We start from the raw sequence: 56,085 nt of genomic DNA, 5'->3' as shown, positions 1-56,085 counted from the left end.
GCGCTCGGGGCGCTCTCGCCACGGGCGGCCTTGATGGCGTCGATCAGCTCGCCCTTGCGCAGCTTGCCGGCGTCGCTGATGCCGAGGCCGGACGCGATCTCGCGCAGCTCGGCGAGGACCTTGCCCCCGAGCGCGCCGCCCGAGCGACGGGCGGGCTTGGCGGGGGCGGCGGAGGCCGGCTCCGCCGACGGGGACGCAGACTGGTCAGTGGGGGTGTCGGTCACGAGGATGCTTCCTGGGTGGGAGGGGGCGCCACAGGCCCTCCGGCGAAGACCGGGGCACCGTGGCCACCCGCCGACGGCGGGCGGACGTACACGTGTCGGGGAACGGGATCCACACCGACGTCCGTCACTCTAGCAGTGCCCTCGGCCGCTCGATCCGCCCCCGACGAGCGCGGTCAGGGCCGTCGTTCAGGACGTCGGGACGACGTGGGCACCGCGGTCGGCGACGTCGACCTCGAGCACCCTCCAGCCGTCGGGGACGGCGTCCGTGACACCCCGGGCGAAGGCGAGCACCGTGGGCCCGGCACCGGAGATGACCGCCGGCACGCCGTCGACGCGCAGGCTGCGGACCAGGCGGTAGGAGTCCGGCATCGCGCCGGCGCGGTACTGCTGGTGCAGGAGGTCCTCCGTGGCCGACGCGAGCCGCTCGGGCGCCTGCGTCAGCGCCGCCACGAGCAGCGCGGCACGGCCGGCGTTCGTCGCGGCGTCGGCGTGGCTGACCACGTCGGGGAGCAGGCCGCGCGCGGCCTCGGTCGAGACCGGCTCCGGCGGCACGAAGAGGGTCAGCGGGACGGTGACGTCGAGGCGGACCGCCTCGGCGGCGAAGCCGTCGATCCACGCGATCGTCAGGCCGCCGAGGAGGGCTGCGGCGACGTTGTCGGGGTGACCCTCGATGTCCTGGGCGAGCTGCAGCGTCGCCCGGTCGTCGAGCGGCTCCACACCGTCGACGAGTGCCTTCGCGAGCACGATGCCGCCGACGATCGCGGCCGACGACGAGCCCATCCCCCGCCCGTGCGGCACCACGTTGCGGCACGTGAGCCGCAACCCCGGACGTCGCACGCCCATGAGGTCGAGGGCGGCGTCGAGCGAACGGACCACGAGGTGGCGCTCGTCGCGCGGCACCTCGTCGGCGGCCTCGCCCTCCACGACGACCTCGAGACCGTCGCCGGGGACGACCTCGGCGGTCAGCTCGTCGTGCACGTCGAGCGCGAGCCCGAGGGCGTCGAACCCCGGACCGAGGTTGGCGCTGCTGGCGGGCGTGCGGACCGTCACGGGCCCGCGGCGGAACGGCTGGTCGACCACGACGGCGCCGCTCAGGCCAGGCCGGCGGCGGCCGCGGCGTCGTGCACGTCGGCGTCGATGACGGAGTCGACCACGGACTCCACGCCCGACAGCGCCGTCTCGACGTCCTTCAGGCCGTGGCCCGTCACGGTCACGGCGATGCGCAGACCCGGGTCGACCTCGCCCGCCTCGGCGGCGGCCAGGAGGCCCGCGACCCCCGCCGCGGACCCGGGCTCGACGAACACGCCGTCGTGGGCACCCAGGCGACGCTGCGCGTCGAGGATCTGCTCGTCGGTGACGGCGTCGATGCGGCCGCCGGACGTGTCGCGCGCCTCGATGGCCAGCTGCCACGACGCCGGGTTGCCGATGCGGATCGCCGTGGCGACCGTCTCGGGACGCGCCACGGCCTCGCCACGGACGAGCGGCGCGGCGCCGGCGGCCTGGAAGCCCCACATCCGCGGACGGTGCGTGGCGAGACCGGCGTCGGCGTACTCGCGGTAGCCCATCCAGTAGGCGGAGATGTTGCCGGCGTTGCCGACCGGGAGCACGTGCACGTCGGGGGCGTCGCCGAGGACGTCGACGATCTCGAACGCCGCGGTCTTCTGGCCCTGGAGCCGCACCGGGTTGACCGAGTTCACGAGCGCGACCGGGTACTCGTCGGCCAGGGCCCGCGACAGCTGGAGGCACTCGTCGAAGCCGCCCCGCACCTGGATGACCTCCGCGCCGTGCATGACGGCCTGGGCCATCTTGCCGGTCGCGATCTTGCCGTGCGGGACGAGCACGATCGGGGTGAGCCCGGCACGAGCGGCGTAGGCGGTCATCGACGCCGACGTGTTGCCCGTCGACGCGCACACCACGGCCTTCGCGCCCTCGCCGACGGCCACGGAGATGGCCGCCGTCATGCCGCGGTCCTTGAAGGAGCCCGTCGGGTTGTCGCCCTCGACCTTGAGCCAGACGTCGCCCTGGACGACCGAGGACAGCCAGGCCGAGTGGACGAGCGGCGTGCCGCCCTCGCCCAGCGAGATCACCGGGGTGTCCTCGTCGACCGGGAGCCACTCGCGGTACTCCTCGAGCACACCACGCCACGGCTGCGCCATCAGCGGAACTCCTTCATCAGTTGAGGCCTTCGACCCGCATGACCGACGACACGTCGCGCACCATGTCGAGCGCGCGCACCACCTCGACGGTCGCGGCGAGCGCGGCGTCGTCGGCCTCGTGCGTCACGATGACGAGCTGGGCGTCGGAGCCGTGGCCCTCCTGGCGGACCGTCTTGATCGACACGTCGTACTGCGCGAAGGCGTCGGCGACCGACGCGAGCACGCCCGCGCGGTCGTCGACGTCGATCGACACGTGGTAGCGGGTACGGGCGCGGCCGACGTCGAGCACGTCGAGGTCCGCGTGCGCGGTGTCACCGGGTCCGTGCACGTCCTGGCGGCGGTTACGGGCGACCGAGACGAGGTCGCCGAGCACGGCGCTCGCCGTGGGCGCGCCCCCGGCGCCCGGACCGTAGAACATGAGCTGACCGGCCGACTCGCTCTCGACGAACACGGCGTTGAACGCGCCGCGGACGCTGGCGAGCGGGTGGCTCTTCGCGATCATGGCGGGGTGGACGCGAGCCGACACGGCATCGCCGTCGGGCGTGCTGATCTTCTCGCAGATCGCGAGCAGCTTGACGACGCAGCCCATCTCGTCGGCCGAGCGGACGTCGGCGGCGGTGACGTCGGTGATGCCCTCGCGGTGCACGTCGCCGATGGTCACGCGGGTGTGGAACGCGAGCGACGCGATGATCGCGGCCTTGGCGGCGGCGTCGAAGCCCTCGACGTCGGCCGTGGGGTCGGCCTCCGCGTACCCGAGGCGCTGGGCCTCGTCGAGCGCGTCGGAGAAGCCGGCGCCCGTCGTGGTCATGGCGTCGAGGATGAAGTTGGTGGTCCCGTTGACGATGCCGAGCACCCGCTGCACGGCGTCACCCGCCAGCGACTCCTGGAGCGGGCGGATGATCGGGATGGCGCCGGCCACCGCCGCCTCGAAGGCGATGTCGCGCTCGGCCTTCTCGGCGGCCTCGAACAGGTGGGCGCCGTCCTCGGCGAGGAGCGCCTTGTTGGCCGTGACGACGGAGGCACCGTGCTCCAGGGCGGCGAGGATCAGCTCGCGCGCCGGCTCGATGCCGCCGATGACCTCCACGACGACGTCGAGGTCGCCGCGGGCGACCAGCGCGTGCGCGTCGGTGGTGAACAGCTCGGCCGGGAGGTCGAGGTCGCGCGCACGGCCGAGACGGCGCACGGCGATGCCGACGAGCTCGATCGGGGCGCCGATCCGACGCGCCAGCTCGTCGCCGTCGCGGGTCAGCAGGCGGGCCACCTCCGACCCCACGACGCCGCAGCCCAGCAGGGCGACCTTGAGGGGTCGGTCGGACGGCGCGGCGGTGTTCACGGGCGACAGCCTATCGGCGTCGTCGGGCGTGCCCGCTCGCAGTCCGCCACGCCGAGACACCCGAGGCCGGCCGCCCGGTCAGCGGGCGAACCCGCGGCCGAGGAGCAGCAGGCCGAGCGTGACCCCGACCGCGGGGACGGCGAAGGCCACGAGCACGGCCGTCCCGAGGCCGTGGGTGAGCAAGCCTGCGAACACGGCGGCACCGAGCGCCAGGGCGACCGACTCGGCGATCGAGTCGTTCGACTCCATCGCCGCGCTCGTCGCCGCCTCCTCGCCCGGGGCGCACCTCCCGAGCATCTCGGTGACGACCGTCGACGACAGCACGCCCATGCCGAAGCCGCCCACCAGCCACACCGCGGCCACGAGCACCACGGGAACGGCCGGCACCAGCGCCAGGAGCACCGCCGAGAGACCGGCCGCGATCGACAGGCCACCCAGGAGAGCACGGCGGAGCGGGCGGTCCAGCGCCGCGCCCAGCCGCTCGGGTCGCGACACGGCGGTCGCGCCCAGCCACCAGGTGAAGGCCGTCCCCGAGATCGCCGCACCGGCCTGCCCGACGGACAGGCCACGCAGCTCCACCAGGACGAGCGGCACGTACACCTGCGCCCCGAAGTACGACGACATGAGGAGCGCCCGCGCGCTCATGAGCGACGGCAGACCTCGCCCACCCGTCCAGGTGCGGGGCGGCACCAGGTGCCGGACCGCGACCACCAGCACCACGAGCGCGGCGGCGAGCAGCCAGGGCCACGCGGCGACCGATCGCTGGCCCGCGACCGACACGAGCAGGACCGCCGCGGTCGCCGCCACCGCGGCGAGCGGCGACGACGTGACCGTAATTGCATCGTCCGACCGTCGTCCGTGCGCCCGATCGCCGCCGAGGGCCTGCCACGCCACGACGAGGCTCGCGGCGGCGAGCACCGGGCCGAGCAGGAAGACCGCCCGCCAGCCGGCGACGTGCGTGAGGAGTGCCGCCGCGGCCGGTCCCACCACGGCCGGCACGGTCCAGGCGCTCGTCATGACGGCGAGCGCACGCGGACGCAGCCGCTCCGGGTACTCCTGCGCGACGACGACCCACAGCGCCACGCCGATCGGCCCGTCGCCCAGCCCCTGCACGGCCCGCCCGACGAGGAACCCGGTCATCGAGTCGGCCGTGCCGCACACGAGGAGGCCGACGGCGAAGACGCCCACGCCCCAGGCGAGCGCCGGGCGTGGTCCGACGCGGTCGATCCACGGTGCGGCGACGGTGCGCGACACGATGCTCACCGCGACCGGCAGGGCGAACGCCAGCGCGTAGCTGGCGAAGCCGTCGAGCGACCTCGCCACCTCGGGCATGACGCTGATGACCGCGAGCGACTCGAAGGCCACCAGGAACGCCAACGAGAAGAGCCCGAGCGACGTCCGGCCGAGCCGGCCCCGCCAGATGGACGTCGGCTCGTCGGGGTTGGGTGCGGGGGCGGACGGGTCGACGTCGGGCGCAGCGGTCATGGAAGGAGCGAACAACCTCGACTAAGGTCGAGGTCAAGCCGAGGGAGATGCCAGTGGACGCGACGGACCGACTCACACCGCAGGAGGTGGCCGCCCGGTCGGGCGTGGCGGTCACGGCGTTGCACTTCTATGAGTCGCGTGGCCTCATCACCGCCACACGGACGGCGGGCAACCAGCGACGCTACGGACGCGACGTGCTACGACGTCTCGCGTTCGTCCAGTTCTCCCAGCGCCTCGGCATCCCCCTCGCCGAGATCGGCGAGGCGCTCGCATCGCTCCCCGACGACCGCGTGCCGACCAAGCGGGACTGGTCACGGCTCACCTCCCGCTGGCGCGCCGACCTCGACGCCCGCATCGCCCGCCTGCAGGCGCTGCGCGACGACCTCGACGGCTGCATCGGCTGCGGCTGCCTGTCGCTGCGCAGCTGCTCGGTCTACAACCACGACGACGAGCTGGGCCGCCGCGGCCCCGGGCCGCACCGAGGCCTGACGTGAGGCGGATCGGTCACGGGGCCGGTTCCGCGTCGCCTACCCTGGTCCGGTGAGCACGCGCCCGAGCAGCCTGTCGTCGAGCCTGCGGCAGCTGGGGCCCGTCAAGGTGGTCGGACTGGTCACCATCGTCGTGGTCACGGTCGTGCTCGTGTGGGCCGTCCTCGACGTACGGTCCCTCCTCGCGCAGGCACCGGCCGCGCAGGTCGCCGCCGGACCGGACGCGTCGGCCGGGGCCCGTGGCAGCACGACCGAGCGACAGGTCGCGGTCACCGTCACGTTCTCCGGCACCGGCCCGTTCAACGCCACCGTCGTCGACGCCTCCAAGCGCGAGCGCACGTTCCGCTCGGGCGGCGAGGACGTGAAGGTGACACGCGTCTACGAGGGTGCCGGGCCGTACGTGCTGGCGAGCGTCCAGACCACCGGCAACGCCACGGTCCGCTGCCGCGTCGCCGTCGACGGGAGGCAGACGTCGTCGACCGAGCAGTCGGGCCTCTACGCCCAGACCGTCTGCGCCGGCTGAGGTGGGCGCCGACGACCGCGCCTCCTTCCGGGAGGGGCTGAGGCTCGGGCTGCCGTTCGCGGTGGCCTCCTTCCTGCTGTCGATGTCGTTCGGCGTCGTCGCCCGCGAGACGGGCTTCAGCGTGCTCGCCGCCGTCGCGATGTCGGTGCTCGTGTTCGCCGGGTCGGCGCAGTTCGCGGCCGTGGCGGTCCTCGCCGCCGGTGGAGGCGCGGGCGCGGCCGTCGCCGCCGGGACGCTGATGAACTCGCGCTTCCTCCCGATGGGCATCGCGCTCGCGCCGTCGCTGCCGGGGCGCGCCTGGTGGCGAGGGATGCAGGGGCTCGCCGTCGTCGACTCCTCCTGGGCGCTCGCGGCGCGTGGCGACGGCACGTTCGACCGCTGGCGCCTCTTCGGCACCACCGCACCCCAGCTCGTCGCCTGGTACCTCGGCACCGTCGTCGGCGCGTTCGGCGGTGAGCTGATTGGTGACCTCGACCGCTTCGGCCTCGACGCCGTCTACCCGGCGTTCTTCCTCGCGGTCCTGCTGCCCGAGCTGCGCGACCGCGACCGGCGGGGCGTGGCCGTCGTCGGCGGGCTGCTGGCGCTCGCACTCGTGCCCGTCGCTCCCCCGGGCGTGCCCGTGCTGGCGGCGGGGCTCGCCGCCCTGTGGGGACTGCGTCGGCGGGAGGCGTCGTGAGCACCATCTGGGTCACCATCCTCGGCCTCACCGTCGCGACGGCCGCTGTGAAGGCCCTCGGACCGGTGCTGCTCGGTGGTCGCGACCTGCCGGAACGGTTCACCGGCGTGATCGCCCTCATGGCCCCGGCGCTGCTGACCGCGCTCGTGGTGACCAGCGTGCTCGCGGACGGTGACCGGTGGCACGCCGGTGCCGACACGGTCGGCGTCGCCGCCGCCGGCGTGGTCGCGTGGCGCGGCGCCTCCGTGGTGACCACGCTCGCCGTCGCGGTGGTGGTGACGGCCCTCCTGCGCCTCGCGGGCCTGCCCTAGCGGCGGGCCGACGTCGTCAGCCGACGTCGAGCGCGAAGAGGTCGTCCTCCGTCTCGCGGCGCAGGATCAGCCGTGCCTCGCCGTCGCGCACCGCGACCACCGCCGCACGCGGCACGTGGTTGTAGGTGCTCGCGAGCGAGCGGCAGTACGCTCCGGTGCCGGGGACGGCGAGCAGGTCGCCCGCTGCGACGTCGCCGGGGAGGTACTCGTCCTTCACGACGATGTCACCGCTCTCGCAGTGCTTGCCGACCACGCGGCTCAGCACCGCCGGCGCCTCGGAGCGGCGCGACGCGAGGGTGCAGGAGTAGTCGGCGCTGTAGAGCGCAGGTCGCACGTTGTCGCTCATGCCGCCGTCGACCGCGACGTAGCGACGCGACGCTCCCCCGTCGAGACCGACCGACTTGACCGTGCCGACTTCGTAGAGCGTGAAGGTCGTCGGGCCGACGATCGCGCGCCCGGGCTCGATCGACAGGTGCGGCACGGCGACGTCGAGCGCCCGGCACTCCGCGTGCACGATGCCGAGCAGGCTGTCGGCCAGCTCGGCCGGCGAGCGGGGGTCGTCCTGTGTCGTGTACGCGATGCCGAAGCCGCCGCCGAGGTCCATCTCGGGCGGGACGACGCCGAGCTCCTCGATGATCCGCGCGTGCAGGCGCAGCACGCGCCGCGCGGCCACCTCGAAGCCGTCGGCCACGAAGATCTGCGAGCCGATGTGCGAGTGCAGGCCGAGGAACCGCAGGCCGCCTCCGTCGGGCCGCTGGGCGGCGACGATGCGGCTCACGGCGTCGAACGCGGCACCGTCGGCGATGGAGAAGCCGAACTTCTGGTCCTCGTGCGACGTGGAGATGTACTCGTGGGTGTGCGCCTCGACGCCCGCCGTCACGCGGACCATGACGGCCGCCTCGCGACCGGTCTCGGCCGTGAGGGCGACGAGCCGGTCGATCTCCTCGAGGGAGTCGACGATGATGCGTCCGACGCCGGCCTCGAGCGCGCGCCGCAGCTCGGCCACCGACTTGTTGTTGCCGTGCAGCGCGAGCCGTTCGGGCGGGAACCCGGCGCGCAGCGCGACGGCGAGCTCGCCGCCCGTGCACACGTCGAGGCTCAGCCCCTCCTCCTCGACCCAGCGTGCCGTGGCGACGCAGAGGAAGGACTTGCCGGCGTAGTAGACCTCGCACCCCTCGAAGGCGTCGCGGAAGGCTCGCGCGCGGGTGCGAAAGTCGTCCTCGTCGAGCACGTAGAGCGGCGTGCCGAACTCCTCGGCCAGGTCGGTGACCGACTCGCCAGCAACGGTCACGACGCCGTCGACCTTGGAGACGTTGCGGGCCCACAGCTGCGGCACGAGCGCGTCGACGTCGTCGGGGCGCCGCAGCCACGCCGGTCCGCGGTCGCCGGCCTGCCCGTGCAGGGCGCCCGCCTCGTGCGCCCGCATCACATGCGCTCCGGGGCCGAGACGCCGAGCAGGCCGAGACCGTTGGCGACGACCTGCCGGGTCGCGTCGACCAGCACCAGACGCGCGCGGTGGACGTCGGTGGCCTCCTCGTCGCCCTGCGGGAGCACGCGGCAGACGGCGTAGAAGGCGTGGAAGGCGGCGGCGGTGCGCTCCAGGTAGCGGGCCACCCGGTGCGGCTCGCGCAGCTCCGCCGCGCGTGACGCCACCTCGGGGAAGCTCGCGAGGGCGCGCAGCAGCTCACCCTCCTTCTCGTGCTCGAGCAGGCCCGGGTCGAAGCGGTCGAGGCCGTGGTCGACGCCGAGGTCGGCGGCGTTGCGCAGGATGCTCGACAGCCGCGCGTGCGCGTACTGGACGTAGTAGACGGGGTTGTCGTTCGTCGTGCTCGCCCAGAGGTCGAGGTCGAGGTCGATCGGCGAGTCCGTCGAGTACCGCGCCAGGGCGTACCGGGCCGCGTCGACGCCGATGGCGCCCACGAGGTCCTCGAGGGAGATGACGGTGCCGTTGCGCTTGCTCATCCGCAGCGGCTGGCCGTCGCGCAGGAGGTTGACCATCTGGCCGATCAGCAGCTCGAGGTTGACGCCCGGCTCGTCGCCGAACGCGGCACACATCGCCATCATCCGCGAGACGTACCCGTGGTGGTCTGCGCCGAGCATGATGAGGCAGCGGTCGAAGCCCCGCTCGCGCTTGTCGAGGTAGTAGGCGAGGTCGCCGGAGATGTACGCAGGCTGACCGTCGGACTTCACGACGACCCGGTCCTTGTCGTCGCCGTAGTCGGAGGTGCGCAGCCAGCGGGCGCCGTCCTTCTCGTACATCTTGCCGAGCTCGTCGAGCCGCGCGATCGCCCGGTCGACGGCTCCGGACGCGTGCAGGTCGTTCTCGTGGAAGTACACGTCGAAGTCGACGCCGAAGTCGTGCAGCGACGCCTTGATCTCCGCGAACATCAGCTCCACGCCCTCGGCGCGGAGCAGCTCGGTCGCCTCGGCGTCGGGCAGCGACGCGACGTCGGGGTGCTTCGCCACCACGTCGGCCGCGATCTCGTGGATGTACTGGCCGCCGTAGCCGTCCTCGGGCGCGTCCTGGCCGCGCGCCGACGCGAGCAGCGACCGCGCGAAGCGGTCGATCTGGGCGCCGTGGTCGTTGAAGTAGTACTCGCGGGTGACGTCGGCCCCGGCGAACGTCAGGAGCCGGCCGAGCGAGTCGCCCACGGCGGCCCAGCGCACGCCGCCGATGTGGATCGGACCCGTCGGGTTCGCGCTGACGAACTCGAGGTTGACCCTCTGACCCGCGTAGAGGCCGCTGCGGCCGTAGTCGGCCCCGGCCTCGAGCACGTGCGCGGCCACCTGGCCCTGCGCGTCAGCGGCCACCCGCAGGTTGAGGAAGCCCGGGCCGGCGACCTCGGCCGCGCTCACGCCGTCGTGCTCGGCGAGCACCGCCGCGAGGTCGGTGGCGAAGTCGCGCGGGTTGAGGCCCGCCTTCTTGGCGAGCTGCAGCGCGATGTTCGTGGCGTAGTCGCCGTGCTCCTTGACCTTGGGTCGCTCCACGCGCACCTGGGCGGGCACGCCGTCGGGGAGGCTGAGCCGTCCCTCGTCGACGAGCCGCTGGAGGGCGGACACGATCACGTCGCTGAGCTGCTCGGGAGTCACCGCACCAGCCTATCGAGCGGCGCGCCGCTCCCCGCCCGCGGGAAGCCCCGACGCGACCGTCGCTCAGGCCTGCGAGCGGCGCTGGATGACGTCGTTGACCGTCGACACCAGGTGGTCGGGGTCGAACGGCTTCGTCACGTAGGCGTCGACGCCCGCGTCGAGGCCTCGCTGGATGTCGGCCGGCAGGTTCTGGGTGCTCACCATGACGATGCCGAGGTGCCGCAGGCGCTCGTCGGCGCGGATCGTGTGCACGGTGCTCACACCGTCCTGCCGCGGCATCATGACGTCGACGGTGACGACGTCGGGCAGGTCGTCCGCGTCGGCCGAGGCCCGCAGCCGCTCCACGCAGTCGAGCCCGTCGACGGCCTCCCGCACGTCGAATCCCGCCAGCTCGAGGTTCGTGCGGATGAGGAACCGGATCGACGCGGTGTCGTCAGCGATCAGGACCGTGGGCACGCGCACCACCGTAGCGGGCGTGAGGTAGGGTCGTACCGCACTCGGCCAGACCGGTCACCGCACCCGCGGAACCGTGCACCGGCCCCCGTAGCTCAGGGGATAGAGCACCGCCCTCCGGAGGCGGGAGCGCAGGTTCGAATCCTGCCGGGGGTACCCATGGCAGCGCATCGGACCCGTCGCCACCTGGCGGCGGGTCACTGGTTGCTCTCCCGGTCGTGTCGCCCGTTCAGCGCACCGGCCTTGGCCGTGTAAACGCCTGTCACATTTCTTCTCGTCCAGGCAGCGCGGAGGTGCCGGACGTCGTAGGCTCAGGCCTGCGCCGGACCGCCCACCCCTGGATGCGGACGGCGCAGCAGCGCCCCTGCTCTCGGACAAGGAGAGCAGGGGCGCCTTGCTCCCGCGTGCGGGAGCACGAGGAACGATACGCTCGTCCGGATCCTGACCCGACGGGCCGAGCGGCGGCTCGGGCGGCTGGTCAGTCGCAGGTGCCGCGCACGACGTGCGTCACGCCGAGCTCGTCCATCCACGGCAGCTCGGCGTCCGAGACGCCCAGGGCGACGCAGTCGGCGTCGATCTGCGCGGCCAGCGTCGCGATCGACTCCACGAGCACCCGCCGTCGGACGTCGTCGGCCAGGCCCTGCACCAGCTCGGGGTCGATGCGCAGCACGTCGGGCGAGAGCAGCAGGATGTGGCGCAGCTCGGCCGCACCGTCGCCCACGCGGTCGACCGCGACGCGCGCGCCCAGCCGCCGCAGCGGCTGCAGCAGCGCCGTGAGCTCCTCGTAGTCCTCGATCGTCTCGTCGACGTCGAAGCGCAGCATCAGGCGCGACGGCGGCATCGAGGCGATCAGCGCCTGGAAGGCAGGGTCGCGCAGCGCCTCCGCCGACAGACTGACGCTCACGACGGGCACCGACGTCTCCTCGACGGCCTTCAGCGTGCGTGACAGCACCGACAGCTCGAGCTCGACACCACGGCCCACCTCACGCGCCTCGCCCAGCCGCCGACGGAACGGGCGGCCGTCCGCGAAGCGGGCCACCGCCTCGTGGCCGACGACCGCACCGGTCCCGACCTCCGAGACGGGCAGGAGCTCGATCGTCGCGTCCTCCAGGGCGCCGTCGATGGTCTCCGCGAGGTCGGCCAGGTCGGTGAGCCGACCATCGACCTGCTCCTCCATCTCGATGAGACGCATGATGAGCACCGCCGTCGCCCGCAGCACCTCCGCCTCGGCCGGCGACAGGTCCGGGTGCGGATCGCGCGAGAAGGCGCACAGCGTGCCGAAGAGCTCTCCGCTGCTGCGCGTCATCGGGACGCCGACGTAGGCACCGATGCCGAGGTAGGACGTGTGGAACGCGTCGACCGTGAGCGGCTCGCTGGCCGTGTCGGGGACGACCTCGCCCAGCTGGCCGCTCGTGATCATCTGGCAGTAGGTGCCCTCGTACGGCTCGCTGAAGCCCACCTGGATCGGCAGGTCGACGTCGGAGACGAGCGCACGGAACGAGCGACGGTCGCCCTCGATCTCGCTGATGAAGGCGACGTTGAGACCGAGCTCGCGACGCACCAGGTCGACCATGGCCGTCGCTGCCGTGCGTGCGTCCGTCCTGAGCCTGCTCACGCGCCTTGCCTCTCGGAACCCCGAACCGTCGTCTCGGAGGTGATCCTAGGGTCTTCCTCCCAGATCCGCACCGCGACGCGACCCTCCCACCCCACCTCGCCGACCGACGTGACGGCGTCACGGTCGAGCGGACCGAAGACGTGCGGGAAGAGGACGTCGTCGCTGACCCCGGGCGGCGGGACCGGCGACGCCGCCTCGTGCACCACCTCCGCCTGCAGCCGCGTGACGTCGAGGCGCAGGACCAGCAGCGGTCGCGGTGCGTCGGCGTAGAACGCCGTGGCCACCGCGAGCGTCGTCGCCTCGTCGGGCGAGCAGTGCACGAAACCCTCCGTCGCGAGCGACGCGGGCGCGTACGGACGGTCGGGGTCGGCGGCCCAGTCGGGCGCCGGGACGAGGTGCAGGATCGTGGTCGGGCTGGGCGGTCGAGGAACGTCGCCGTCGGGGGTCACGGGGTCATGGGACCACGAACACCCTGAGGACGGGAATGCGCCACGCTCGCGTCGCCTTGACGCAGGCATGAAGAACATCGGGTTCCTGTCGTTCGGGCACTGGTCGGACTCGCCGCACTCGGCGACCCGCAGCGCCTCCGACGTGCTGCACCAGTCGATCGAGCTCGCCGAGGCGGTGGAGGACCTCGGCGGCGACGGCGCGTACTACCGCGTGCACCACTTCGCGCAGCAGCTCGCGTCGCCGTTCCCGCTGCTGGCCGCGGTCGGCGCGCGGACAAGCCGCATCGAGATCGGCACGGGCGTCATCGACATGAGGTACGAGAACCCCCTGTACATGGCCGAGGACGCCGGGGCCGCCGACCTCATCAGCGACGGACGCCTCCAGCTCGGCATCAGCCGTGGATCACCGGAGCAGGTGATCGACGGCTACCGCTACTTCGGGTACGCCCCGAGCGAGGGCCAGAGCGACGCCGACCTCGCCCGCCAGCACACCCAGGTCCTGCTCGAGGTGCTGAAGGGTCAGGGGTTCGCCGAGCCGAACCCGCGACCGATGTTCCCGAACCCGCCGGGCAGGCTGCGCCTCGAGCCGCACTCCCCCGGCCTGCGTGACCGCATCTGGTGGGGTGCCGGCACCCGCGCGACCGCCGAGTGGACCGCGGAGCAGGGCATGAACCTCATGAGCTCCACCCTGCTCACCGAGGACACGGGCGTCCCGTTCCACGAGCTCCAGGCCGAGCAGATCCAGCGCTTCCGCGACGCGTGGAAGGCCGCCGGCCACGAGCGCGAGCCGCGCGTGTCGGTGAGCCGCAGCATCTTCGCCCTCGTCGACGACCGCGACCGCGCGTACTTCGGCGGCTCGGGCGGCGACGACCAGGTCGGCTTCCTCGAGGGCGGCCGCGCCCGCTTCGGCCGCACCTACGCCGCCGAGCCCGACCAGCTCGTCGAGCAGCTGCGCGAGGACACCGCCGTCGCCGCCGCCGACACCCTCCTCCTCACCGTCCCCAACCAGCTCGGTGTCGAGTACAACGCCCACGTCGTCGAGAGCATCCTGAAGCACGTCGCGCCGGAGCTGGGCTGGCGCTGAGCGGGGTCGTCCTGGCGGTCGCGCCTCTTCGTGCGTGGGCTGGGTCGGGGTGTGGTTGCTGGAGCACTGCCTGCGGTGGTCGTGACCTTGGTCGTGCGCTGCCGCAGGGGGTCTCGACCTGCTGAAGCGCTGCCGCAGGGGGTCTGGGCTTGCTGGTGCGCCGCCTCGGCCCTCGCTGGGGGTGTTCTCCGAAAGGGCCTCGACCGGGCGGCTGGCATCCGCGCTGGTCTGGAGTCTCGGGCTGTGGGTTGGGCACGGGGTTGACCCAAGATTCTGCGTTCGCGCGTCGGGGTCCAAGGATTCTGCGTTCGTCACGGGATCCCGTCGCGAACGCAGAGACGTCTGCGCCGGCAGCCCGGTATCGGTGGATCTTCAACCGCAGAGCGGCTCCTGCGGTTGCAGATCCACCGATAGGACGCGCGAACGCAGAACGGTGGGTCAAGAACGCAGAAACGAAGAATCGTGCGTCACCCACAGGCCCAAGCCAGACCCCGAGACCCGAGGCCGGCCCAGGCCCGCTGCCGGTCGAGGCCCTCTCGGAGGCCACACCCAGCGCCAGCCGAGGCAGCGCACCGCCAAGGTCACGACCACCGCAGGCAGCGCACCAGCAACCGCAAGCCCCCTGCGGCGACGCACCAGCAAGGCGAGAACCCCGCAGGCACCGCACCAGCGCGACGAGACCCCCGCAGCCCCCGCCAGCAACCCCAGACCCCCCACCTCCCCCAGGGCCGACGCGCGCGAGACGGCGGAGGTGGGAGACTCATGACCCGATGAGCCCAGCAGACGAGACCGCCCCGACCGAGATCGACGTCCCCGACCTGCCCGGCCCCTGGACCGCGCGCGTCCCCACCTACGGCGACGTCGACGCCCTCGTGCGCCTGCGCCACCTCGACGAGCTGCAGGGCACGGGCGAGGCGCACGTCGACCCGGCCGGCATCGAGAACGAGGTCGCGGGGCAGGCGTCGTGGACGCGCCGCCAGCTCGTGGCCGTCGGCGACGACGACGTGCCCATCGCCTGGATCACCGTCCACGACCGCGCCGCGGGACGCGCCCTCGTGTGGGGGTACTTCGACCGCGACGTCGCCGAGGTCGACGAGATCGCCGGTGTGCTCTACGCGTGGGCGGAGGAGGTGGCGATCCTCATGGCGCGCATCCGCGGCATCGACGCCACCCGCCTCGACGAGAGCCCGTTCGCCGACGACACCCGCCAGGCCGGCTGGCTCGAGCAGGCCGGCTACGCCAAGCGGCGCACGTGGCTGCACATGGAGCGGCCCGTGCGCGACGGCGACGCCGACCTCGAGCCCCGCGAGGGCGTGCTCGTGCGCACCGTCGAGAAGCACGAGAACGGGTTCCCCGTCGCGTCGGACCTGCAGACGGTGCACCACATGCTCGAGACGTCCTTCGAGGACCACTTCAACAACTACCGCGAGTCCTTCCCCGAGTTCGTGCAGCGGATGCGCGAGGAGCCTGGGCACCGGTGGGACCAGTGGTGGCTGGCCTACGTCACGGACGAGGACGGCGAGCAGGTGCCGGCCGGCACCGTCGTGTGCTCCGTGCTGCCCGGCAAGCACGGCGGCCCGGAGGGCACCTACGTCGAGTACATCGGCGTCAACCGGCACGCCCGCGGACGCGGTGTCGCGAAGTCGCTGCTCGCCGCGGTCATCAGCGACGCCGCCCGACGTGGCCGCAACCGCGTCGGCCTGGAGGTCGACGCCGACTCCCCCACCTCGGCCGACCAGCTCTACCTCTCGATGGGCTGGGAGACCGACTACGTGACCGACTCCTGGTTCAAGGACCTCACGCTCGACTGAGCCGGGCCCCGCCGCACGCATCAGGTTGCGGGACCTTCCCACGCTCGTAGCGTCGGAGGTACACATCCCACCCACCGGCAGGAGACACCATGCCTACTCGCACTGCTCGCACCGCCTGGGACGGCGGCTTCGAGGACGGCACCGGACAGGTCGAGCTGACCAGCTCGGGCCTCGGCACCTTCGAGATGTCCTTCCCGAAGCGTTCCTCCGACGACGGGGGCGGCGTCACCAACCCCGAGGAGCTGCTGGGCGCGGCGCACTCGGCCTGCTACACGATGCAGCTGACCGCCGTCCTCGAGAAGAACGGCGGCACGGTCCGCTCCATCGAGACGAAGGCCGACGTCTCGCTCGGCAAGGACGACGCCGACGGCGGCTTCAAGATCCACACCATCGCCCTGACCGTGCGGGGCGAGGTCGAGGGCGTCGACGACGCCACCTTCCAGCAGGCCGCGGAGGAGGCGAAGACCGGCTGCCCGCTCAGCAAGGCGCTCGCCTCGGTCGACCAGATCACCCTCGACGCGACCCTGGAGAGCTGAGCCGGCTCACTCCCCCACGGCGGCGGCTGCGTCCTCGAACACCTCGGGGACGTAGCCGCCGCCCGCGTCGGGCCCCTGCCCGTCCCCGCCGCCGAGCACCGCGGACGGGTCGACGAGCCGCACGTCGTGCCCGTCGAGGTGCAGCCGGCGCACCCCCTCCAGCAGCATCCGACGCGCGACGTCGTTGACCCGGTGCACCCGCTCGAGGTCGAGCACGACGGGCGCCTCGCCCTCCGGCTCCTCCTCCAGGCTGCGCAGCACGCGCTCGGCCTCGACGAAGCGCAGGTCGCCGGCGACCTCGTGCACCGCCACGCGCGAGCCACCGCGCTCGACCCGCCGCACCACCGAGCGCGCCACGTCGGAGACCTCCATGAGGTGCAGGCCCATGTCGCGCGACAGCCGCTCGAACACGCGCACGCCCCGCGCGCTGTTGCCGTGCCGGTCGAGCCGTGGGGAGAAGACGGCGATGCCGACCTGGCCCGGCAGGACGCCGATCAGCCCGCCGGCCACGCCGCTCTTGGCCGGGATGCCGACCGTCGTGAGCCAGTCGCCCGCGGCGTCGTACATGCCGCAGGTGGCCATGACGCTCAGCACCTGCCGTGCCACCTGCGGCTCGAGCAGCTGCTCCCCGTCGGGCGCGCGGCCCTGCCCCGCGAGCACCGCGGCCATGCGTGCGAGGTCGCGGACGGTGACCGACACGGCGCACTGGCGCGTGTAGCCGCGCACGACGTCCGGCGGGGCTCCCTCGAGGATGCCGACGGTGCGCAGCATGTAGGCGATCGCCATGTTGCGGTCGGCGGTGCCCAGCTCGGACTCGAAGACCGCCTCGTCGACGTCGAGCTCGCGCCCGGCGAGCCGGGAGTAGAAGGAGCGCACCCGCTCGAAGCGTTCGTCGGAGCCGGGTCCTGCGACCAGGGCGTGGGCCGCGATCGCCCCCGCGTTGATCATCGGGTTGCGGGGACGCCCCGAGCCACGCTCGAGGGAGATCTCGTTGAACGCGTCGCCCGACGGCTCGACGTCGATCTTCTCGACGACGGCGTCCAGACCCTGGTCGGCGATGGCCAGCGCGTACGTGAACGGCTTGGAGATCGACTGGATGGAGAACGCGACGTCGGCGTCGCCGGCCGTGGCCACCACGCCGTCGAGCGTGGCCACGGCGATCGCCAGCCGGTCGGGGTCGGCCTGCGCGAGCTCGGCGATGTAGTCGGCGACCTCGCCGTCGTCGCCACCGCACTCGTCGAGCACCTGGGTGAGGTAGTCCGGGATCGGGGTGCGCATGCGTCGATGCTGTCACGCAGCGGGCGGGTCGCTGGCGTCGGACGGGTGGCTCGCCCTAGCGTCGGTGGCGGGCGGGGCGCGGCCCCGTCACCGACCAGGAGGGGATCCCGTGCACGCACCGCGCAGCACCACCGTCACGACCACCCACGACGCCGAGCGGACGTTCGCCGCCCTCACGGAGCTCGCGTCCGCGCCGCCCTACACCGAGGTCGCCCGCGACGACGCATCGCGCACCGTGGGCTTCACCAGCGGCAAGACGGCGTTCTCGTGGGGCCACGAGTACGTCGCGACGGTGACGCCCACGGACGACGGGGCGTCGGTCGAGATCACCGCGGGAGGCTTCGACGACAAGCCCAAGGCCCTCCTCGACGGCCGCAAGAACGTCAAGGCCGCGGGCAAGGTCGGGCAGGCGCTGCAGGACGCGCTCGGTTCCTGAGACGGCGGTCGCCGGCGAGGCACCCGCGCGGAGGAGCCGTCCTGTCCGTGCCGGGTGGGAGCATCATCGGGTGCACCAGTCACTCGCGCCGTACCGGCTGTGGTCCCAGCGTCTCGCAGGCACTCCACTCGCCGACGCCACCGCGGTGGTGCGCCACCTCGGGGCGGTGCAGTCGCAGGAGCACACCACGGCGCCCTGGAGCATCGCCCGCCGCTGCGGCACCCCTCCGCTCGCCGACGTCCTCGACCAGCTCGACGCCGGCGGGGTCGTCCGGACGCACGTCCTGCGCACCACCTGGCACCACGTGCACGTCGACGACCTCCCTCGTGTGGTCGCCGCGACCAGCGACCGCGTCATGGGCCAGCTGCTGCCCCACGTCCGGCGCCAGGGCCTCGAGGAGTCGGCCCTGGCCGCGGCCAGCGAGGTGGTCGTGGACGCGGTCCGCGATGCCCCGGGGTGCACCCGCGACGACGTCGCCGCTCGCCTGGACGACGCGGGGACGCCGTTCGGTGGCGACCTCCTGGCGCACGTCGTCATGGCCGCCGAGCTCCGCGGCGAGGTGGCCGGACGGCGCGACCCGGGCGGCCCGCACCGCTACCGACCGCTCGACCTCGCGCCCAGCACGGCGGGGGTCGACGCCGAACGGGCGTGGCTCGCCGCCACCTACGCCCGCGGGCACGGCCCCTTCACCCCGGCCGACCTCGCGTGGTGGTCGAGCCTCACCCTCACCCAGGCGCGTCGAGCGGTCGCCGACGCCGGGCTGCACGAGGTCGAGCTCGAGGGCCGGCGGCTCTGGTCGCCGCACCCGCAGGACGAGCTGGACGACCACCGGGCCGACGTGCCCGCGGCGCTGCTGCTCTCCCAGTTCGACGAGCTCGTCTCCTGCGTGCGCGACGCCGACCTGCGCACGGAGGTCGGCGCGGGGTACATCGCGACGATGTCCGGCGCGGGGCTCCTCGTGCTCGACGGTCGACTCGCGGGCCACTGGAACCGCTCGGTGCGCGCCGGCACGCTCACGGTCGTCGTGCACACCGGCGCCACCCTCTCGCGCGCTCACCGGTCCTCGCTCCACCACGAGGCTGCGGCGCTCGCCACGTTCCACGGCTTGTCCGACGTCGTCGTCAGCGTGGCCTGAGGCAGCCGCACCCCCGCGCACCGACCCTGTTCCGCCGCCCCGATCGACGCGATCGCGGTGCGACGAGGATCACCCCGTGGGACGGTGGGAGACACGGCTCCAGGCAGGGCGAACCGGACGTCGAGCGTCCGGGCCAGCGCGCTAGTCTTGAGTCGCACCGTGTCCAAGTGCGCAGGGAACCAACCGGAAGAGGCGATCGAGGCCGTGGCCGAGTCCTCACATGACCCGTCAACCCCCGACTTCGGGACGAACCAGTGGCTCGTCGAGGAGATGTACGACCAGTACAAGGCGGACCCCGCCTCCCTCGACCCGACCTGGGTGACGTTCTTCGAGGAGGGTGACGGCGCGGCGCTCCTGCGGGACAACGGCACCGCCCCCTCCTCGAACGGGGCCGCGCGCAACGGCACCTCGGCGAACGGCACGTCCGCGAACGGCTCTGGGCCGGCAGCCGCCACGGTCGCCGAGAAGAAGCCCGAGCCCGCCCCCGCGAAGACCCCGGAGAAGAAGCCCGAGCCTGCCGCTGCAGCACCCGCGCCGAAGAAGGCCGAGCCCGCCGCCGCGAAGCCTGCGGAGAGCAAGGCGCCGGAGAAGAAGCCGCAGGCTGCACGTCCCGCAGGCCGCTCCACCGACCCGAAGTCGACGTCGGCCGCGCCCGAGCCCTCGGGTCCGGGCGAGGTCGAGCGCGTGCCGCTCAAGGGCGCGCCGGCGCGCACCGCGGCCAACATGGACGCCAGCCTCGAGGTCCCCACCGCCACGAGCGTGCGCTCGGTGCCGGTCAAGCTGCTCTTCGACAACCGCATCGTCATCAACAACCACCTCGCCCGCGCCCGCGGCGGCAAGGTGTCGTTCACCCACCTCATCGGCTACGCCGTCGTCAAGGCCCTCACGGCCATGCCGGAGATGAACACCGGCTACGACACCGACGAGAAGGGCAAGCCGGTCCAGCTGAAGCCTGAGCACGTCAACTTCGGCCTCGCGATCGATACGAAGAACGCCAAGGGCGAGCGCCAGCTCCTCGTGCCGTCCATCAAGGCCGCCGAGACCATGAACTTCGCGCAGTTCTGGCAGGCGTACGAGGCGATGGTCAAGAAGGCCCGCGACGGCAAGCTCGAGGTCTCCGACTTCCAGGGCACCACCGCCAGCCTCACCAACCCCGGAGGCATCGGCACCAACCACTCCGTCCCGCGGCTCATGAAGGGTCAGGGCGTCATCGTCGGCGTCGGCTCCATGGAGTACCCGCCGGAGTTCCAGGGCGCGTCCGAGCACACCATCGCCCACCTCGCTGTCAGCAAGATGATGACGCTGACCTCGACCTACGACCACCGCGTCATCCAGGGTGCGCAGTCGGGCGAGTTCCTGCGTCGGATCCACCAGCTGCTCCTCGGCGAGGAGGGCTTCTACGACGAGATCTTCCAGGCGCTGCGGATCCCCTACGAGCCGATCCGCTGGGCCCAGGACATCGCCGTCAGCCACGACGACGAGGTGCACCGCCAGGCGCGCGTGCTCGAGCTGATCCACGCCTTCCGCGTGCGCGGTCACCTCATGGCCGACACGAACCCGCTCGAGTACCGCCAGCGCAGCCACCCCGACCTCGACACCGCGTCGCACGGCCTGACCCTGTGGGACCTCGACCGCGAGTTCGCCACCGGCTCGTTCGCGAGCGGCACGGGCAAGCGCTTCATGAAGCTGCGCGAGATCCTCGGCGTCCTGCGCGACTCCTACTGCCGCTCCATCGGCCTGGAGTACATGCACATCCAGGACCCGGGCGAGCGTCAGTGGCTGCAGGACCGCATCGAGGTGGGCCACACGAAGCCCCCGCGCGAGGAGCAGCTGCGCATCCTGCTGAAGCTCAACCAGGCCGAAGCGTTCGAGACCTTCCTGCAGACGAAGTTCGTCGGCCAGAAGCGGTTCAGCCTCGAGGGCGGGGAGACCACCATCCCGCTGCTCGACGAGATCTGCGAGGAGGCTGCCGCCGACGGCCTCGAGGAGGTCTGCATCGGCATGGCCCACCGCGGCCGTCTCAACGTCCTCGTCAACATCGCCGGCAAGAGCGCCGGCACGGTGTTCCGCGAGTTCGAGGGCAACATCGACCCCCGCACGGTGCAGGGCTCCGGCGACGTCAAGTACCACCTGGGCGTCGAGGGCGAGTTCCGCTCCGAGCACGGCGACACGATCAAGGTGTCGGTGGCCGCCAACCCGTCGCACCTCGAGGTCGTCGACCCGGTGCTCGAGGGCATCACCCGCGCGAAGCAGGACCGTCTCAACCGCGGTGCCGAGTTCCCGGTGCTGCCGGTCCTCGTGCACGGCGACGCCGCGTTCGCCGGCCAGGGTGTCGTCGCGGAGACGCTGAACCTCTCGCAGCTGCGCGGCTACCGCACGGGCGGCACGATCCACGTGATCGTCAACAACCAGGTCGGCTTCACGACGAGCCCGTCGTCGTCGCGCTCCTCGACCTACTGCACCGACGTCGCCCGCATGGTCCAGGCGCCGATCCTGCACGTGAACGGCGACGACCCGGAGGCGTGCATCCGCGTCGCCGACCTCGCCTACGAGTACCGCAAGACGTTCAACAAGGACGTCGTGATCGACCTGGTCTGCTATCGCCGCCGCGGCCACAACGAGGGCGACGACCCGTCGTTCACGCAGCCGCTGATGTACGACACGATCAACGCGAAGAAGTCGGTGCGCAAGCTCTACACCGAGGCGCTCGTGGGTCGTGGCGACATCACCATCGAGGAGGCCGAGGCCGCCCTCGCGGACTACCAGTCCCAGCTCGAGCGCAACTTCGCCGACGTCAAGGAGGCCACCTCCTCCGACGCCGACTACACGCGCACCCCCGACTACCCCGAGAAGCCCGAGCAGGAGGGCGCGCTCGAGACGGCTGTGTCCCCCGAGGTCATGAAGGCCGTGTCGTCGGCCTACACGTCCGTGCCCGACGGCTTCACGGTCCACCCGAAGGTGCTCCCCCAGCTGCAGCGTCGCGCCCAGTCCATCGAGACGGGCCCGATCGACTGGGGCACGGGCGAGATCATCGCGTTCGGGTCGCTGCTGCTCGAGGGTCGCCCTGTGCGCCTCGCCGGCCAGGACTCGCGGCGCGGCACGTTCTCCTCGCGCTTCGCGACGATCATCGACCGCAACAACGGCAGCGAGTGGACCCCGCTGTCGCACGTCGGCGACGAGCAGGCGACGTTCTACATCTACGACTCGCTGCTGAGCGAGTACGCCGCGCTCGGCTTCGAGTACGGCTACTCCGTGGCGCGTCCGGAGGCCCTCACCCTGTGGGAGGCGCAGTTCGGCGACTTCGTCAACGGCGCCCAGCCGGTCATCGACGAGTACATCTCCTCCGGTGAGACGAAGTGGGGCCAGAAGTCCGGCGTCGTGCTGCTCCTGCCCCACGGCTACGAGGGCCAGGGGCCGGACCACTCGTCGGCGCGCATCGAGCGGTTCCTGCAGCTCGCCGCCAACGACGAGATGACGATCGCCCAGCCGTCGACGTCGGCGTCGTACTTCCACCTGCTGCGTCGGCACACGCTGGAGGGCCAGCACCGTCCGCTCATCGTGTTCACGCCCAAGCAGCTGCTGCGTCGCAAGAGCGCGGCGTCGCAGCCGGACGAGTTCACGTCGGGCCAGTGGCGTCCGGTCATCGGCGACGACTCCGTCGACGCCGAGAAGGTCGACACGGTGCTGCTGTGCTCGGGCCGGATCGCGCACGACCTGTTCGACGAGCGCGCTAAGCGTGAGGGCGACGACCCGACGACGGCGATCGTCCGCCTCGAGCAGCTGTACCCGCGCCCGGTCGAGCAGATCAAGACCGAGCTCGCTCGCTTCAGCGGCGTGAAGAACGTCCGCTGGGTGCAGGACGAGCCCGCGAACCAGGGTCCGTGGCCCGACGCCGCACTGCACTACCCCGACGCCGTGGCGTCCGGTGCGCTGACGCTCGTGTCGCGCCCGGCGTCGTCGACGACGGCCGTGGGCTCGAAGTCGCGGCACGACGCCGAGCAGCGTGAGCTGATGGACGCGGCGTTCGCCTGAGCCGTGTACTTCACCGATCGAGGCATCGAGGAGCTGGCGGCCCGCCGCGGCGAGGAGGAGATCTCCTTCGCGTGGCTGGCCGACCGGCTCGTCGAGTTCGTCGACCTGCACCCCGACTTCGAGGTGCCGGTCGAGCGGCTGGCCACCTGGCTCGCCCGTCTCGACGATGATGATGACGATCTCTGAGCGAGCTTTGCGAGCGAACGAGATCGGCAGGTCGAGTAGTGCACGCCGAAGGCGTCGGTCTGTATCGAGACCTGGCGAGCGTCCAGACCTCATCACCCCTGAGTAGGAACCGCTGAGCCGCTGCCGAGTGGTCTCGCTCCATCGCGGCTACGCCCCTGCTGCGATGGCTCCACAGCCCGCACACGCTCGTCCCTCGCGGTGCTCGTCTACTCGACCAGCCGCGGACGCGGCTGAGCACGCTCCTGTCCTCCCCCACTGCCACACTGTCCCGGTGAGGTTCGACCAGCCGCCCGTGGTCCGGGTGATCCCGGAGGGCGCAGGTGATCTCGACCCCTGGCTCGACGACGTCCCCGCCGTCCAGCAGGTGCTGCGCGAGGGTCTCGACCTCGCGCCCGGGGTCACGTTCCTCGTCGGCGAGAACGGGGCCGGGAAGTCGACGATCGTGGAGGCGGTGGCGATGGCCTACGGGTTGTCGCCGGAGGGAGGCAGCCCGCACGGGCAGCACCGCTCGCGACCGAGCGAGTCGGCCCTGCACACGGCCCTGACCCTGCAGCGAGGTGTGGGGTCGGGGCGGTGGGGCTTCTTCCTGCGCGCGGAGACGATGCACGGCTGGTACACGTACCAGGAGGGTGTCGGCGGCCCCGACCTGCACGCGATGAGCCACGGGGAGTCCTTCCTGGAGGTGCTGCGCCGACGCTTCGACTCCCCCGGCTTCTACTGCCTCGACGAGCCCGAGGCCGCGCTGTCGTTCTCCTCGAGCCTGGCGCTGCTGCGCACCCTCCACGACATCGCCGCGACGGGGGGTCAGGTGCTGTGCGCGGCCCACTCCCCCGTCGTCGCGTCGCTGCCGGGGGCACGGATCCTGGAGGTCGGTCCGTGGGGGCTGCGGGAGACGAGCTGGGAGTCGCTCGACCTCGTCGCCCACTGGCGCGCCTACCTCGAGGCACCGGGGCGCTACCTGCGGCACGTGCTCGCCGACGACCGGGACGACGATGGCTGACCGCGGGGTCGCGGCGCGGGTCCGGCACCTGCTGACCGCCAACCCCTTCCTCACCGCGACGGCCGTCGCGGCCGCCTTGACCTGCCTGCTCGTGCCGCCGAGCGCTGAGTACCTGCACTATCCCGAGTACCGCACGCTCGTGGGGCTGTGGTGCTTCCTGACGGTCATCAGCGCGCTCGACCGGACGCACCTCGTCACCGCCGCGGCGGAGGGGGCCGTGGGGGTCCTGCGTGGTCGGCGGACGCTGGTCGTCGGGCTGGTCCTGCTGACCGCGCTCGGGTCGATGCTCATCACCAACGACATGGCGCTGCTGACCTTCCTCCCGCTGTCGGCGCTCGCCCTGCGTGCGACGGGCGACGAGGAGCACCTGGCCTACGTCTTCGTGCTGCAGACCGTCGCGGCGAACCTTGGCGGCATGATCACGCCGTTCGGCAGCCCGCAGAACCTCTTCCTCTACCAGTACTTCCACCTGTCGGTCGGTCAGCTCGTCGCCGTCATGGCGATCCCGTTCGTGCTGTCGATCGCGCTGCTCGTGCTTGCGTGCCTGCGCGTCCCGGGCGGCCCCATCCGACCGGTCACCTCCCGGACGTCCGTGCGCTGGCGACCGGCGGCCGTCCACCTGGTCCTGTTCGGCGTCGCCGTCGCGCTCGTCGTGCGTGCGCTCCCGGTCTGGACGGGCCTCGTGGTCGTCGCGGTGGTGGCGGTCGTCGACCGGCGGGCCCTGCGGTCGGTCGACTACGGGCTGCTCGCGACGTTCATGCTGTTCTTCGTCTTCGCCGGCAACCTGGAGCGCGTGCCGCAGGCCAGCGGGTTCCTGCAGGACCTGCTGCAGGAGCACGTCCTGCTCTGGAGCGTGGCCGGGAGCCAGCTGATCTCCAACGTGCCGACCGCGCTGATCTACGCGCCCTTCACCGACGACTGGCGCGCGCTCCTGCTGGGCGTCAACGTCGGCGGGGTCGGCACCGTGGTGGCGTCGCTCGCGAGCCTGATCACCCTGCGCCGCTACCAGCTGCTGCGACCCGGCGGCACCCGCGCGTTCCTCGGCCTGTTCACCGTGGTGAACGTGCTGTTCCTGGTGGTGCTGCTGGGCGCCACGAGCGCCCTGCTGGCCGCCGGCGTCCTCTGACGTCGGCGGCCGGGCCGCAGGTCAGAGCGTCAGGACGATCTTGCCGAAGACGTCGCCGTCGACGACGCGCTGCAGACCCTGGGCCGCGTCGGCCATGGGGATCTCGCTGTCGATGAGCGGACGCGTCCCGGTGACGTCCATGAACTGCGCGAGCGCGTGGAGCTCGTCGCGCGTACCCATGGTGGAGCCGTGCACGCGCATCTGCTGGAAGAAGATGCGGGTCAGCTCGGCCGCCTTCGGCGCGTCACCCGACGTCGCGCCGGAGATGACGATCGTGCCGCCCGGACGCATCGACTTGACCGAGTGCGACCACGTGGCGGCGCCGACCGTCTCCATGACGGCGTCGACCTTCACGGGCAGTCGCGCCCCGGACTCGAACACCTCGTGCGCGCCGATCTCGAGCGCCTTGGCGCGCTTGTCCTCGTCGCGGCTCGTGGCCAGCACCCGGAACCCGGCTGCGCGGGCCAGCGTGATGAGGGCGGTGGCCACCCCACCGCCGGCGCCCTGCACGAGCACGGTGTCGCCCTGCTTGAGCCCCGACTGCGTGAACAGCATCCGGTAGGCGGTCAGCCAGGCCGTGGGCAGGCAGGCCGCCTCGCTGAACGACAGACCTGCCGGCTTCGGCACGACGTTGCGCGTCGGCACCGCCACCTTCTCGGCGAACGTGCCCTGGTGGCGCTCCGACAGCAGCGAGCGCTTGGGGTCGAGCGTCTCGTCACCGCGCCACGACGGGTCGCTGACGACGGCGTGCACGAGCACCTCGTTGCCGTCCTCGTCGTAGCCCGCCGCGTCGCAGCCGAGGATCATCGGCAACGACTCCTCGCGCAGGCCGACGCCGCGCAGGCTCCACACGTCGTGGTGGTTGATCGATGCCGCCTTGACCGTCACCGTGGTCCAGCCGTCCGGCACCTCGGGGTCGGGACGGTCCCCGACCACCAGCCCCTCGAGCGGGTTCTCGGGGTTGATCTGACCGGCGTAGACGGCGAACATGCGACTCCTTCGAGCAGGCGACGGCCAGGCGGAGCCCGGCCCCGGATGAGGTACCGCGTCCAGTATCGAGCGGATCAGTAGGGACGGCGCGCGAGGCCCTCACGGCGGGCGGTCTCCGTGACGGCCCGGCTGACGACGTCGGCCACCCGCGGGTCGAACGGCGACGGGATGACGTAGGACTCGCTCAGGTCGTCGCCGACGAGCTCGGCGATCGCGTGAGCGGCCGCCAGCTTCATGCCCTCGGAGATCGCCGTCGCACGCACCGCGAGCGCGCCGCGGAAGATGCCGGGGAACACGAGCACGTTGTTGATCTGGTTCGGGAAGTCCGAGCGCCCCGTGGCCACGACCCGCGCGTAGCGGTGCGCGACGTCGGGGTGCACCTCCGGGTTCGGGTTCGCCATCGCGAAGATGATCGCGTCGGGCGCCATGCGCGCGACGTCCTCCTCGGGGATGGTGCCACCGGAGACGCCGATGAACACGTCGGCCTTCTCCAGCGCGTCGCCCACGGTCCCGGGACGCGCCCAGTCGGCGGTCTGGTCGGCGAGCCACTGCTTGACGCTGTTGAGGTCGTCGCGCCCGGGGTGGATGACACCCTGGCGGTCGACGACGCTGATGCGGTGCACGCCCGCCGACTGCAGGATCTTCGCAATCGCCACACCGGCCGCGCCGGCGCCGGAGATGACGACCTTGAGGTCCTGCATGTCGCGGTCGGTCAGCCGGACGGCGTTGATGAGCGCGGCCAGCGTGACGACGGCCGTGCCGTGCTGGTCGTCGTGGAAGACCGGGATGTCGAGCCGCTCGATGAGCCGCTCCTCGATCTCGAAGCACCGCGGGCTCGAGATGTCCTCGAGGTTCACGCCGCCGAACGTCGGGGCCATGCGCACGATCGTCTCGACGATCTCGTCGACGTCGGTCGTCGCCAGCGCCACCGGGATGGCGTCGACGCCGCCGAACTGCTTGAACAGGACGGCCTTGCCCTCCATCACCGGCATCGAGGCGGCCGGGCCGATGTCGCCGAGACCGAGCACCGCGGTGCCGTCGGTGATGACCGCCACCGTGTTGGACACCCAGGTGTAGTCGTGCGACAGGTCCGGGTCGGCGGCGATCGCCTCGCACACCCGCGCGACGCCCGGCGTGTACGACATCGACAGGTCGTCGGCGTCACGCAGCGGTACCGTCGCGGCGACCTGCATCTTCCCGCCGCGGTGCAGCGCGAACACGGGGTCGGTGGGGTCGAACGCGTCGAACGTCGAGGTGGTGGAGTCGGTGGCGACCATGGGGCGGCAGCTTCTCTCTCGCTGAGGGCGGGGGCTCACGGGGCGGACCCGGAGCAGGACGGCGTCGACGCGGCCCGCGACCGGTAGGTGCACGGCGGGCCCGCGGACACGGGAGCGCGGCAGGTGATGCCGCCGCCCATTCTCACACGGGATCGTGGCGTCCGAGCGCCTGGGTGACCGGAGGTGACAGGAGGCACACCAGCGCGACGGCCGCGCCGCCCGCCAGCGTCGGGGTGATCCACGGGGCGTCGCCGCGGAAGTTGAACGACAGCGCGAGGCACAGGAGCTGGGAGAAGACGAGGAAGCCGCGCGGCCAGGCCCGACCGCGCAGCACCTGGACGACCGCCACCAGCAGCAGCACGCCGAGCGCACCGAGGAAGACCGCCGTGCTGATCCCCAGCCCCACCCGGTCGGCCTCCACCGAGGCCAGCTCGAGCACCGTGATCGCCAGCAGTCCAGCAGCCTGCAGCGCCACGACGACGCCGGACACGAGCAGCAGCGTCCGGGCAGGTCCGCGCGGCGCGACAGGGCTCCCGTCGGGCTGGTCCGAGGGGGTCGGGTCGCTCGTCTCGCTCACCCCGCCAGCCTAGGACCACGCCCCCGTCGCCACCCGCCCCAGGACCACGATGCCTCCTTTGGTATGACCTGTGTGACTCAACAGACATCGACCCACCGTGCTATCTCTTGTGCGACGCGCCTTTTGTTGAAACGATGAACGCGGCGCGTTGGTCTTCCCCTGGGCGGACATCCCTGCGCGCCTGCACACACAAGGGAAGGAGCTGTCGTCATGGACTGGCGCCACCACAGCGCATGTCTCGATGAAGACCCCGAGCTCTTCTTCCCCATCGGCAACACCGGCCCCGCGATCATGCAGATCGAGGAGGCGAAGGTCGTGTGTCGCCGCTGCGACGTCCGTGAGCAGTGCCTGCAGTGGGCACTCGAGTCCGGTCAGGACCATGGCGTCTGGGGAGGCATGAGCGAGGACGAGCGTCGTGCCCTCAAGCGTCGCAACGCCCGGGCGCGTATTCGCACCGCCTGAGACGTTCCACGCCGCACGCGTCCGAACCCCGTACCCGAGCCTGGGTACGGGGTTCTCGACGTCCGGGCACTTCTCCGCCCACGGCCCGGAACCCCCGCCGGGGCCCTGTGCCCGCCGCGATCGCCCACACCGACATCGAGGTCGAGGTGTCAGAGCGTCAGCGTGATGGCGACCGTCGCACCACGCCCGGGGCGCGACTCGAACTCCAGCGCGCCGCCGAGCTCGCTCTCCACCAGCGTGGAGACGATCGACAGGCCCAGGCTGCGCGTCGGGTCGAAGTCGGCCGGCAGCCCCACCCCGTCGTCGCTCACCCGCATGCGCAGCCGGTCGCGGATCCGGTTCACCGCCACCGTCACCCGACCGGCGCCGTCGGGGAACGCGTGCTCGGCGGCGTTCTGCACCAGCTCCGTGAGCACCATCGCCAACGGGGTCGCCACCTCCGCCGGCAGCAAGCCGAACGCCCCGATCCGTTCCGCGCGCACCTGAGGACCGCCGACGTCGAGCACCGAGCGCAGGAGCCGGTCGGCGATGTCGTCGAACGCGACGCTCTCGTCGAATCCCTGGCTCAGCGTCTCGTGGACCAGCGCGATCGAGCCGACGCGCCGCACGGCCTCCTCGAGCGCCGCCCGCGCCTCCGGCACGTCCATGCGCCGCGCCTGCAGCCGCAGCAGCGCCGCCACCGTCTGGAGGTTGTTCTTGACCCGGTGGTGGATCTCCCGGATCGTCGCCTCCTTCGACAGCAGCTGCTTCTCCCGCAGCCGCAGGTCGGTCACGTCGCGCAGCAACACGACGGCACCGTCACGCTCCCCGCGACCCCGTGCGCCCTCGCGGGTCACCGGGATCACCCGCAGCAGCAGCGTCGCCTCCGCGCCGACCACCTCGGCCTCGGCCGGAGCCATGCCCCCCAGCGCCGCCGCCGTGCTCAGGTCCGTCGGCGTTCGGCCGACGCACGCTGCCGTCACCTCGGCGAGGTCGACGTCCTGCAGGTCGCCGTGCAGACCCAGGCGGCGGTACGCCGACAGGGCGTTCGGACTCGCGTACTCGACCGTGCCGTCGGCGCGCGTCCGGATGAACCCGTCACCCACCCGCAGCGAGTCGGCCAGGTCGGAGCGACTGCCCGGCGTCGGGAACTCGCCACGCGCGACCATGGCGACCAAGGCCTGGGCGCACGCCCGGTACGTCACCTCGAGGTGGCTCGTGGCCCGCGCGTCGCGGCCGCTGCGCACCGCCAGCACCGCGATCGTGTCCGGACCCCGCCGCACCGGCACCAGCCGCACCCGCAGCCCGTCGCCGACCGCCGGGTCGTCGTCGTCCTGCGCACCCTCGCCCGCCAGCACCCGACCCGCCGCCGGGGAGCGCTCCGCGGGCACGAACGTGCCGGTGACGTCCTCCAGCAGCGTCGTCGCGCCCGTCGTCGGACGGATCTGCGCCACCGCCCACAGCCCCTTGGACTCCGCGTCGGGTACCCACAGCACCAGGTCGCCGAACGACAGGTCGGCCAGGATCTGCCAGTCCGCGACGAGCGCGTGCACCCAGCCCACGTCGGCGGGCGCGAGAGCCGTCTGCGACCGGATGATGTCGTCGGGCGTCGGCACGCGCCCACCCTAGCCGCGCCACTGCAGACCAGGACCCCTCTGGCACGATGGTCGAGATGTCCGAGGCGTACTGGCAGGCCGTGGTGCGGACCGGTCGACAGGTTCCGCTCGACCGCTCCCTCGACGAGTCCACCGCCGAGCTCGTCGAGATGCTCGGCCACCCGAACCCTCGACTCCGCGAGGACCTCGCCTACCCGCTGCTGACCACGTGGATCTCCACGGGCGTGTACGACGACCTCCTCGGCGGGCTCGGCGACGGCGTCGCGCCCGGCCTGCGGTACGGGCTCGGCCACGACGGCGACGTCTCGGTCGTCCGACGCTCCTACAGCGCCCTCCTGCTCGCCGACATCGTCGGGCGCGACAACACCCTGCACGTCCTGCCGTCCTCCACCGTCCTGGGCTGGGGCGACCGCGCCACCAGCTGGTACGTCCGCGAGCTCGACCACCGCGGCTGGGTGCCCGAGCAGGGATGGGCCCACGCCATCGCCCACGGCGCCGACCTGCTCGCCGCCCTCGCCCGCTCACGCCACTTCGACCGGCTCGAGCTGACGGTGCTGCTCGACGTGATCGCCGACCGCGTGCTCACCCCCACCTCCTACGTCTGGCGCCACGGTGAGGACGACCGCCTCGCCTACGCGGTCATGACCGCGCTGCACCGCAACGCGCTCGACCCGAGCATCGTCGAGCCCTGGCTCGCCCGCCTCGGCGCAGGCGTCCGCGCACCCCGCACCCGCGGCCACCTCGACGACGAGTGGCCCTCCCCGACCGCCAAGAACACGTCGTCCTTCCTGCGCGCCCTGCACCTGCAGCTCGCCCTCGGCGTCCAGGGTCGCGCCGACCTGCGCGGCGACGCCGAGCTGTTCGCCGAGCAGCCGGCCCACCGCGCCGACCTCCTCCTCGCCGTCCTCGACCAGATCCGCGGCGAGAGCCCCTGGCTGTACCGGCAGACCACCCGCGCCCGCCCCCTCGACGCCCCCGACGGCCCACCGGACAACGACACCGCCGTGCAGTAGCGTGCGAGCCATGTCACAGACCGACGAGTCCGCGGCCACCCCTGACGCCGACGGCGAGAGCTCCGCCCCCACTGCCCATGGTGGAGTCCACGCGCTCGAGGTGGCCCGCGCCCACGGCGTGCAGGCCATGTTCACGCTCTCCGGTGCCCACGTGTTCCCCATGTACGACGCCGCGGTCACCGCCGCCGACCCGATGCCCATCATCGACGTACGGCACGAGCCGACCGCCGTGTTCGCCGCCGAGGCCGTCGGCAAGCTGACCCGCACTCCGGGCCTCGCCGTGCTCACGGCCGGCCCGGGCGTCACCAACGGCGTCAGCCCGGTCGCGCAGGCCCACTTCGCCGGGTCGCCGCTCGTGGTCGTCGGCGGCCGCGCCCCGGCCGGCCGCTGGGGCATGGGCACCCTGCAGGAGCTCGACCACCCGCCGATCTTCGAGACCGTCTCGACGTGGGCGGCCACCGCGCACACCCTCGCCGACATCGCCCCCACCGTCCACGAGGCGTTCAACCGCGCCGGGTCCTCGCACCGCGGGCCGACCTTCGTCGACGTCCCGATGGACGAGTTCTTCAACGCCGGACCCCTGGGCGCCGCCACGGGTCCGGACCGGGCTCCCCTGCAGCCCAACGCCGACGACCTGAACCGCGTCGCTCGACTCCTGCAGGACGCCCACCACCCCGTGCTCGTCCTCGGGACCGACGTCTGGGCCGACGGCGCCGAGGACGCCGCGTCGCGCTTCGCCGCCGAGACCGGCATCCCCGTCATCGCCAACGGCATGGGTCGCGGGCTCCTGCCGGGTGGCCACCCCCAGCTCGTCACCAAGGCCCGCTCCGCCGCGTTCTCGGGGGCCGACCTCGTCGTCGTCGCCGGCACGCCGCTCGACTTCCGTCTCGGCTACGGCGTCTTCGGGGGCAAGGACGGCGCCACGCCGGCGCGGGTCGTCCACCTCGCCGACTCCCCCGGCCAGCTCTCGACCCACGCCGACCTCGCCGGGTCGGCCGCCGGCGACCTGACGCTCGTGCTCGACGGCATCCTGGCCGCACTGCAGTCGGCGCCCGGCTCCCGGCCGGACTGGTCGTCCTGGCTCGGGCAGCTGCAGGACCTCGTCTCCGCCGCGGCCGCGCGCGACGTCGACCTGCTCGCGTCGACCAGCGACCCCATCCACCCGGCACGGATCTACGGCGAGCTGCTCCCCCGCCTCGCCGACGACGCCGTCGTCATCGGCGACGGCGGCGACTTCGTGTCGTTCGCCGGGAAGTTCGTCGAGCCGCAGCGACCCGGCGGCTGGCTCGACCCCGGACCCTACGGCTGCCTGGGCGCCGGCATGGGCGCCGCCATGGCGGCCCGCATCACGCGACCCTCGAGCCAGGTCGTCGTGCTGTTCGGCGACGGCGCCGCCGGCATGTCGCTCATGGACGTCGACACCCTCGTGCGCCACGACCTGCCCGTGGTCATGATCGTCGGCAACAACTCCGCGTGGGGGCTGGAGAAGAGCCCCATGCAGATGCTCTACGGCTACGACGTCGCCGCCGACCTCGCACCGCACACGCGCTACGACCAGGTCGTCACCGCGCTCGGCGGCGGTGGCGAGATGGTGACCGACCCCGCGCAGATCGGGCCGGCGCTCGACCGCGCGTTCGCGTCGGGCGTGCCCTACCTCGTGAACGTCATGACCGACGTGTCCGCGGAGTACCCGCGCACCACGCACGGCGTGTGAGCCACGGCCCGTCGTCGTCGCGACCGCCGGTCGGGACGGCGACGGGTTAGGCTAACCTCACTCGCATGGGACGAGGTGGACGCGGCACGAGCACGACGTCGCCCGACGCACCCACCACCGCGCCGGCCACCGCCGGTGCCCTGCTCCGCCGGGCGCTGCGCCGCAACGGACGCGACCTCGGCCGCGGCTATCCCCTGCTGACGCTCTGGCAGCTCAGCGAGACCCTCGTGCCCGTCGTCATCGGGCTCGTCGTCGACCAGGCCGTCGACGGCGGCGGTCTCGGCGACCTCGCCTGGACGCTCGGCGTGCTCGTCGCGCTCTTCGTGGTGCTCAGCAACGGCTACCGCTTCGGTGCGCGCTTCATCAAGCAGGGCATCGAGCGCGAGGCGCACGCGCTGCGCGTCGAGGTCGCGGGGCACGTGCTGCACCCCCGGGGCGCGCGGACCGACCGGCTCGCCGGCGAGACCCTCTCGATCGCGACGTCCGACGCCGACCTCGTGCCGATGGCCCTGCACCAGCTCGGCTACGCGATCGCGTCCCTCGTCGCAGTGCTCGTGACGGCCGCGTACGTGCTCCGCGTCGACGTCGTGCTGGGCCTGCTCATCCTGCTCGGGGTGCCCGCCGTGCTCGTCGCGATCCAGGCGCTCGCCCCGCTGGTCGCACGCCGCACCGCCCGGCAGCAGGAGAGCACGGCCGCCGCCTCGGGACTCGCGGCCGACCTGCTCGAGGGCCTGCGCCCGCTCAAGGGCATCGGCGGCGAGGACGTCGCCCTGCGTCGCTACCGTGCCGCGAGTACCCGGGCGAGCGACGACACCGTCGCCGTCGCCCGCTCCTGGGGCTACCTCGACGGCTTCACCACCGCGCTCAGCGGCCTGCTGCTCGCCGCGGTCGCGCTACTCGCCGGACGTCGCGCCCTCGACGGCGACATCAGCCTCGGCGAGCTGATCGCGTTGGTCGGCCTCACGCAGTTCCTCGCCGAGCCGCTGCGCGGGCTCGGCGACGTGAGCGCGCAGTTCGCGGCGTCGCGCGCGTCGGCCGCGCGCATCGTCGACTTCCTCGCGACGCCTCGCGTCCTCGCACCCGGAGGTCGCGCGCCCAGCCAGGACCGGCCCGAGCTCGTGCTCGACGACGTCGCGGCAGGTCCGCTCGACGGGCTCAGCCTGCACCTGCGCCACGACGAGCTCGTCGCCGTCGCGGTCGACGATCCTGCGGTCTCCGACGCCCTGGTGGCCCTGCTCTCCGGCGACCTCGACCTCGACTCCGGACGCGCGCGCCTCGGCGACGTCGACCTCGCCGAGCTGTCCGTGGCCGGACGTCGCCGGCACCTGCTCGTCGTCGCGCACCACGGCGGCATCACGGAGGGCACGCTGCGCACCACCGTCGACCCGGGCGGGCAGCACGACGACGACGCGCTCGCCCCGGCCCTCACCGCCTCGGCCGCCGACGACGTCGTCCGTCTGCACCCCGACGGGCTGGACCGCCCGGTCCGCGCCGGCGGCAGCAGCCTCTCCGGCGGCCAGCGGCAGCGGCTCGCCCTGGCGCGCGCCCTGGCTACCGACCGACCCGTCGTCGTCCTGCAGGACCCGACGAGCGCCGTCGACGCCGTGACCGAGCAGGCCGTGGCCGACGGGGTGCGACGTCTGCGCACCGGACGGTCCACCCTCGTGCTGACCTCCAGCCCGGCCCTGCTGCGCGCCGCCGACCGCGTGCTCGTCGTGCGCGGTGGACGCGTGGTCGCCGAGGGCACGCACCTGGACCTGCTCCGCGACGCCGACTACCGCGAGGCGGTCGAGCGATGAGCCAGACCCAGCACGCCGACCAGCTCCTGCCGGTCGCCGACGGTCGCAGCACCACGCGCGTCGCGTGGCGTCTGCTGCGCGCGCGTCGAGGCAGCCTGGCGCTGACCGTGGCCGCCTTCCTGGTGACCGGCTTCGCCGGCATCGTGCCGGTGCTCATGATCGGCCGCGTCGTCGACGTCGTGCGTGACGACGGCACCTTCGCAGAGGTGCTCGCGCCGGTCGCCGTCATGCTGGCCGCCGCGGTCGTCGCCGCGGTGTCGACCACCGTGTCGACGGCAGCGCTCGCCAGGACGGTGGCACCCGCCCTGGCGGAGCTGCGCGAGGAGGTGCTCGACCGAGCCCTCCACCTCGACTCCCAGCAGCTCGAGGCGGCCGGCGTCGGCGACGTCCTCGGACGCGTGGGCGACGACGTGCGGCGCGTCACCGAGTCGCTCGACGAGGCCATCCCGATGCTCCTCACGTCGGTCTCGGCGATCGCCTTCACCGTCGGCGGCCTCTTCACGCTCGACTGGCGGCTGGGCTTGGCAGGTCTCGCTGCCGCGCCGGGCTACGTGCTCGGCATGCGGTGGTACCTGCCGCGCTCGATCCCGTACTACCGGGCCGAGCGCACGGCCGAGGGCGCGCGCGCCGAGGTGCTCGTGACCGGCGTGCGCGACGCGCCGACGCTGCGTGCGTTCGGTGTCGAGGACATCGCCCTCGAGCGGGTGGAGCGACGTTCCGGCGACGCCGTCGCGATCACGCTCGACGTCTTCCGCCTCTACACGCGGCTCGGCGCCCGCATGAACGCGTCGGAGTGCGTCGGGCTCGTCGTCGTCCTGGCGACGGGGTACGCCCTCGTCAGCACCGGCTCCGCCAGCGTCGGTGACGCGACGGCCGCGGCGCTCTTCTTCCACCGGCTGTTCAACCCGATCGGTGCGGTGCTCTACGTCTTCGACGCCGCACAGGCCAGTGGTGCCGCCCTCGCGCGCCTTGCCGGGGTCGCGCTCATCCCGCCGCGCGACGTCGCGCCGGTCGACGCGGGGCCCGAGCCGGTGCTCACGCTGCAGGGCGTGCACCACGCGTACGAGACCGGCCGGCCCGTGCTCGCCCCCGTCGACCTGACGATCCAGCCCGGCGAGCACGTCGCCGTCGTCGGTGCGACGGGCGCCGGCAAGTCGACGCTCGGCGGCATCGCGGCCGGGACGCTGCGGCCCACCGGAGGCCACGTCCGGCTCGGCGCGCTCGACGTGACCACGGCACCCGAGCCCGTCGTGCGCCGGCACGTGGCCCTCGTGTCGCAGGAGGTGCACGTGTTCGCCGGCAGCCTGCGCGACAACCTGCTGCTGGCCCGGGCCGACGCCGACGACGACGCGCTGTGGAGCGCCCTCGCGACCACCGACGCCGCCGGCTGGGCCCGCGCGCTCCCCCACGGCCTGGACACCGTGGTCGGCGACCTCGGGCACCCGCTCACCCCGGCCCAGACGCAGCAGCTCGCCCTCAGCCGCGTCGCCCTGCTCGACCCGCAGGTGGTCGTGCTCGACGAGGCGACGGCGGAGGCCGGCTCGTCGGGCGCCCGCGAGCTCGAGCAGGCGGCCGCCGCGGTCACGCACGGTCGGGCGGCACTGGTCATCGCGCACCGGCTCACCCAGGCCCGGACCGCCGACCGCGTGCTCGTGATGGAGGACGGTGCCGTCGTCGAGGAGGGCTCGCACGAGACGCTCCTGCGCGCCGGCGGGCGCTACGCGCAGCTGTGGGCGGCGTGGTCCGACACCGGCGAGCAGCCCGTCGGGCAGGCTTGACCCGACCCGTCCGCTGACCCAGGAGGACCCATGCCCCGCACCGCGACCGTGACCCACGTGGTGGGCGACGCCGACACCGCCGCCGCCCTCGGCAGCGGGGACCTCGCCGTGCTCGCCACTCCTCGGCTGCTGGCCTGGCTCGAGGAGGCCACCTGCGCAGCGCTCGACCTGGACGAGCACCGCACGAGCGTCGGCACCCGCGTCGAGGTCGAGCACGTGGCCGCCAGCCCCGTCGGCGCGACGGTGACCGCGACCGCCGACGTCACCTACGAGGACGGCCGGCTCCTGCGGTTCCGGGTGGCCGCGCACGACGCCCACGGGACGATCGTCGCCCATGGCGAGGTCCGGCGCGTCGTCGTCGACCGTGAGCGCTTCCTGTCGCGCCTGCCCACTCCCTGACCCTCCCCGACCCGTCGCTCCAGGGCGTGTGCCGCGCCGGCGGGCCCGTGTGGGACCATGGACGCTGGACGTCTGAGGAGGACCATCATGGGTAAGACCGGCCGCAAGCGCCGCGCGCGTCGCAAGAAGGGCGCCAACCACGGCAAGCGCCCCAACGCGTGACCTGACGCTCCCCGCGAGCGCAGACGATCGAAGCCCCCACCGGCCCACGCCGGCGGGGGCTTCGACGCGTCGGGGTGTTGCGCGCGTCGGTCTGGGCTTGCTGGTGCGTCGGCGCGAGGGTCTGGGTTCGGTGGTGCGCGGCCGCAGGGGGTCTCCACCTGCTGGTGCGCAGCCGCGGGAGGTCCGGGCTTGCTGGTGCGCTGCCTCGGCTTTCGCTGGGTGTGGTCTCCGCAAGGGCCTCGACCGGGCGGCTGGCGACCGCGCTGGTCTGGGGTCTCGGGCGGCGGGTTGGTGCTGGGGGTGGATGCACGATTCTGCGTTCGTGCGTCGGTGTTCAAGGCTTCTGCGTTTCCTACGGGATCCCGTCACCAACGCAGAAGCGTTCGACCTCGAACGCACGAAGGAAGAATCGTGGGTGCCCTTGGGGGTGGGGTGGGCAGCGCTTCTCCCTTCTCGTGGCACGGTCCACGAGAAGGGAGAAGCACTGCCACCTCTGACCCCTTCGGCGGTGGATCCTCCACCTGTACAGCGCTCAGCAGGTGGCAGACCCACCGCCGACGGCGATTCGGTGGCAGATCCACCGCTGAGGGGGCGCGAACGCAGATTCTTCCGTCCTACGCGGGCCACAGCCCGAGAACCCGAGCCGCCGCCGCTGCCAGCCGCCCGGTCGAGGCCCTTTCGGAGCGCAGGACGAGTCGAAGCCGCGCCAGCGCAGCCCCACCCGAGCGAGAAGCCGCGCCAGCGCAGCCGCAGGACGAGCACGAACCCGCACCCACGCAGCCGCAGGAGACGCCCCGACGCCCCTCCCCGAGCACGGGGAGGGGCGGTGGTGGGTGGGTCAGGAGGTGCGGTACTCGGTGATCTGGACCTGCACGGCCCGGATCGAGAGGAGCACCTTGTCGCGCAGCGGCTCGGGGGCGACCTCGCTGCAGGAGCGGTGCACGAGCGCCTTCACGAGACGCTCGAGGTCGTACTCGGTCAGGCACTGGCTGCAGTCGTCGATGTGCGCCTGGATCTCGTCGCAGCTCGCGCTGTCGATCTCCGAGTCGAGGAACAGGTAGAGGTTCTCGAGGGCCTTGGAGCAGTCGGGGCCGTCGCAGCCTCCGGTGGCGGTGGGCTCTGCGCTCACTGGTCGCTCACCCCGCTCGCCACGGCCATGCCGCGGTCACGGGCGTAGTCGGCCAGCAGCTCGCGCAGCTGACGTCGACCACGGTGCAGACGGGACATCACGGTGCCGATGGGCGTGCCCATGATCTCCGCGATCTCCTTGTACGGGAAGCCCTCGACGTCAGCCAGGTACACCGCGTAGCGGAAGTCCTCGGGCAGCGCCTGCAGCGCGTCCTTGACGTCGCTATCGGGCAGCCGCTCGAGCGCCTCCATCTCCGCGGACTTCAGGCCCGAGGACGAGTGCGCCTCGGCCGCCGCGATCTGCCAGTCCTCGATCTCGTCGGTGACCTGCTGCGGCTGACGCTGCTTCTTGCGGTAGGAGTTGATGTAGGTGTTCGTGAGGATCCGGTACAGCCACGCCTTGAGGTTCGTGCCCGGCTTGTACTGGTGGAACGCGCTGAACGCCTTCGCGTAGGTCTCCTGCACGAGGTCCTCGGCGTCCTGCGGGTTGCGCGTCATGCGCAGACCGGCCGAGTAGAGCTGGTTCAGGAACGGCATCGCCTCGGCCTCGAAGCGGACCTGGCGCTGCTCAGGCGTCTCGGTCGCGACGTCGACGTCGCTGTAGTCGACCACGTCGGCGAGCAGGTCGGACGCGGTGCCCTCCGAGGGGCTGCCCTCCGTGGTCCTGGGGGAACGTTCTGGGGTGTCGGTCATCGTGCTCCAGCCTACTCCCGCGGTCCGACGGTCGCCTGGGGCGACGACATCGACGGACAAGGACGGGGGGCTGGTGGTGGTGCGCTCAGGGCACGCGAGCATGTCGGCCTCCTTACACGCATCACAACGGTGCCCACCCTCGCCCTATTCCGAGGGCCCACGCAGCAGCCCCGCCTCACTCGGCCGGCAGCGGCTCCACGAGCTCCGGACCGTTGTGGCGCACGTTGTTCACCTGGGTGCTGACGGGCCACGCCTCGAGCCGGCCCGGCGTGGCCGGGACCAGCAGGTCGAGGAGCTCGCCGGCCGGGCGGGCGATCGGAGCCAGCCAGGTGTCGCGGACCTCGGGCCGCACGAGGAGCGGGGCGCGGTCGTGCAACAGGCCGTCGGCACCCTCCGCGCTGGTCGTGAGGATGGTGAAGGTGAGCAGCCACGGCTCGTCGCGCGACGGGCGCCAGAACTCGTACAGACCCGCCAGGGCGAGCACGTCGCGGGCGTCGCCGTCGCCGGCCGCCGTGATGTAGAACGGCTGCTTCGGCGCCTTCGGGCCCTCCCCCGCGTACCACTCGTAGTAGCCGTCGGCGGGCACGATCGCCCGACGTCGCGCGAACGCCGAACGGAACGCCGGCTTCTCGGCCACCGTCTCGGACCGCGCGTTGATCATCCGGTTGCCGATCGAGCGGTCCTTCGCCCAGCTGGGCACGAGTCCCCACGTGGCGGCGTGCAGCTCGCGCCGCGGCGGGGCCGCCTCGTCGGCGTCGTCGCGCCGGCGCCCCACGACCAGCGGCGCCTGCTTGGTGGGCGCCACGTTCCAGTCGGGCGCGGGCAGCTCGACGCCGTCGCCGAGGCCGGCCGCGAACGCGTCGTCGAGCTCGGCGGACGTCCGGGTGGTCGCGTACCTGCCGCACATGGTCCGAGCCTCCCACAGTGCACCGACATCAGCGTCTCAGCGACGCGGGGCCCGTCCCCGCCGGTCAGGACGACAGCGCGTGGAGCAGGCCCGGCAGGTCCTCGGCCGTGGGCGGAAGCTCCTCCACCCACAGCCGAGGTGCCGCGCCACCCGCCGGCGTGCGCCCGAGAAGCACACCGACGAGCGCGAGGGTCGTGGCATCGGCGCGCTCCCTCGCCGACACCACCACGAAGCGCCCCGGTCCCACCCGGGCGACGGTCTCGCCGCCCGGGTACACCGACCTGAGCACCTGGCCCACCTCGATGGCCCGCACCGACGTCTCGAGCGAGGACCTCGCCCGTCCGACGCCGACGTCGACCACCACGAGCACGTGCCCGTCGCCTGCGCGCTGCTCCTCGACAGCGGCGGCGCGGTACACGTCACCCAACCTGCTGTGCAGGTGCGGGACCGTCGACAACGACGTCAACGGGTCCTCGCAGCCTGCCTCGTGCACCCGTGCCACGGCACGTTCGGCCCACCCGAGGCACGCTGCCCGCACGGCCACGTGCCGTGGGGCGCCGTCGAAGGCCTCCTCGACGAGGTCGATCACCTCATCGAGGGGGGACCCGTCGAGCGCTGCACTCGCTCCCACCACGTGTGCAACGTCCTCGACGTCGGTCCGACCGTCACGGACGGCGTCGGCGAGCAGCGCTACCGCGCGTCGCGTGTCCTCCATGTCGGTCCCCCTCTCGTGTCGGTCGCAGGAGGAACGGATGGGCCGACGTTCCATGACGCGGTACCGACGACTTTTTTTCCGAGCCGTCCCGCCGGTCGTGACGTCGAGGCCGCTCGCTCGTTGGACACCCCGGGAGCTTGGACGAGGGAGACGATCGTGCGGGACGCGCAGGCCACGACGCTGGACAGCAGCGACGCGGAGCTCATCCGCGCCGTGCGCGCCGGTGACACGAGCGCCTACGCCGTCCTCTTCCAGCGTCACGTGCAGGCGGCGACGCGTCTCGCCCGCCAGCTCCTCACGACCGGCGAGGCCGACGACCTCGTCTCCGAGGCCTTCCTCAAGGTCCTCGCTGTGCTGCAGGACGGCCGCGGGCCCGACGAGGCGTTCCGCGCCTACCTCCTGACCTCGGTGCGGCGTCTGCACGTCGACCGGGTCCGTGCGACCTCCCGCACCCGGCCGACCGACGACGACGCCGTGCTCGACCGTGGCGTGCCCTTCGAGGACGCGGTGAGCATCGCGTTCGAGAACGACGCGGCGGCCCGCGCGTTCGCGTCCCTTCCCGAGCGGTGGCAGCTCGTCCTCTGGCACGTCGAGGTCGAGGGCCAGAAGCCCGCTGCCGTCGCCCCGCTGCTCGGCATGAGCCCGAACGCCGTCTCCGCCCTTGCCTACCGTGCCCGCGAGGGGCTGCGCGCCGCCTACCTCGAGAGCCACGCGGCCACGACGACCGACGACACCTGCCGTCGTGTCACCCCCCTGCTCGGCGGCTACGTCCGTCAGACGCTGTCGCCGCGCGACACGGCGAAGGTCGACGAGCACCTCGACGGCTGCCGCCGGTGCACCGGGGTCCACCTCGAGCTCGTCGAGGTCAACCAGAACCTGCGCGGGCTCCTCGCCCCCGCCGTCCTGGGTCCGGCTGCCGCCGGCTACCTCGGGGCGACGGGCGTCGCGGCCACCGCGATCGCCGGCGCCGGGAGCCTGGCGGCCGGCAGCGCGATGGCCTCGGCCGGGTCCGCGGCGGCCAGCGGCACGGCAGCCACGAGCGTGGCGGCGGGCGGCGGGTTCGTCGCCGCCGGCGGGTACGCGGGTGCGTCCATGCTCACGTCGGCCGTCGTCGCCCAGGTCGCGCGCGTGGCCCTGGTCCCCGCGCAGGCCGCCGCCGCGACCGCCGCCACCGTCGGCACGCCCGCGGTCGTCGCCACGACGGTAATCACGGGCGCGCTCACCACCGGGGTCGTGGTCGGGGGCACCGACCTCGTGCGGTCCGACCAGCCCTCGGTCGTGGCGTCGGCCTCACCCACCCCGACGCCCTCGCCCGAGCCCGGCACCGCCCCGCCGGTGTTCGCCACCCCGACACCGGAGCCGTCGCAGGAGGCAGGGTCCGCCGACCCCGCGCCGGTCGAGGAGCCGAGCACCGCACCCACCACGCCACCGACCACGGCGCCCGACGGGGTCGAGCCGACACCCGGCTCGGAGCCGACGCCCGGCGCCACCCCGGCCCCCGGCGAGACGGCGGGGCCAGAGCCGTCGCCCACCCCCTCCGCCGAGCCGACGCCCACCCCGCCGCCGGTCACGTCCACCGACTTCGGCCTCGGGACACCCTCGGTGACGAACGACAGCACCTACCTGCAGCGGCGCATCATCGTGCCGATCACCGCCGACGGCGGCACCAACCCCGTGGCACGCACCGTCACGATCTCCATCGCCTTCGACCGCTCCGCGACCTTCCGGGGCGTGCCGGGCGGCGGCTGGACGTGCGACGCGTCGCGCAACGACCGCATCACCGCCCTCAGCTGCAGCAGGCTGATGCCCGCCGGCCAGGGCGGCACCTTCCCCTTCAAGGTGGCCGGCGCGGCCCCGGCCGGCACGATCCGCATCACCGCCCCCGAGGACCCGCGCTCGGACAACGACACCGTGCGCTTCAGCTCGGGCAGCTGGATCCTGCCGCTCTGACCTGCGCGCTGGATCACGATGCGCCTCCGCGCTGGCGTTGTGGAACCTGGCGACGTTGGCATGATGGGTCCATGACCGTCCTGCGCACCCTCGCCCGTCCCCTGCTCGCGTCGATGTTCGTGTACGGGGGTGTGAACGCCCTGCGCCACGCGTCGGCCATGGGCCCCAAGGCCGAGCCCGTCGCCGACGCGCTCGGACGCACCGCGCCGCAGCTCCAGACGTCGCCGACGAATCTCGTCCGCGTGAACGGCGCCGTGCACGTCGTCGCGGGCGCGGCGCTGGCCACCGGTCACTTCCCGCGCCTCTCGGCGGCCGTGCTCGCCGGCACCCTCGTCCCGACCACCGCGGTGGGGCACCCGTTCTGGAACGAGTCCGACCCGGCGTCGCGGCAGAACCAGACGATCCACTTCCTCAAGAACGTCTCGCTCATCGGCGGCCTGCTCATGAGCACGCTCGACCCCGACCCGCACAAGAAGTTCATCGGCACCCGCGCCAAGAACAAGGTCGTCGACGCAGCCGACGCCGTCGCGGAGCGCATCGACGACCTGCGTCCGTGAGCGCGACGGCCGTGGTCGCCGCGCGCTGCGGCGCCACGGCCCGTCCCCACTAGAGTGGCGCGTGATGAACGCCCCGCTGCCCTGGCTCGCCCCCACCCGAGACACGCCCGTCGACGCGCAGGTCCTCGTGCCCGGCTCGAAGTCGCTGACCAACCGGGCCCTCGTGCTGGCGGCGCTCGCCGACGGTCCGTCGACGCTGACCCGGCCGCTGGGCTCCCGCGACACGCAGCTCATGGCGGCCGCCCTGACGTCGCTCGGCGCGCAGGTCGAGAAGGACGGCATGACCTGGCGGGTCACCCCGCTCGACCGCACCAGCACCGCGCCCGTCAGCGTCGACTGCGGGCTGGCCGGCACCGTCATGCGCTTCGTCCCGCCCCTCGCCGCGCTGCGGTCCGCGCCCGCGACCTTCGACGGCGACCCGCACGCCCGTCGGCGGCCCATGGGCCAGACGATCGCCACCCTCCGCGCCCTCGGCGTCGAGGTCGACGACGAGGGCCGAGGTGCCCTTCCCTTCGTCGTGCGCGGCACCGGCGTGGTCGAGGGCGGCCCGCTCGAGGTCGACGCGTCGGCCTCCAGCCAGTTCGTGTCGGCGCTCCTGCTCGCAGCACCCGCCTTCGCGAACGGCCTCGACCTGCGCCACGTCGGCGCGACCCTCCCGTCGCTCCCGCACGTCGAGATGACCGTGCACGAGCTGCGCCGCCGCGGCGTCGAGGTCGACGACTCCACCCCCGACCGGTGGGTCGTCGCGCCCGGGCCGATCCGTGCCCTCGACGTCGAGATCGAGCCGGACCTCTCCAACGCGGGCGTCTTCGTCGCCGCCGCTGTCGCCACCGGCGGACGCATGCGGGTCCGTGGCTGGCCCGAGCGGACGCAGCAGGCCGGCGACGCGTGGCGCGCGCTCGTCGAGGCGTTCGGCGGCAGCGTCGAGCGCGACGGGGCCGACCTCGTCTTCCACGGTGGCTCCAGCATCCAGGGCGTCGACCTCGACCTGCACGACGTCGGCGAGCTGACGCCCGTGGTGGCGGCCCTCGCGGCGCTCGCCGACGGCCCGTCACGGCTGCGGGGCGTCGCGCACCTGCGGGGCCACGAGACCGACCGTCTGGCAGCCCTCGCGACCGAGCTGAACCGGCTGGGCGGCGACGTCACCGAGACCGAGGACGGCCTCGAGATCCGACCGCGCCCCCTGCACGGAGCGATCTTCGAGACCTACGACGACCACCGCATGGCGCACGCGGCCGTGGTCCTCGCGCTGCGCGTGCCGGAGCTGTTCGTCGAGAACGTCTCGACCACGGTGAAGACGTACCCGAACTTCGCGCCGGTGTGGGAGCGGCTGGTCGCGTGAGGCAGGACGACGAGCACGCCGGGTTCGACCGACCGCGTCGTCGCACGCGTCCGCGCACCAAGGACCGCCCGTCCTACGACGACGCCCCCGTGGCACGGGTCGTCACGATCGACCGCGGCCGCTACACGCTCCGCCTGCTCGACACGACGCCGGAGGAGCCGCTCGTCACCGCCATGAAGTCCCGGCCGCTCGGCCGCCAGGGCGTCGTGGTCGGCGACGAGGTGCGGGTCGTGGGCGACGTCAGCGGCGACACCGGAACGCTGGCCCGGATCGTGGAGGTGCTCCCCCGCCGCACCGTGCTGCGTCGCACGGCCGACGACGACGACCCGATCGAGCGCGTCGTCGTCGCCAACGCCGACCAGCTCGTCGTCGTGACGGCCCTGGCCGACCCGCCCCCGCGGCCCGGGCTCATCGACCGCTGCCTCGTCGCCGCGTTCGAGGCCGGCATGGAGCCGCTCGTGTGCCTCACGAAGTCAGACCTCGGCCCCGCCGACCCCATCCTCGACCTGCTCCGTCCCCTCGACGTGCGCGCCGTCGTCACCCGACGGGGCGCGGACGGGCTCGAGAACCTCGACGAGCTGCGCGAGGCGATCGCCGGCCGCGTCAGCGTGTTCATCGGGCACAGCGGCGTCGGCAAGTCGACGCTGGTCAACGCCCTGGTCCCCGGGACGGGCCGCGCGGTGAGCCACGTGAACGAGGTGACCGGCCGCGGTCGGCACACGTCGACGTCGGCGCTCGCGATCGAGCTCGACGACGACACGACCGGTGGGCGCGGTGGATGGATCATCGACACGCCGGGCTTCCGCTCGTTCGGGCTCGCGCACGTCGAGGTCGACGACGTGCTGCGGGCGTTCCCCGACCTCGACGACGCGAGCCGCGACTGCCCGCGGGGGTGCACCCACGCCGCGACCGAGCCGGAGTGCGCGCTGGACCTCGCCGTGGCCGCAGGCACCGTGCCGGCAGCCCGGGTGGAGTCGTTCCGACGCATCGTGGCGGCGAAGGACACCACCAGCTGGTGAGCCGGCGCCGGTCCGGGTCACCCGACCAGGACGACGAACACCGGCACGAGCAGCGCCGTCACGGCGAGCAGCACGACACCCAGCACGCGCACGTCGCGTGCGAGCACGAGCGCCAGCGCGGGCAGGCCGACCGAGACGACCGCGCAGGCCAGCAGGAACAGGTCCGCCCGTCGACGGTCGTCCGCGTCGGGCGGCTCGCCCATGAGGGTCAGGCTGCTGACGAACGCGAGGGCGCCGAGCCAGGGCCCGACCGGCCACGCGAGCAGCGCGAGACCCGCCACCAGCCGCCGACCTCGGCTGCTCCTGCTCACCTGCTCCTCCTCACCTGCTCCACCGCCGCCACGGTAGTGCCACGCGGCACCGGTCACCCCTGGCCACGTCGGGCACGTCGGGCGTCGCCGTTACCCTGCGAACATGACGCACTCCTGGAACGACGACGTGCGGCTCGCGCACGTGCTGGCCGACACCGCCGACAACCTGTCGATGGACCGGTTCGGCGCGATCGACCTCGAGGTGTCCACGAAGCCCGACATGAGCTACGTGACCGAGTCCGACCAGGCGGTGGAGGCGGCCATCCGCCGCGTCCTCAAGTCGGCCCGCACGCGCGACGTCGTCCTCGGCGAGGAGCAGGGCGAGGAGCTCGGCTCCACGGGCTCCCACGAGCGCCGCTGGATCATCGACCCGATCGACGGCACGTCGAACTTCGTCCGCGGCGTCCCGGTGTGGGCCACGCTCGTGGCGCTGGAGGAGGACGGCGAGATCGTCGCCGGCCTCGTCTCCGCCCCTGCCCTGGGCCGGCGGTGGTGGGCCTCCAAGGGCGCGGGCGCCTACACCGGCAAGTCGTTCATGCACGCCCGGCAGATCCGGTGCTCGCAGGTCTGCGACCTCTCGGCCGCGTCGCTGTCGTTCAGCTCGGCACCGTCGTGGGAGCAGATCGACAAGGCCGACGCCTTCTGGGCGCTCGCGCGACGCTGCTGGCGCACCCGCGCGTACGGCGACTTCTGGTCCTACATGCTGGTGGCCGAAGGCGCCGTCGACATCGCCGCGGAGCCCGAGCTGAAGCTGTGGGACATGGCCGCCCTCGACGTCATCGTCCGGGAGGCAGGCGGCCGGTTCACCGCCCTCGACGGCACCGACGGACCGTGGGGCGCGAACGCCGTCGCCACGAACGGGCGGCTGCACGACGCGGCGATGGCCTACCTCGGGCACTTCCCCGACGACTCGAGCGACGACGACGGCGCCGACGAGGACGACGTGGCAGGCGCGAGCGACGGTCGCGGCACGGACCGCCCGTCGTCGGGCGGCACGGTGAGCCGGATCGACTTCTCCCGCTCCCGCGGTGGCTCCGATGCGACCTGAGCCTGCGGAGCGCGACGGTCGTGGCTGACGACCGTCTCCGCATCCCCGACGAGGAGCTGACCTGGAGGTTCAGCCGGTCGTCGGGTCCTGGCGGTCAGCACGTGAACACCAGCGACACCCGCGTCGAGGTGACGTGGGACCTGCGCCGCTCGCGAGCGCTCTCGGACGCGCAGCGCGTGCTCGCCGAGGAGCGGCTGCGAACCCGTCTCGTGGACGGGACCCTCACCCTCGCCTCCTCGCAGTACCGCTCGCAGCACCGCAACCGGGAGGCCGTCCGCGTGCGTCTCGAGCAGCTCGTGGCCGCCGCGGTGGTGCCCCCGCGACCCCGGCGTGCCACCCGTCCGACCCGTGCCTCGCAGCGTCGTCGCGTGGACGCGAAGAAGCGCCGGGGCGACGTCAAGCGGACACGACGACGGCCCGGGCCGGGCGACGCCGGCTGAGCCGCGGGTCAGTCGTGGGGTTCAGTCGGGCCGGTCGTGGTCGCCCTGCTCGTCGCCACCCGCGCCCGGCGCCGTCTGCGTCTCGTCGTCGGCCTGCCCCGGCTCGGTCTCGCCGCGGTGGGGGTCGGCGCCGTCGACCTCGCTCGTGCCCTCGGGCTGCTCGGCCAGCGGCGGTGCGGGGACGTCGGGCGAGAGGCTCGGGCCCGCGTCCTGCGGCACGTCGGGCCCGGGCGGGTCGTTCGGCACGCCGGGATCGTCGGCCTCGACCTCCTGGCCGGGCTGGTGGGCCTGCTCGCTCATGCTGTCCTCCGTCGGGTCGGCCATCCGTCCATCCTGGCCCCGCCTGCTCCCCCGCGCGACCGCGGACCGCGTCAGCCGTCGCGCAGCCTGCTGACGGCGACGATGCGCTGGTCGAGGTCGGCCAGCTCGTCGAGGATGTCGCGGGCCGCCCACACCCGGTCCTCCCACCGCCCACGGCGACGGTCGCCGAGTCCGCGCGGCGCCGGCTCCAGGATCTGCACGGCGTGCAGGGCGTCGACGGCCGCCCCCACCTCGTCGCGCTCGAGGCCCAGCGAGTCCGCGAGACCGAGGACCGTCACCGTGGGGTGCTCCGGCAGCGCGATCAGCACGCGGTGCACCGGCGAGCCGCGGCGGACGGGACCCAGCCGGGCGTCCCAGTCGGTGCGGATCTCGTGGAGGTGCGTGGCCGTGCGCCGGCTCTCGTGGGTCGCGACGATGACGGCGGCGGTGAGCATGGCGACGATCGGGCGCGCCAGGCCCTCGCGGTAGTCGCCGAGCGCGTCGAAGTAGCTCTCACGGTGGGCGACGAGCGCCGACGCGAGCGGGACCGTGAGGTGCCGGGTCACGCGCCGGCGACGCAGCACCGCGTGGACGAGCGTCCGCCCGATCCGACCGTTGCCGTCGACGAACGGGTGGATCGACTCGAACTGGGCGTGCACGACGGCGGCCTGGACCAGCACCGGCACGTCGTCGCGGTTGGCGAAGGCGACGAGGTCCTCCAGCAGCCCGGGCACGAGGTCGGGCGGTGGCGGCACGTACAGCGCGTTGCGCGGCGTGTAGTCCGATCCCCCGATCCAGTTCTGCACGGTCCGGAAGCGACCGGCGTGGTGCTGCTGGTCGACGCTGCGCCGAAACAGCACCGCGTGCGCGTCGCGCAAGGACGTCAGCCCGATGACGCCGGAGACGTCGGCCTGGGTCACGACGTCGGCCAGGGCGTCGGTGGCGGCTGCCATCGAGACCGCCGACGCGCTGGAGCGCGCGCCCAGGACGGCGCGACCGTAGTCGACGAGGCTGGCCTCGACGTCCTCGATCTTCGACGAGGCGACGGACTCGGTGCGCAGCAGCAGCTGGTTCAACGAGCGCAGACGCCGCCCGTGGCTGCCGTCGAGCTGACGCAGCCCGGCCAGGGCGTTCGCCATCGACGTGGCCAGCGGACGGTCGGCGACGTGCTCCGCCTCCGCGATGCGCGGAGGCACCCGGACCTCGATGCTGCGCAGCAGCCGGTCGGCGCGCGGACCACGCTCGACCTGCTGTCGCCACGGCACCTCGACGCGGGCGTGCGGCGCCCAGTCCCGCTCCGCGTCGTCCACGGGCTCATTCTCCCGGTCTCCCCACCCGCGTCCGTCCGAGGGTCGGCGTGCGGCGGAGTGAACCAGTTCATGGCGAAGTTGTTCAGCCCGACGCGCCGGTGAACAACTTGTGCTTTAGATTGGGAGTTACCCCCACCCACCCCTGCGCGACAGGAGCCGGACATGTCGACCTTCCCCACCCCCACCGTCACGTTCCACGCCGTGCGCGACGCCGCCACGGTCCGCGCCGTCGTCGAGGCCATCGGCGCCCTCGGTCGTCCGGGGCTGCGCGCCCTGGGCACGAGCACGGGTCACGGCGACGTGGTGGCCATCGAGGCCGACAACGTGGGCGACGCATTCCGCGGCAGCGGCATCGTCCGACTCATCGACCCTCGCTCGCGCCGGCTCGACCACGCCCAGCCCGAGCGTCAGCGCGGCGCCCTCGCGCAGCAGGACCGCGTCGCAGGCTGACACCCACGCGAGCACGACAGCGCCGCCATGGCCCGGAGGCCGTGGCGGCGCTGTCGCGTGGTCCCGACGCGGGTCAGGCGGGAGCAGGAGCCAGGCTGAGCTCGCGGTGACCGTCCCAGATCGGCGCGGCGAGGGCCTCGTCGTACTCGGCACGCAGCTGCGTGACGAGCTCGGCGACCGACCGACGCTGGTCGATCGCGCCGACCCCCTGTCCGGAGCCCCAGATGTCACGCCAGGCCTTCGCCTTCGGCTGGTCGTCATCGTCACCCGTGCCGAAGTCCATGGCCGTGGGGTCGGACTCCGGCAGCGCGTCGGGGTCGAGACCGGCGGCGACGATGCTGCCGCGCAGGTAGTTGCCGTGCACGCCGGTGAAGAGGTTGCTGTAGACGATGTCGGCAGCCGACGACGACACGATCATGTCCTTGTACTCCTCCGCGGCGTTCGCCTCGTGCGTCGAGAGGAACGCGCTGCCGACGTAGGCGAGGTCGGCCCCGGCCACCTGGGCGGCCAGGACCGAGCGCCCGTGCGCGATGGCGCCCGAGAGCAGCACCGGACCGTCGAACCAGCGTCGGATCTCGCGCACCAGGGCGAACGGCGACTGGGTGCCGGCGTGGCCACCGGCTCCCGCAGCCACGGCGATCAGCCCGTCGGCGCCCTTCTCGATCGCCTTGTGCGCGAACCGGTCGTTGATCACGTCGTGCAGGACGATGCCGCCGTAGGAGTGGACGGCCTCGTTCACGTCCTCCCGAGCGCCGAGCGAGGTGATGACGATCGGCACCTGGTGGTCGACGCAGAGCTGGAGGTCGTGCTCGAGCCGGTCGTTGGACCGGTGGACGATCTGGTTCACGGCGAACGGCGCGACCGGGCGGTCGGGGTTCGCAGCGGCGAACGACGCGTTCTGCTCGGTGATCTGGCTGAGCCAGTCGGTCAGCAGCGACGCCGGGCGAGCGTTGAGGGCGGGGAACGAGCCGACGATGCCGGACGTGCACTGGGCCACGACCATCTCGGGCCCGGACACGATGAACATCGGCGACGCGACGACGGGCAGGCTGAGCGGACGGCGCAGGATCTCGGGCAGGGCCACGGGGGTCTCCTCGGGACTCGGCGGGTGGGCACGACGACCCGGCCCGCTGGCGAACTATGCAACTGATTGCATACAGTGAGACCACCCTAGCGGGGGCCGCAGCCCGCGGCACCCCCGCGTGACGCAGCCCACACCCGAGGCACCAGAGGAGCACGATGAGCCCGTCCCCCGACCGTCCCGCCGCCGTCGACGCCTGGCACGAGGTCGTGCGCACCGGTGACCTCGAGCGGCTCGACGCCCTGCTCGCCGACGCCGTCGTCTTCCGCTCGCCGGCCGTCCACACGCCCCAGGAGGGCCGGGCCACGACGACGCTCTACCTGCGCGCCGCGCTCGAGGTGCTCGGACCGCACCTGGCCTACCACCGCCAGCTGTGGGACGAGGAGTCCGCGGTGCTGGAGTTCACCACCGAGGTGGGCGGCAAGCAGGTGCACGGCGTCGACATGCTGCGCTGGGGCCCCGACGACCGGCTCGTCGAGTTCACCGTGATGGTGCGACCTCTCCAGGGCCTGACCGCCCTCGTCGAGGAGATGGGCGCGACCCTGCGTCGACTGGCCTGACACCGGCACGCTGCTCCCACCGGCGGTCGGTTGACCTGTGCAGGGGCCGCCAGGTCGCTTACGGTGACGTCATGGGACTGCGCGAGATCAACGCGGCGCGCACCCGGCAGCTGCTCGCCACGACCGCGATGCAGATGTTCCTCGAGCAGGGCTACGAGTCGACGACCTTGGAGGACGTGGCCCAGCGTGCCGGCGTCGGCATCTCGACCCTGTACCGCTACTTCCCGACGAAGGAGCAGCTCGGGACGGCGTTCCTCGGCGACCCCGGACTCATGGCCGACGAGCTGACCGGCCGGCCCGCCGAGGAGGACACGGAGACGGCCCTGGGGCACGCGCTCGTGGCCCTGCTCGAGCACACCCGAGGCGCGAACCCCTACTCCGACCGCTTCCGCGAGCTCACCGACGCCAACGCACGGCTGCACGGACGCCTCCTCGAGTGGCTCTCCGAGGCCTACGAGCAGCTGTGCGTCGCCCTGGCTGCGCGGCGTGGGGTCGCGGCCGACGACGTGGGCGTCGCCGCGACGGCCTGGATGGCCGTCTTCGTGCTGAAGCAGGTCGACGACCGGCGCGGCGAGGAGGACGGTCCGACCCTCGCCCGCCGCGTGATGACCAGCCTGTCGGCAGCGCCGCTGCTCACCCCACAGTCGCCCGCGGACCCCACGTGACCCCTCGTTTGGCACGATCGACCCCATGAGACCTGGGGACCTCGGCGGCGCGGGCGGTCGCGCGCCGGCCGCCGACGCGACCCTGGGCGAGGCGACCGCGCTGGTGCTGCAGCACTGTGACCGGCAGGCACAGGGCCCCGAGACGGACGCGACCGTCGTCGCCGCCGTCGTGGGCGTCGAGCGCGTGGCCGGCATCCTCGGCACCACCGACGCCGACACGCTGCGCCTGGCCGTGCTGGAGGCGCTCGAGCACGACGTCGACGACGCGCCGGGCGAGGTCGCCCGCGTCGTCCTCGAGCTGGTGCGGACGATCGGCCTCGCCCTGCCCCGCCGCTCGAGCGCGTGGCCGGCCGACGCGACGGTGCTCAACCCCGAGACGGGCGGCCACAAGATCGCGACCGACCTGTCCATGCTGCGCGCGGCGATCCGCGCGGCGCGGACGTCGTACGAGGGCCTGCCCTACTACCGCGACCGCTACGGCGACCGCGGGGCACGCTTCTCGGTGTCGGACTCCAGCTGGATCGTGCACCTCGTCGCCGCACCGGAGGCCGTGGCGGTGCAGCAGGTGTTCTGGCTGGCCGACATGCTCGCGACCCGCGGGATGCCGACCTGGCTGATGGAGCTGCACCTCGACACCATGGCCGAGGAGCTGATGTCGAGCGACCTGCCGACCGGCGCCCTGCCGCACGCGGTGGCCGCCCTCGCGGCCCGTCGCCGACCGCACGTGCCCGACGTCGCGCTCGAGCGCGCCGAGACCCTCGTCGCCGAGCGCGTGGACGCACCGCCCACGACACCGGTCGGCCGACTCCTGGCCGCAGCCGCCGCCGACGTCCGCTCGGGCGCGTCGCGCAGCAGCGCCCCGCTCGTCGACTGGGTGGCCGACCCCGTCCGCACCAGCGCGGAGGACGCCGCGGTGCTGCGGGGGCTCCACGACCACCTCTCCCGGCACGGCACGACCCGGTAGGGCTGCCGCCGGCCCGTACAGGCTGGACAGCACAGGCTGGTCCCCACGGCCTGGCCCGTCGTGCGGCAGGATCACCGGGTGGACATCCGACCCGACCTGCTCGAGCTCCTCGCCCGACGCGCGCTCACCGAGGACACCGCCCGCCCCGAGGCCGTGGCGCGCTTGCACCGCCGCGGGGGCCGCACGGCACGCGAGAACGTCGCCGCGCTGGTCGACCCGGGCAGCCTGGTCGAGTACGGCCGGTTCGTGACCGCGGCGCAGACCGACCGGCGCAGCGACGACGACCTGCTCGACCGCACGGTGGCCGACGGCATCGTCGGCGGGCTCGCGACGATCGACGGTCACGCCTGCGCCGTCCTGTCCTACGACTACCTCGTGATGGCCGGCACGCAGGGCATGCGCGGGCACGCCAAGACCGACCGGTTGCTCGACGTCGTGGCCCGTCTCGGCCTGCCGACGGTGTTCTTCGCCGCGGGCGGCGGAGGACGCCCCGGCGACACCGACATCCCGCTGGCGTCGGCGCTCGACGTACCGACGTTCGCGGCGTGGGCGCGCCTGTCGGGGCGGGTCCCGCGGGTGGCCGTCGTGGACGACAACTGCTTTGCCGGCAACGCGGTCGTGGCCGGCACGGCCGACCTCGTGGTGGCCACGTCGCGGGCGTCGCTCGGCATGGGCGGGCCGGCGATGATCGCCGGCGGAGGCTTGGGCGACGTCGAGGCCGCGGACGTCGGCCCGATCGACGTGATGACCGCCAACGGCGTGGTCGACGTAGTGGCCGAGGACGACGAGGCGCCGCGGGTGGCGCGGGAGCTGATCGGCTACTTCCTCGGCCGACGCGACGACTGGACCGCCGGCGACCAGTCGGTGCTGCGGGACGTGGTCCCGGCCGGCGAGCGTCGCGCGTACGACCCGCTGCCGGTGCTGGAGACGGTGTTCGACGAGGACACCGTGCTGCCGCTGCGCCCCACGTTCGCGCCGGAGCTGGTGACGGCCCTGGCCCGGCTGGAGGGGCGGACGGTCGGCGTGCTCGCGAACGACTCCCGGCACGTGGCCGGCGCGATCACGGCCGACGCGGGCGACAAGGCGGCCCGGTTCCTGCAGCTCTGCGACGCGTACGGCTTCCCCGTGGTCTCGTTCGTGGACACCCCGGGCATGATGGTCGGCCCCGAGGCCGAGCGCACCGCGATGGTGCGGCACTGCGCGCGGCTGCTGGTGGCGGGCGCCTCGCTGCAGGTACCGATGATCGGCGTCGTGCTGCGGCGGGCCTACGGACTCGGCGCGCAGGCGATGCTCGGCGGCAGCCTGCACGAACCGCTGATGACGGTGACGTGGCCCGGTGCGCACCTCGGCGCGATGGGACTGGAGGGCGCGGTGCGGCTGTCGATGCGCAAGGAGCTCGAGGCGATCGCCGACGAGGAGGAGCGCGAGCGCAAGGTGCGCGAGCTGACCGCGCTGGCGCAGGCGCACGCGTCGGCGCTGAACGTCGCGCGGCACGGCGAGATCGACGACGTCGTCGACCCGGCCGAGACCCGTGATCTGCTCGCCCGCCTCGTGGAGGCCGCCGACCGCGACGGCCGGCTCGTCGGCTCGGGTCGCACCGTCGACACCTGGTGAGCCGGGCCCGGCCCGGCGGGGGTGCCGGGCCGTGGGCGGCAGACAGCCCGGCCTGGGTGCCGGGCCGTGGGCGGCAGACAGCCCGGCGGGGGTGCCGGGCCGTGGGCGGCAGATGGCCTGGTCCGGCGGGGGTGCTGGACCGTGGGCGGCTAGATCACTGTGCACCGCTGCGACACCGGGGCCGGTCGGTCCTGCGCCGACCGGCCCCACCTCTCCCCCGTCCGTCAGCCCACCGCGGTCAGCCCTTGACGCAGAGCAGGGTGGTGAGCCGCGCCTCGACCGACACGAGGTCGGTCTGCGCCGCGATGACGGACTCGAGGTCCTTGTACGCCGCCGGGATCTCGTCGACCACGCCGAGGTCCTTGCGGCACTCGACGCCCGCGGTCTGGGCGACCAGGTCGTCCGCCGTGAACGTCTTGCGGGCCCGGGTGCGCGACATCCGGCGTCCCGCACCGTGCGACGCCGAGCAGTAGGACTGCTCGTTGCCGAGCCCCCGCACGACGTACGAACCGGTGCCCATCGATCCCGGGATCAGGCCGTAGTCGCCCGTACCCGCGCGGATGGCGCCCTTGCGGGTGACCACCAGGTCGACGTCGTCGTACCGCTCCTGCGCCACGTAGTTGTGGTGGCAGGAGATCGCGCGGTCGTACGCCACGTCGCGACCGCGGGCCCCGAAGTACGTCGTGACGACCTCGCGGACGAGCGCCATCATGACCGCACGGTTGCGCGCGGCGTAGTCCTGCACCCAGTACAGGTCGCGCAGGTACGCCTGCATCGGTGCGGTGCCGGCGAGGAAGACGGCGAGGTCGCGGTCGGGCAGGTCCAGGTTGTGGTCCAGGCCCTTCGCGGCCGCGATGTGCCGCTCCGCCAGCTCCTTGCCGATGTTGCGCGACCCCGAGTGCAGCATGAGCCACACCCGTCCGCCGTCGTCCGACGTCACCTCGATGAAGTGGTTGCCGCCGCCGAGGGAGCCCATCTGCTTCATGGCCTTCGACTCGCGGTCGCGGACCTTCTCGTGCAGGTCGCCGAACCCGGCCCAGAACGTGTCCCAGCCGGCCCCGGCCCCGCCGAGACCGAGCCGGTCGACGTCGGGGGCGACGTCGTGCGCGTGGAAGCCCACCGGGACGGCGCGCTCGATCTCGTGGCGCAGGCCCCGCAGGTCCTCCGGGAGGTCCTCGGTGGTCAGGTCGGTGCGGACCGCCGTCATGCCGCAGCCGATGTCGACGCCGACGGCGGCCGGCGACACCGCGTCGCGCATGGCGACGACGGAGCCGACGGTCGCGCCCTTGCCGAGGTGCACGTCGGGCATGACGCGCAGGCCGTGGACCCAGGGCAGGCGCGAGATGGTGCGCAGCTGGGCGAGAGCGGCGTCCTCGACGTCGGCCGGGTCGGCCCACATGAGCGTGTCCGCGACGGCACCGGGCAGGCGCGTCGGGAACGCCGTGGCGTCGGGCGGGATGGTCGTGGTGGTCATGGTGGGTCGCCTCCTCGGGCTGTGGGTGTGGATGTGGGGGTGGTGGCGGGTGTGCCGGGTCTCTCCGGGAGGGCTCGAACCTCCGACCTCCCGGCTCGCGACCGGGGGCTCTGTCCAGCTGAGCTACGGAGAGGGGGCTGCCCGACGGCGTGGTGCGGACGCCGTCAGGCAGCGGTCTGGGGCGTGGCCCGCGAGCGGCTCCCCCTCGGCCTGCCCCTGGTGGGGACGGAGGCCAGCGGAGTGCCGTCGGCGAGCAGCACCCCGCCCCAGACACCGCTCTCGGACCTCGCGGTCGCGAGGGCGAGGCAGGTGTCCCGGAAGGTGCACGTCCCGCAGACCGCCTGGGCGGCGAGCAGCTGGCCGT

56 protein-coding genes and 2 tRNA genes (2 of these 58 cut by a window edge) are annotated in these 56,085 nt (G+C 73.1%); 32 read left to right on the top strand and 26 right to left on the bottom strand.

What is annotated here, in order from left to right; genetic code table 11:
- The 5 genes from rho to Aeryth_RS06620 all read right to left on the bottom strand — a co-directional run.
- On the bottom strand, positions 1–224 hold the 5' portion of the coding sequence (rho, locus tag Aeryth_RS06640) for a transcription termination factor Rho (RefSeq protein ID WP_067856253.1). It extends 1,690 nt beyond the left edge of the window; 224 of the gene's 1,914 nt are visible here — the first part of the coding sequence; the start codon lies at positions 222–224; its stop codon lies beyond the left edge, outside the window.
- Positions 225–410: 186 nt separating this feature from the next.
- Entirely contained in the window at positions 411–1,304 is an 894-nt protein-coding gene (gene thrB / locus Aeryth_RS06635; RefSeq protein ID WP_067856250.1) for a homoserine kinase, read from the bottom strand.
- A gap of 11 nt (positions 1,305–1,315) precedes the next feature.
- Complete coding sequence (thrC, locus tag Aeryth_RS06630; RefSeq protein WP_067856247.1) at positions 1,316–2,380, bottom strand: threonine synthase; 1,065 nt, start codon at positions 2,378–2,380, stop codon at positions 1,316–1,318.
- 16 nt (positions 2,381–2,396) lie between these two features.
- On the bottom strand, positions 2,397–3,713 hold the full coding sequence (locus Aeryth_RS06625) for a homoserine dehydrogenase (protein ID WP_067856245.1): 1,317 nt from the start codon (positions 3,711–3,713) through the stop codon (positions 2,397–2,399).
- A gap of 78 nt (positions 3,714–3,791) precedes the next feature.
- A complete protein-coding gene (locus tag Aeryth_RS06620) occupies positions 3,792–5,198 on the bottom strand; it encodes an MFS transporter (protein ID WP_067856242.1) in 1,407 nt (468 codons plus the stop codon).
- A 53-nt stretch (positions 5,199–5,251) separates the two neighbouring features.
- Here Aeryth_RS06620 and soxR point away from each other — a divergent pair, with 53 nt between their 5' ends.
- From soxR to Aeryth_RS06600, 4 genes are read left to right on the top strand one after another with little or no spacing between them, the layout of a single operon-like run.
- The gene (gene soxR / locus Aeryth_RS06615; RefSeq protein WP_236749838.1) at positions 5,252–5,692 is read left to right on the top strand and encodes a redox-sensitive transcriptional activator SoxR; all 441 of its coding nucleotides are present in this window, start codon (positions 5,252–5,254) and stop codon (positions 5,690–5,692) included.
- 46 nt (positions 5,693–5,738) lie between these two features.
- Entirely contained in the window at positions 5,739–6,209 is a 471-nt protein-coding gene (locus Aeryth_RS06610) for a hypothetical protein (protein WP_067856237.1), read from the top strand.
- Position 6,210: 1 nt separating this feature from the next.
- The gene (locus Aeryth_RS06605) at positions 6,211–6,885 is read left to right on the top strand and encodes an AzlC family ABC transporter permease (RefSeq protein WP_067856234.1); all 675 of its coding nucleotides are present in this window, start codon (positions 6,211–6,213) and stop codon (positions 6,883–6,885) included.
- A complete protein-coding gene (locus tag Aeryth_RS06600) occupies positions 6,882–7,196 on the top strand; it encodes an AzlD domain-containing protein (RefSeq protein WP_067856231.1) in 315 nt (104 codons plus the stop codon). The genes Aeryth_RS06605 and Aeryth_RS06600 overlap by 4 nt, the downstream gene beginning before the upstream one ends.
- A 16-nt stretch (positions 7,197–7,212) precedes the next feature.
- On the opposite strand, the gene lysA is transcribed toward Aeryth_RS06600, so the two are convergent.
- The 3 genes from lysA to Aeryth_RS06585 form a co-directional block, all read right to left on the bottom strand.
- Positions 7,213–8,625 carry a diaminopimelate decarboxylase gene (lysA, locus tag Aeryth_RS06595; RefSeq protein ID WP_396127825.1) on the bottom strand — a complete coding sequence of 471 codons (1,413 nt, stop codon included), beginning with the start codon at positions 8,623–8,625 and terminating at the stop codon, positions 7,213–7,215.
- Complete coding sequence (gene argS / locus Aeryth_RS06590) at positions 8,622–10,286, bottom strand: arginine--tRNA ligase (RefSeq protein WP_067856228.1); 1,665 nt, start codon at positions 10,284–10,286, stop codon at positions 8,622–8,624. Before argS ends, lysA begins: the two co-directional genes overlap by 4 nt.
- Before the next feature lie 63 nt (positions 10,287–10,349).
- Positions 10,350–10,742 carry a response regulator gene (locus Aeryth_RS06585; protein ID WP_236749837.1) on the bottom strand — a complete coding sequence of 131 codons (393 nt, stop codon included), beginning with the start codon at positions 10,740–10,742 and terminating at the stop codon, positions 10,350–10,352.
- 81 nt (positions 10,743–10,823) lie between these two features.
- On the opposite strand from Aeryth_RS06585, the gene Aeryth_RS06580 reads away from it, so the two are divergent.
- Positions 10,824–10,895, top strand: a tRNA-Arg gene (locus Aeryth_RS06580).
- A 322-nt stretch (positions 10,896–11,217) separates the two neighbouring features.
- On the opposite strand, the gene Aeryth_RS06575 is transcribed toward Aeryth_RS06580, so the two are convergent.
- Both Aeryth_RS06575 and Aeryth_RS06570 read right to left on the bottom strand, forming a co-directional pair.
- Complete coding sequence (locus Aeryth_RS06575) at positions 11,218–12,354, bottom strand: EAL domain-containing protein (protein ID WP_144433702.1); 1,137 nt, start codon at positions 12,352–12,354, stop codon at positions 11,218–11,220.
- A complete protein-coding gene (locus Aeryth_RS06570; protein WP_202967714.1) occupies positions 12,351–12,803 on the bottom strand; it encodes a DUF952 domain-containing protein in 453 nt (150 codons plus the stop codon). Before Aeryth_RS06570 ends, Aeryth_RS06575 begins: the two co-directional genes overlap by 4 nt.
- Before the next feature lie 67 nt (positions 12,804–12,870).
- Here Aeryth_RS06570 and Aeryth_RS06565 point away from each other — a divergent pair, with 67 nt between their 5' ends.
- The 3 genes from Aeryth_RS06565 (at position 12,871) to Aeryth_RS06555 (ending at position 16,234) form a co-directional block, all read left to right on the top strand.
- Entirely contained in the window at positions 12,871–13,887 is a 1,017-nt protein-coding gene (locus Aeryth_RS06565; protein WP_067856219.1) for an LLM class flavin-dependent oxidoreductase, read from the top strand.
- Between the two features lie 770 nt (positions 13,888–14,657).
- Positions 14,658–15,698, top strand: a complete 1,041-nt coding sequence (locus Aeryth_RS06560) for a GNAT family N-acetyltransferase (protein ID WP_067856215.1) — start codon at positions 14,658–14,660, stop codon at positions 15,696–15,698.
- A gap of 89 nt (positions 15,699–15,787) precedes the next feature.
- Positions 15,788–16,234, top strand: coding sequence for an OsmC family peroxiredoxin (locus tag Aeryth_RS06555; RefSeq protein ID WP_067856212.1), 447 nt, complete (start codon positions 15,788–15,790; stop codon positions 16,232–16,234).
- A 6-nt stretch (positions 16,235–16,240) separates the two neighbouring features.
- On the opposite strand, the gene Aeryth_RS06550 is transcribed toward Aeryth_RS06555, so the two are convergent.
- A complete protein-coding gene (locus Aeryth_RS06550; RefSeq protein WP_067856209.1) occupies positions 16,241–17,512 on the bottom strand; it encodes a glutaminase in 1,272 nt (423 codons plus the stop codon).
- A gap of 109 nt (positions 17,513–17,621) precedes the next feature.
- On the opposite strand from Aeryth_RS06550, the gene Aeryth_RS06545 reads away from it, so the two are divergent.
- From Aeryth_RS06545 to Aeryth_RS06520, 6 genes are all read left to right on the top strand, one after another.
- Positions 17,622–17,948, top strand: coding sequence for a hypothetical protein (locus Aeryth_RS06545; protein ID WP_067856206.1), 327 nt, complete (start codon positions 17,622–17,624; stop codon positions 17,946–17,948).
- Between the two features lie 70 nt (positions 17,949–18,018).
- The gene (locus Aeryth_RS06540; protein ID WP_067856203.1) at positions 18,019–19,083 is read left to right on the top strand and encodes a winged helix DNA-binding domain-containing protein; all 1,065 of its coding nucleotides are present in this window, start codon (positions 18,019–18,021) and stop codon (positions 19,081–19,083) included.
- Between the two features lie 204 nt (positions 19,084–19,287).
- Entirely contained in the window at positions 19,288–23,115 is a 3,828-nt protein-coding gene (locus Aeryth_RS06535; RefSeq protein WP_067856200.1) for a multifunctional oxoglutarate decarboxylase/oxoglutarate dehydrogenase thiamine pyrophosphate-binding subunit/dihydrolipoyllysine-residue succinyltransferase subunit, read from the top strand.
- Between the two features lie 3 nt (positions 23,116–23,118).
- The gene (locus tag Aeryth_RS06530) at positions 23,119–23,301 is read left to right on the top strand and encodes a DUF6104 family protein (RefSeq protein WP_067856197.1); all 183 of its coding nucleotides are present in this window, start codon (positions 23,119–23,121) and stop codon (positions 23,299–23,301) included.
- 271 nt (positions 23,302–23,572) lie between these two features.
- Positions 23,573–24,301: an AAA family ATPase gene (locus Aeryth_RS06525; protein WP_067856194.1), complete on the top strand. Its 729-nt coding sequence runs from the start codon at positions 23,573–23,575 to the stop codon at positions 24,299–24,301.
- Positions 24,294–25,427 (top strand): SLC13 family permease, encoded by a 1,134-nt coding sequence (locus tag Aeryth_RS06520; protein ID WP_067856191.1) that lies wholly within the window; start codon positions 24,294–24,296, stop codon positions 25,425–25,427. The genes Aeryth_RS06525 and Aeryth_RS06520 overlap by 8 nt, the downstream gene beginning before the upstream one ends.
- A gap of 21 nt (positions 25,428–25,448) precedes the next feature.
- Here the strand turns inward: Aeryth_RS06520 and Aeryth_RS06515 are convergent, their stop codons facing one another.
- From Aeryth_RS06515 to Aeryth_RS06505, 3 genes are all read right to left on the bottom strand, one after another.
- The gene (locus tag Aeryth_RS06515; RefSeq protein WP_067856188.1) at positions 25,449–26,417 is read right to left on the bottom strand and encodes a zinc-binding dehydrogenase; all 969 of its coding nucleotides are present in this window, start codon (positions 26,415–26,417) and stop codon (positions 25,449–25,451) included.
- A gap of 74 nt (positions 26,418–26,491) precedes the next feature.
- The gene (locus Aeryth_RS06510; RefSeq protein WP_067856185.1) at positions 26,492–27,694 is read right to left on the bottom strand and encodes an NAD(P)-dependent malic enzyme; all 1,203 of its coding nucleotides are present in this window, start codon (positions 27,692–27,694) and stop codon (positions 26,492–26,494) included.
- A 142-nt stretch (positions 27,695–27,836) separates the two neighbouring features.
- Entirely contained in the window at positions 27,837–28,271 is a 435-nt protein-coding gene (locus Aeryth_RS06505; RefSeq protein ID WP_067856182.1) for a hypothetical protein, read from the bottom strand.
- Positions 28,272–28,481: 210 nt separating this feature from the next.
- Here Aeryth_RS06505 and Aeryth_RS06500 point away from each other — a divergent pair, with 210 nt between their 5' ends.
- Positions 28,482–28,733: a WhiB family transcriptional regulator gene (locus Aeryth_RS06500; RefSeq protein ID WP_067856180.1), complete on the top strand. Its 252-nt coding sequence runs from the start codon at positions 28,482–28,484 to the stop codon at positions 28,731–28,733.
- Between the two features lie 149 nt (positions 28,734–28,882).
- Here the strand turns inward: Aeryth_RS06500 and Aeryth_RS06495 are convergent, their stop codons facing one another.
- Complete coding sequence (locus Aeryth_RS06495) at positions 28,883–30,328, bottom strand: sensor histidine kinase (RefSeq protein ID WP_067856177.1); 1,446 nt, start codon at positions 30,326–30,328, stop codon at positions 28,883–28,885.
- Positions 30,329–30,384: 56 nt separating this feature from the next.
- Here Aeryth_RS06495 and Aeryth_RS06490 point away from each other — a divergent pair, with 56 nt between their 5' ends.
- From Aeryth_RS06490 to Aeryth_RS18545, 6 genes are all read left to right on the top strand, one after another.
- Positions 30,385–31,341, top strand: a complete 957-nt coding sequence (locus Aeryth_RS06490; RefSeq protein ID WP_083516588.1) for a DUF2785 domain-containing protein — start codon at positions 30,385–30,387, stop codon at positions 31,339–31,341.
- A 10-nt stretch (positions 31,342–31,351) separates the two neighbouring features.
- Positions 31,352–33,055, top strand: coding sequence for an acetolactate synthase (locus Aeryth_RS06485; RefSeq protein WP_067856173.1), 1,704 nt, complete (start codon positions 31,352–31,354; stop codon positions 33,053–33,055).
- Positions 33,056–33,120: 65 nt separating this feature from the next.
- Positions 33,121–34,854: an ABC transporter transmembrane domain-containing protein gene (locus tag Aeryth_RS06480; RefSeq protein WP_067856170.1), complete on the top strand. Its 1,734-nt coding sequence runs from the start codon at positions 33,121–33,123 to the stop codon at positions 34,852–34,854.
- Positions 34,851–36,632: an ABC transporter ATP-binding protein gene (locus tag Aeryth_RS06475; protein WP_067856167.1), complete on the top strand. Its 1,782-nt coding sequence runs from the start codon at positions 34,851–34,853 to the stop codon at positions 36,630–36,632. The genes Aeryth_RS06480 and Aeryth_RS06475 overlap by 4 nt, the downstream gene beginning before the upstream one ends.
- Positions 36,633–36,662: 30 nt before the next feature.
- Positions 36,663–37,031 (top strand): thioesterase family protein, encoded by a 369-nt coding sequence (locus Aeryth_RS06470; protein WP_067856164.1) that lies wholly within the window; start codon positions 36,663–36,665, stop codon positions 37,029–37,031.
- Between the two features lie 87 nt (positions 37,032–37,118).
- Positions 37,119–37,193 (top strand): 50S ribosomal protein bL37, encoded by a 75-nt coding sequence (locus Aeryth_RS18545; RefSeq protein WP_369797015.1) that lies wholly within the window; start codon positions 37,119–37,121, stop codon positions 37,191–37,193.
- An 838-nt stretch (positions 37,194–38,031) separates the two neighbouring features.
- On the opposite strand, the gene rsrA is transcribed toward Aeryth_RS18545, so the two are convergent.
- The 4 genes from rsrA to Aeryth_RS17890 form a co-directional block, all read right to left on the bottom strand.
- Positions 38,032–38,322 (bottom strand): mycothiol system anti-sigma-R factor, encoded by a 291-nt coding sequence (gene rsrA, locus Aeryth_RS06465; RefSeq protein WP_067856161.1) that lies wholly within the window; start codon positions 38,320–38,322, stop codon positions 38,032–38,034.
- Entirely contained in the window at positions 38,319–39,014 is a 696-nt protein-coding gene (locus Aeryth_RS06460; protein WP_083516311.1) for a sigma-70 family RNA polymerase sigma factor, read from the bottom strand. Before Aeryth_RS06460 ends, rsrA begins: the two co-directional genes overlap by 4 nt.
- Before the next feature lie 175 nt (positions 39,015–39,189).
- Complete coding sequence (locus tag Aeryth_RS06455; protein ID WP_067856159.1) at positions 39,190–39,921, bottom strand: SOS response-associated peptidase; 732 nt, start codon at positions 39,919–39,921, stop codon at positions 39,190–39,192.
- Positions 39,922–39,985: 64 nt separating this feature from the next.
- Positions 39,986–40,636 carry a hypothetical protein gene (locus Aeryth_RS17890; protein ID WP_067856157.1) on the bottom strand — a complete coding sequence of 217 codons (651 nt, stop codon included), beginning with the start codon at positions 40,634–40,636 and terminating at the stop codon, positions 39,986–39,988.
- Positions 40,637–40,792: 156 nt separating this feature from the next.
- Between Aeryth_RS17890 and Aeryth_RS06445 the strand changes: the two genes are divergently transcribed.
- From Aeryth_RS06445 to rsgA, 4 genes are all read left to right on the top strand, one after another.
- Positions 40,793–42,586 (top strand): sigma-70 family RNA polymerase sigma factor, encoded by a 1,794-nt coding sequence (locus Aeryth_RS06445; protein WP_067856154.1) that lies wholly within the window; start codon positions 40,793–40,795, stop codon positions 42,584–42,586.
- Between the two features lie 71 nt (positions 42,587–42,657).
- Entirely contained in the window at positions 42,658–43,143 is a 486-nt protein-coding gene (locus Aeryth_RS06440) for a DoxX family protein (protein WP_067856151.1), read from the top strand.
- 64 nt (positions 43,144–43,207) lie between these two features.
- Positions 43,208–44,485: a 3-phosphoshikimate 1-carboxyvinyltransferase gene (gene aroA / locus Aeryth_RS06435; RefSeq protein ID WP_067856148.1), complete on the top strand. Its 1,278-nt coding sequence runs from the start codon at positions 43,208–43,210 to the stop codon at positions 44,483–44,485.
- Positions 44,482–45,504 (top strand): ribosome small subunit-dependent GTPase A, encoded by a 1,023-nt coding sequence (rsgA, locus tag Aeryth_RS06430; RefSeq protein ID WP_067856145.1) that lies wholly within the window; start codon positions 44,482–44,484, stop codon positions 45,502–45,504. The genes aroA and rsgA overlap by 4 nt, the downstream gene beginning before the upstream one ends.
- A 17-nt stretch (positions 45,505–45,521) precedes the next feature.
- Here rsgA and Aeryth_RS06425 read toward each other — a convergent pair whose 3' ends face one another.
- Complete coding sequence (locus Aeryth_RS06425; RefSeq protein WP_144433700.1) at positions 45,522–45,815, bottom strand: hypothetical protein; 294 nt, start codon at positions 45,813–45,815, stop codon at positions 45,522–45,524.
- 103 nt (positions 45,816–45,918) lie between these two features.
- Between Aeryth_RS06425 and Aeryth_RS06420 the strand changes: the two genes are divergently transcribed.
- Both Aeryth_RS06420 and arfB read left to right on the top strand, forming a co-directional pair.
- On the top strand, positions 45,919–46,863 hold the full coding sequence (locus tag Aeryth_RS06420) for an inositol monophosphatase family protein (protein ID WP_083516309.1): 945 nt from the start codon (positions 45,919–45,921) through the stop codon (positions 46,861–46,863).
- A gap of 20 nt (positions 46,864–46,883) precedes the next feature.
- Positions 46,884–47,303, top strand: a complete 420-nt coding sequence (gene arfB, locus Aeryth_RS06415) for an alternative ribosome rescue aminoacyl-tRNA hydrolase ArfB (RefSeq protein WP_067856139.1) — start codon at positions 46,884–46,886, stop codon at positions 47,301–47,303.
- A gap of 21 nt (positions 47,304–47,324) precedes the next feature.
- Here arfB and Aeryth_RS06410 read toward each other — a convergent pair whose 3' ends face one another.
- A complete protein-coding gene (locus Aeryth_RS06410) occupies positions 47,325–47,627 on the bottom strand; it encodes a hypothetical protein (protein ID WP_067856137.1) in 303 nt (100 codons plus the stop codon).
- 47 nt (positions 47,628–47,674) lie between these two features.
- Complete coding sequence (locus Aeryth_RS06405; RefSeq protein ID WP_067856134.1) at positions 47,675–48,913, bottom strand: Fic family protein; 1,239 nt, start codon at positions 48,911–48,913, stop codon at positions 47,675–47,677.
- A gap of 162 nt (positions 48,914–49,075) precedes the next feature.
- Between Aeryth_RS06405 and Aeryth_RS06400 the strand changes: the two genes are divergently transcribed.
- Complete coding sequence (locus tag Aeryth_RS06400) at positions 49,076–49,363, top strand: hypothetical protein (RefSeq protein ID WP_067856131.1); 288 nt, start codon at positions 49,076–49,078, stop codon at positions 49,361–49,363.
- 73 nt (positions 49,364–49,436) lie between these two features.
- On the opposite strand, the gene Aeryth_RS06395 is transcribed toward Aeryth_RS06400, so the two are convergent.
- Positions 49,437–50,447, bottom strand: coding sequence for an NAD(P)H-dependent flavin oxidoreductase (locus Aeryth_RS06395; RefSeq protein ID WP_067856128.1), 1,011 nt, complete (start codon positions 50,445–50,447; stop codon positions 49,437–49,439).
- A 155-nt stretch (positions 50,448–50,602) separates the two neighbouring features.
- On the opposite strand from Aeryth_RS06395, the gene Aeryth_RS06390 reads away from it, so the two are divergent.
- From Aeryth_RS06390 to Aeryth_RS06375, 4 genes are all read left to right on the top strand, one after another.
- The gene (locus Aeryth_RS06390; RefSeq protein ID WP_067856125.1) at positions 50,603–51,004 is read left to right on the top strand and encodes a nuclear transport factor 2 family protein; all 402 of its coding nucleotides are present in this window, start codon (positions 50,603–50,605) and stop codon (positions 51,002–51,004) included.
- 71 nt (positions 51,005–51,075) lie between these two features.
- A complete protein-coding gene (locus Aeryth_RS06385) occupies positions 51,076–51,669 on the top strand; it encodes a TetR/AcrR family transcriptional regulator (RefSeq protein WP_067856123.1) in 594 nt (197 codons plus the stop codon).
- 25 nt (positions 51,670–51,694) lie between these two features.
- Complete coding sequence (locus Aeryth_RS06380; protein ID WP_067856120.1) at positions 51,695–52,633, top strand: hypothetical protein; 939 nt, start codon at positions 51,695–51,697, stop codon at positions 52,631–52,633.
- A 78-nt stretch (positions 52,634–52,711) separates the two neighbouring features.
- A complete protein-coding gene (locus tag Aeryth_RS06375) occupies positions 52,712–54,247 on the top strand; it encodes an acyl-CoA carboxylase subunit beta (RefSeq protein ID WP_202967713.1) in 1,536 nt (511 codons plus the stop codon).
- A 238-nt stretch (positions 54,248–54,485) separates the two neighbouring features.
- Here Aeryth_RS06375 and Aeryth_RS06370 read toward each other — a convergent pair whose 3' ends face one another.
- From Aeryth_RS06370 to Aeryth_RS17345, 3 genes are all read right to left on the bottom strand, one after another.
- Positions 54,486–55,721: an RtcB family protein gene (locus tag Aeryth_RS06370; protein WP_083516307.1), complete on the bottom strand. Its 1,236-nt coding sequence runs from the start codon at positions 55,719–55,721 to the stop codon at positions 54,486–54,488.
- 59 nt (positions 55,722–55,780) lie between these two features.
- Positions 55,781–55,854: transfer RNA gene (locus Aeryth_RS06365), tRNA-Arg, on the bottom strand.
- A gap of 31 nt (positions 55,855–55,885) precedes the next feature.
- Positions 55,886–56,085: the 3' portion of a WhiB family transcriptional regulator gene (locus Aeryth_RS17345; protein ID WP_083516306.1), read on the bottom strand. Its footprint extends 178 nt past the window's final position; 200 of the gene's 378 nt are visible here — the last part of the coding sequence; its start codon lies beyond the right edge, outside the window; the stop codon is at positions 55,886–55,888.

It is taken from the genome of Aeromicrobium erythreum (assembly GCF_001509405.1).
Classification (GTDB): Bacteria; Actinomycetota; Actinomycetes; order Propionibacteriales; family Nocardioidaceae; genus Aeromicrobium; species Aeromicrobium erythreum.
The sequence above is the reverse complement of the archived record's forward strand: the minus strand, read 5'-3'. Positions and strand labels throughout refer to the sequence as shown.

What these genes read in the sequence shown, in the direction of transcription:
- thrC (WP_067856247.1), bottom strand. Translation starts at nt 2,380, where the DNA reads ATGGCGCAGCCGTGGCGTGGTGTGCTCGAGGAGTACCGCGAGTGGCTC.
- Aeryth_RS06620 (WP_067856242.1), bottom strand. Translation starts at nt 5,198, where the DNA reads ATGACCGCTGCGCCCGACGTCGACCCGTCCGCCCCCGCACCCAACCCC.
- Aeryth_RS06565 (WP_067856219.1), top strand. Translation starts at nt 12,871, where the DNA reads ATGAAGAACATCGGGTTCCTGTCGTTCGGGCACTGGTCGGACTCGCCG.
- Aeryth_RS06560 (WP_067856215.1), top strand. Translation starts at nt 14,658, where the DNA reads ATGAGCCCAGCAGACGAGACCGCCCCGACCGAGATCGACGTCCCCGAC.
- Aeryth_RS06555 (WP_067856212.1), top strand. Translation starts at nt 15,788, where the DNA reads ATGCCTACTCGCACTGCTCGCACCGCCTGGGACGGCGGCTTCGAGGAC.
- Aeryth_RS06550 (WP_067856209.1), bottom strand. Translation starts at nt 17,512, where the DNA reads ATGCGCACCCCGATCCCGGACTACCTCACCCAGGTGCTCGACGAGTGC.
- Aeryth_RS06520 (WP_067856191.1), top strand. Translation starts at nt 24,294, where the DNA reads ATGGCTGACCGCGGGGTCGCGGCGCGGGTCCGGCACCTGCTGACCGCC.
- Aeryth_RS06515 (WP_067856188.1), bottom strand. Translation starts at nt 26,417, where the DNA reads ATGTTCGCCGTCTACGCCGGTCAGATCAACCCCGAGAACCCGCTCGAG.
- Aeryth_RS06510 (WP_067856185.1), bottom strand. Translation starts at nt 27,694, where the DNA reads ATGGTCGCCACCGACTCCACCACCTCGACGTTCGACGCGTTCGACCCC.
- Aeryth_RS06500 (WP_067856180.1), top strand. Translation starts at nt 28,482, where the DNA reads ATGGACTGGCGCCACCACAGCGCATGTCTCGATGAAGACCCCGAGCTC.
- Aeryth_RS06490 (WP_083516588.1), top strand. Translation starts at nt 30,385, where the DNA reads ATGTCCGAGGCGTACTGGCAGGCCGTGGTGCGGACCGGTCGACAGGTT.
- Aeryth_RS06485 (WP_067856173.1), top strand. Translation starts at nt 31,352, where the DNA reads ATGTCACAGACCGACGAGTCCGCGGCCACCCCTGACGCCGACGGCGAG.
- Aeryth_RS06480 (WP_067856170.1), top strand. Translation starts at nt 33,121, where the DNA reads ATGGGACGAGGTGGACGCGGCACGAGCACGACGTCGCCCGACGCACCC.
- Aeryth_RS06475 (WP_067856167.1), top strand. Translation starts at nt 34,851, where the DNA reads ATGAGCCAGACCCAGCACGCCGACCAGCTCCTGCCGGTCGCCGACGGT.
- Aeryth_RS06470 (WP_067856164.1), top strand. Translation starts at nt 36,663, where the DNA reads ATGCCCCGCACCGCGACCGTGACCCACGTGGTGGGCGACGCCGACACC.
- Aeryth_RS06460 (WP_083516311.1), bottom strand. Translation starts at nt 39,014, where the DNA reads ATGACCGACACCCCAGAACGTTCCCCCAGGACCACGGAGGGCAGCCCC.
- Aeryth_RS06455 (WP_067856159.1), bottom strand. Translation starts at nt 39,921, where the DNA reads ATGTGCGGCAGGTACGCGACCACCCGGACGTCCGCCGAGCTCGACGAC.
- Aeryth_RS17890 (WP_067856157.1), bottom strand. Translation starts at nt 40,636, where the DNA reads ATGGAGGACACGCGACGCGCGGTAGCGCTGCTCGCCGACGCCGTCCGT.
- Aeryth_RS06440 (WP_067856151.1), top strand. Translation starts at nt 42,658, where the DNA reads ATGACCGTCCTGCGCACCCTCGCCCGTCCCCTGCTCGCGTCGATGTTC.
- aroA (WP_067856148.1), top strand. Translation starts at nt 43,208, where the DNA reads ATGAACGCCCCGCTGCCCTGGCTCGCCCCCACCCGAGACACGCCCGTC.
- Aeryth_RS06420 (WP_083516309.1), top strand. Translation starts at nt 45,919, where the DNA reads ATGACGCACTCCTGGAACGACGACGTGCGGCTCGCGCACGTGCTGGCC.
- Aeryth_RS06410 (WP_067856137.1), bottom strand. Translation starts at nt 47,627, where the DNA reads ATGGCCGACCCGACGGAGGACAGCATGAGCGAGCAGGCCCACCAGCCC.
- Aeryth_RS06400 (WP_067856131.1), top strand. Translation starts at nt 49,076, where the DNA reads ATGTCGACCTTCCCCACCCCCACCGTCACGTTCCACGCCGTGCGCGAC.
- Aeryth_RS06390 (WP_067856125.1), top strand. Translation starts at nt 50,603, where the DNA reads ATGAGCCCGTCCCCCGACCGTCCCGCCGCCGTCGACGCCTGGCACGAG.
- Aeryth_RS06385 (WP_067856123.1), top strand. Translation starts at nt 51,076, where the DNA reads ATGGGACTGCGCGAGATCAACGCGGCGCGCACCCGGCAGCTGCTCGCC.
- Aeryth_RS06380 (WP_067856120.1), top strand. Translation starts at nt 51,695, where the DNA reads ATGAGACCTGGGGACCTCGGCGGCGCGGGCGGTCGCGCGCCGGCCGCC.
- Aeryth_RS06370 (WP_083516307.1), bottom strand. Translation starts at nt 55,721, where the DNA reads ATGACCACCACGACCATCCCGCCCGACGCCACGGCGTTCCCGACGCGC.